General features: G+C 67.1%; 54 protein-coding genes and 1 tRNA gene (1 of these 55 only partly in view). 20 read left to right on the forward strand and 35 right to left on the reverse strand.

Annotation, left to right across the window (positions count from 1 at the left end; translation table 11 throughout):
- Positions 1-42: 42 nt before the first annotated feature.
- Positions 43-2097 (reverse strand): NAD(+) synthase, encoded by a 2055-nt coding sequence (locus tag ASE59_RS01545; RefSeq protein WP_056451310.1) that lies wholly within the window; start codon positions 2095-2097, stop codon positions 43-45.
- A gap of 196 nt (positions 2098-2293) precedes the next feature.
- Positions 2294-3001, reverse strand: coding sequence for a murein L,D-transpeptidase catalytic domain family protein (locus tag ASE59_RS01550; protein ID WP_056451312.1), 708 nt, complete (start codon positions 2999-3001; stop codon positions 2294-2296).
- Between the two features lie 135 nt (positions 3002-3136).
- Between ASE59_RS01550 and ASE59_RS01555 the strand changes: the two genes are divergently transcribed.
- Together ASE59_RS01555 and ASE59_RS01560 are read left to right on the forward strand one after the other, a co-directional pair.
- Positions 3137-3790, forward strand: a complete 654-nt coding sequence (locus ASE59_RS01555) for a L,D-transpeptidase family protein (RefSeq protein ID WP_235515600.1) — start codon at positions 3137-3139, stop codon at positions 3788-3790.
- Complete coding sequence (locus ASE59_RS01560) at positions 3774-4523, forward strand: hypothetical protein (protein WP_056451316.1); 750 nt, start codon at positions 3774-3776, stop codon at positions 4521-4523. The genes ASE59_RS01555 and ASE59_RS01560 overlap by 17 nt, the downstream gene beginning before the upstream one ends.
- Here ASE59_RS01560 and ASE59_RS01565 read toward each other — a convergent pair.
- The 12 genes from ASE59_RS01565 to ASE59_RS01620 all read right to left on the reverse strand — a co-directional run bounded on the left by ASE59_RS01565 (position 4498) and on the right by ASE59_RS01620 (position 19773).
- Positions 4498-6297, reverse strand: a complete 1800-nt coding sequence (locus ASE59_RS01565; protein WP_056451318.1) for a response regulator — start codon at positions 6295-6297, stop codon at positions 4498-4500. The two genes, ASE59_RS01560 and ASE59_RS01565, sit on opposite strands and share 26 nt — an antisense overlap.
- Positions 6297-7940, reverse strand: coding sequence for a response regulator (locus ASE59_RS01570; RefSeq protein ID WP_056451320.1), 1644 nt, complete (start codon positions 7938-7940; stop codon positions 6297-6299). The genes ASE59_RS01565 and ASE59_RS01570 overlap by 1 nt, the downstream gene beginning before the upstream one ends.
- A complete protein-coding gene (locus tag ASE59_RS01575) occupies positions 7940-8980 on the reverse strand; it encodes a chemotaxis protein CheB (RefSeq protein WP_200913139.1) in 1041 nt (346 codons plus the stop codon). The genes ASE59_RS01570 and ASE59_RS01575 overlap by 1 nt, the downstream gene beginning before the upstream one ends.
- A gap of 8 nt (positions 8981-8988) precedes the next feature.
- Positions 8989-10992 carry a response regulator gene (locus tag ASE59_RS01580; protein WP_056451322.1) on the reverse strand — a complete coding sequence of 668 codons (2004 nt, stop codon included), beginning with the start codon at positions 10990-10992 and terminating at the stop codon, positions 8989-8991.
- 3 nt (positions 10993-10995) lie between these two features.
- Complete coding sequence (locus tag ASE59_RS01585) at positions 10996-12654, reverse strand: methyl-accepting chemotaxis protein (RefSeq protein WP_056451324.1); 1659 nt, start codon at positions 12652-12654, stop codon at positions 10996-10998.
- A gap of 3 nt (positions 12655-12657) precedes the next feature.
- The gene (locus tag ASE59_RS01590; protein WP_056451326.1) at positions 12658-13170 is read right to left on the reverse strand and encodes a chemotaxis protein CheW; all 513 of its coding nucleotides are present in this window, start codon (positions 13168-13170) and stop codon (positions 12658-12660) included.
- Positions 13167-14429 carry a CheR family methyltransferase gene (locus ASE59_RS01595; RefSeq protein WP_056452658.1) on the reverse strand — a complete coding sequence of 421 codons (1263 nt, stop codon included), beginning with the start codon at positions 14427-14429 and terminating at the stop codon, positions 13167-13169. Before ASE59_RS01595 ends, ASE59_RS01590 begins: the two co-directional genes overlap by 4 nt.
- Complete coding sequence (locus tag ASE59_RS01600; RefSeq protein ID WP_056451328.1) at positions 14426-14899, reverse strand: chemotaxis protein CheW; 474 nt, start codon at positions 14897-14899, stop codon at positions 14426-14428. The genes ASE59_RS01595 and ASE59_RS01600 overlap by 4 nt, the downstream gene beginning before the upstream one ends.
- 33 nt (positions 14900-14932) lie before the next feature.
- Positions 14933-15472 (reverse strand): molybdenum cofactor guanylyltransferase, encoded by a 540-nt coding sequence (locus tag ASE59_RS01605; protein ID WP_056451330.1) that lies wholly within the window; start codon positions 15470-15472, stop codon positions 14933-14935.
- On the reverse strand, positions 15469-16248 hold the full coding sequence (fdhD, locus tag ASE59_RS01610; RefSeq protein ID WP_056451333.1) for a formate dehydrogenase accessory sulfurtransferase FdhD: 780 nt from the start codon (positions 16246-16248) through the stop codon (positions 15469-15471). Before fdhD ends, ASE59_RS01605 begins: the two co-directional genes overlap by 4 nt.
- On the reverse strand, positions 16245-18524 hold the full coding sequence (locus tag ASE59_RS01615) for an FdhF/YdeP family oxidoreductase (protein ID WP_056451335.1): 2280 nt from the start codon (positions 18522-18524) through the stop codon (positions 16245-16247). Before ASE59_RS01615 ends, fdhD begins: the two co-directional genes overlap by 4 nt.
- Before the next feature lie 64 nt (positions 18525-18588).
- A complete protein-coding gene (locus ASE59_RS01620; protein ID WP_056451337.1) occupies positions 18589-19773 on the reverse strand; it encodes an acetyl-CoA C-acyltransferase in 1185 nt (394 codons plus the stop codon).
- Positions 19774-19868: 95 nt separating this feature from the next.
- Between ASE59_RS01620 and ASE59_RS01625 the strand changes: the two genes are divergently transcribed.
- Complete coding sequence (locus tag ASE59_RS01625) at positions 19869-20621, forward strand: prepilin peptidase (RefSeq protein WP_056451339.1); 753 nt, start codon at positions 19869-19871, stop codon at positions 20619-20621.
- Here the strand turns inward: ASE59_RS01625 and ASE59_RS01630 are convergent.
- Together ASE59_RS01630 and gntA are read right to left on the reverse strand one after the other, a co-directional pair.
- Complete coding sequence (locus ASE59_RS01630; protein WP_156359819.1) at positions 20618-21205, reverse strand: DUF1989 domain-containing protein; 588 nt, start codon at positions 21203-21205, stop codon at positions 20618-20620. The genes ASE59_RS01625 and ASE59_RS01630 overlap by 4 nt on opposite strands.
- The gene (gntA, locus tag ASE59_RS01635) at positions 21202-21888 is read right to left on the reverse strand and encodes a guanitoxin biosynthesis heme-dependent pre-guanitoxin N-hydroxylase GntA (protein ID WP_056451341.1); all 687 of its coding nucleotides are present in this window, start codon (positions 21886-21888) and stop codon (positions 21202-21204) included. The genes ASE59_RS01630 and gntA overlap by 4 nt, the downstream gene beginning before the upstream one ends.
- 166 nt (positions 21889-22054) lie before the next feature.
- On the opposite strand from gntA, the gene ASE59_RS01640 reads away from it, so the two are divergent.
- On the forward strand, positions 22055-22453 hold the full coding sequence (locus tag ASE59_RS01640) for a MarR family winged helix-turn-helix transcriptional regulator (protein ID WP_235515601.1): 399 nt from the start codon (positions 22055-22057) through the stop codon (positions 22451-22453).
- A gap of 1 nt (position 22454) precedes the next feature.
- Here ASE59_RS01640 and ASE59_RS01645 read toward each other — a convergent pair whose 3' ends face one another.
- Entirely contained in the window at positions 22455-23459 is a 1005-nt protein-coding gene (locus ASE59_RS01645) for a YihY/virulence factor BrkB family protein (protein WP_235515602.1), read from the reverse strand.
- A gap of 198 nt (positions 23460-23657) precedes the next feature.
- On the opposite strand from ASE59_RS01645, the gene ASE59_RS01650 reads away from it, so the two are divergent.
- Both ASE59_RS01650 and ASE59_RS01655 read left to right on the forward strand, forming a co-directional pair.
- Complete coding sequence (locus tag ASE59_RS01650) at positions 23658-25808, forward strand: autotransporter assembly complex protein TamA (protein WP_235515603.1); 2151 nt, start codon at positions 23658-23660, stop codon at positions 25806-25808.
- On the forward strand, positions 25808-30034 hold the full coding sequence (locus tag ASE59_RS01655) for a translocation/assembly module TamB domain-containing protein (protein WP_056451348.1): 4227 nt from the start codon (positions 25808-25810) through the stop codon (positions 30032-30034). The genes ASE59_RS01650 and ASE59_RS01655 overlap by 1 nt, the downstream gene beginning before the upstream one ends.
- Before the next feature lie 379 nt (positions 30035-30413).
- On the opposite strand, the gene ASE59_RS01660 is transcribed toward ASE59_RS01655, so the two are convergent.
- Entirely contained in the window at positions 30414-31574 is a 1161-nt protein-coding gene (locus ASE59_RS01660) for an endo-1,4-beta-xylanase (protein WP_056451350.1), read from the reverse strand.
- The gene (locus ASE59_RS01665) at positions 31571-32797 is read right to left on the reverse strand and encodes an MFS transporter (RefSeq protein ID WP_056452667.1); all 1227 of its coding nucleotides are present in this window, start codon (positions 32795-32797) and stop codon (positions 31571-31573) included. Before ASE59_RS01665 ends, ASE59_RS01660 begins: the two co-directional genes overlap by 4 nt.
- Before the next feature lie 209 nt (positions 32798-33006).
- On the opposite strand from ASE59_RS01665, the gene ASE59_RS01670 reads away from it, so the two are divergent.
- The gene (locus ASE59_RS01670) at positions 33007-35145 is read left to right on the forward strand and encodes an alpha-glucuronidase family glycosyl hydrolase (RefSeq protein ID WP_056451352.1); all 2139 of its coding nucleotides are present in this window, start codon (positions 33007-33009) and stop codon (positions 35143-35145) included.
- Positions 35146-35326: 181 nt separating this feature from the next.
- Here ASE59_RS01670 and lexA read toward each other — a convergent pair whose 3' ends face one another.
- From lexA to ASE59_RS01700, 6 genes are all read right to left on the reverse strand, one after another.
- Complete coding sequence (gene lexA, locus ASE59_RS01675) at positions 35327-35989, reverse strand: transcriptional repressor LexA (RefSeq protein ID WP_056451354.1); 663 nt, start codon at positions 35987-35989, stop codon at positions 35327-35329.
- Positions 35990-36042: 53 nt separating this feature from the next.
- The gene (locus ASE59_RS01680) at positions 36043-37221 is read right to left on the reverse strand and encodes a molybdopterin molybdotransferase MoeA (protein WP_056451357.1); all 1179 of its coding nucleotides are present in this window, start codon (positions 37219-37221) and stop codon (positions 36043-36045) included.
- Positions 37222-37399: 178 nt separating this feature from the next.
- Positions 37400-37867, reverse strand: coding sequence for a cyclic pyranopterin monophosphate synthase MoaC (gene moaC / locus ASE59_RS01685; protein ID WP_056451359.1), 468 nt, complete (start codon positions 37865-37867; stop codon positions 37400-37402).
- On the reverse strand, positions 37864-38640 hold the full coding sequence (trpC, locus tag ASE59_RS01690) for an indole-3-glycerol phosphate synthase TrpC (RefSeq protein ID WP_056451361.1): 777 nt from the start codon (positions 38638-38640) through the stop codon (positions 37864-37866). Before trpC ends, moaC begins: the two co-directional genes overlap by 4 nt.
- A complete protein-coding gene (gene trpD / locus ASE59_RS01695; RefSeq protein ID WP_056451363.1) occupies positions 38637-39629 on the reverse strand; it encodes an anthranilate phosphoribosyltransferase in 993 nt (330 codons plus the stop codon). Before trpD ends, trpC begins: the two co-directional genes overlap by 4 nt.
- A complete protein-coding gene (locus tag ASE59_RS01700; RefSeq protein ID WP_056451365.1) occupies positions 39626-40210 on the reverse strand; it encodes an anthranilate synthase component II in 585 nt (194 codons plus the stop codon). The genes trpD and ASE59_RS01700 overlap by 4 nt, the downstream gene beginning before the upstream one ends.
- 109 nt (positions 40211-40319) lie before the next feature.
- Here ASE59_RS01700 and ASE59_RS01705 point away from each other — a divergent pair, with 109 nt between their 5' ends.
- Positions 40320-40724 carry a hypothetical protein gene (locus ASE59_RS01705; RefSeq protein WP_056451367.1) on the forward strand — a complete coding sequence of 135 codons (405 nt, stop codon included), beginning with the start codon at positions 40320-40322 and terminating at the stop codon, positions 40722-40724.
- A 4-nt stretch (positions 40725-40728) separates the two neighbouring features.
- Here the strand turns inward: ASE59_RS01705 and ASE59_RS01710 are convergent, their stop codons facing one another.
- The 4 genes from ASE59_RS01710 to ASE59_RS01720 form a co-directional block, all read right to left on the reverse strand.
- Positions 40729-41862, reverse strand: a complete 1134-nt coding sequence (locus tag ASE59_RS01710; protein ID WP_056451369.1) for a GGDEF domain-containing protein — start codon at positions 41860-41862, stop codon at positions 40729-40731.
- 72 nt (positions 41863-41934) lie between these two features.
- Complete coding sequence (locus ASE59_RS18920; RefSeq protein WP_082458013.1) at positions 41935-42096, reverse strand: DUF2256 domain-containing protein; 162 nt, start codon at positions 42094-42096, stop codon at positions 41935-41937.
- Positions 42096-43196: a 3-dehydroquinate synthase gene (gene aroB, locus ASE59_RS01715; RefSeq protein ID WP_056451371.1), complete on the reverse strand. Its 1101-nt coding sequence runs from the start codon at positions 43194-43196 to the stop codon at positions 42096-42098. Before aroB ends, ASE59_RS18920 begins: the two co-directional genes overlap by 1 nt.
- A complete protein-coding gene (locus ASE59_RS01720) occupies positions 43193-43744 on the reverse strand; it encodes a shikimate kinase (RefSeq protein WP_056452671.1) in 552 nt (183 codons plus the stop codon). The genes aroB and ASE59_RS01720 overlap by 4 nt, the downstream gene beginning before the upstream one ends.
- A 91-nt stretch (positions 43745-43835) precedes the next feature.
- Here ASE59_RS01720 and ASE59_RS20170 point away from each other — a divergent pair, with 91 nt between their 5' ends.
- From ASE59_RS20170 to ASE59_RS01735, 4 genes are read left to right on the forward strand one after another with little or no spacing between them, the layout of a single operon-like run.
- Complete coding sequence (locus tag ASE59_RS20170) at positions 43836-43973, forward strand: hypothetical protein (RefSeq protein WP_200909539.1); 138 nt, start codon at positions 43836-43838, stop codon at positions 43971-43973.
- Positions 43954-45750, forward strand: coding sequence for a hypothetical protein (locus ASE59_RS01725; protein WP_056451373.1), 1797 nt, complete (start codon positions 43954-43956; stop codon positions 45748-45750). The genes ASE59_RS20170 and ASE59_RS01725 overlap by 20 nt, the downstream gene beginning before the upstream one ends.
- Positions 45747-46655 carry a tyrosine-type recombinase/integrase gene (locus ASE59_RS01730; RefSeq protein WP_268795249.1) on the forward strand — a complete coding sequence of 303 codons (909 nt, stop codon included), beginning with the start codon at positions 45747-45749 and terminating at the stop codon, positions 46653-46655. The genes ASE59_RS01725 and ASE59_RS01730 overlap by 4 nt, the downstream gene beginning before the upstream one ends.
- An 11-nt stretch (positions 46656-46666) precedes the next feature.
- A complete protein-coding gene (locus tag ASE59_RS01735) occupies positions 46667-47614 on the forward strand; it encodes an acetyl-CoA carboxylase carboxyltransferase subunit alpha (RefSeq protein ID WP_056451375.1) in 948 nt (315 codons plus the stop codon).
- Positions 47615-47678: 64 nt separating this feature from the next.
- Here ASE59_RS01735 and ASE59_RS01740 read toward each other — a convergent pair whose 3' ends face one another.
- On the reverse strand, positions 47679-47858 hold the full coding sequence (locus ASE59_RS01740; RefSeq protein ID WP_056451377.1) for a Flp family type IVb pilin: 180 nt from the start codon (positions 47856-47858) through the stop codon (positions 47679-47681).
- A 130-nt stretch (positions 47859-47988) separates the two neighbouring features.
- Positions 47989-48180, reverse strand: coding sequence for a Flp family type IVb pilin (locus ASE59_RS01745; RefSeq protein ID WP_056451379.1), 192 nt, complete (start codon positions 48178-48180; stop codon positions 47989-47991).
- Positions 48181-48215: 35 nt separating this feature from the next.
- On the opposite strand from ASE59_RS01745, the gene ASE59_RS01750 reads away from it, so the two are divergent.
- Positions 48216-48650 (forward strand): (deoxy)nucleoside triphosphate pyrophosphohydrolase, encoded by a 435-nt coding sequence (locus ASE59_RS01750; protein WP_056452677.1) that lies wholly within the window; start codon positions 48216-48218, stop codon positions 48648-48650.
- A gap of 175 nt (positions 48651-48825) precedes the next feature.
- On the opposite strand, the gene ASE59_RS01755 is transcribed toward ASE59_RS01750, so the two are convergent.
- The gene (locus tag ASE59_RS01755) at positions 48826-49659 is read right to left on the reverse strand and encodes a class I SAM-dependent methyltransferase (protein WP_200913140.1); all 834 of its coding nucleotides are present in this window, start codon (positions 49657-49659) and stop codon (positions 48826-48828) included.
- Between the two features lie 43 nt (positions 49660-49702).
- Here ASE59_RS01755 and ASE59_RS01760 point away from each other — a divergent pair, with 43 nt between their 5' ends.
- The 4 genes from ASE59_RS01760 to ASE59_RS01775 are packed head-to-tail and all read left to right on the forward strand — an operon-like array spanning position 49703 to position 51985.
- Positions 49703-50434: a ComF family protein gene (locus ASE59_RS01760; RefSeq protein ID WP_056451382.1), complete on the forward strand. Its 732-nt coding sequence runs from the start codon at positions 49703-49705 to the stop codon at positions 50432-50434.
- Positions 50435-50466: 32 nt separating this feature from the next.
- Positions 50467-50721 carry a glutaredoxin 3 gene (gene grxC, locus ASE59_RS01765; protein ID WP_056451384.1) on the forward strand — a complete coding sequence of 85 codons (255 nt, stop codon included), beginning with the start codon at positions 50467-50469 and terminating at the stop codon, positions 50719-50721.
- Positions 50718-51560: a carbon-nitrogen hydrolase family protein gene (locus ASE59_RS01770; protein WP_082458014.1), complete on the forward strand. Its 843-nt coding sequence runs from the start codon at positions 50718-50720 to the stop codon at positions 51558-51560. Before grxC ends, ASE59_RS01770 begins: the two co-directional genes overlap by 4 nt.
- On the forward strand, positions 51557-51985 hold the full coding sequence (locus tag ASE59_RS01775) for a DUF1178 family protein (RefSeq protein WP_056451386.1): 429 nt from the start codon (positions 51557-51559) through the stop codon (positions 51983-51985). The genes ASE59_RS01770 and ASE59_RS01775 overlap by 4 nt, the downstream gene beginning before the upstream one ends.
- A gap of 23 nt (positions 51986-52008) precedes the next feature.
- Here the strand turns inward: ASE59_RS01775 and ASE59_RS01780 are convergent.
- From ASE59_RS01780 to folE, 3 genes are all read right to left on the reverse strand, one after another.
- Positions 52009-52085 (reverse strand) — tRNA-Arg (locus ASE59_RS01780).
- 46 nt (positions 52086-52131) lie between these two features.
- Entirely contained in the window at positions 52132-52677 is a 546-nt protein-coding gene (locus tag ASE59_RS01785; RefSeq protein WP_056451388.1) for a hypothetical protein, read from the reverse strand.
- 34 nt (positions 52678-52711) lie between these two features.
- Complete coding sequence (gene folE / locus ASE59_RS01790; protein WP_056452687.1) at positions 52712-53335, reverse strand: GTP cyclohydrolase I FolE; 624 nt, start codon at positions 53333-53335, stop codon at positions 52712-52714.
- A gap of 204 nt (positions 53336-53539) precedes the next feature.
- Between folE and ASE59_RS01795 the strand changes: the two genes are divergently transcribed.
- The 3 genes from ASE59_RS01795 to ASE59_RS01805 all read left to right on the forward strand — a co-directional run.
- A complete protein-coding gene (locus tag ASE59_RS01795; protein WP_056451390.1) occupies positions 53540-56191 on the forward strand; it encodes a TonB-dependent receptor in 2652 nt (883 codons plus the stop codon).
- A 159-nt stretch (positions 56192-56350) separates the two neighbouring features.
- Entirely contained in the window at positions 56351-56623 is a 273-nt protein-coding gene (locus tag ASE59_RS01800; RefSeq protein WP_055761337.1) for an SWIB/MDM2 domain-containing protein, read from the forward strand.
- Between the two features lie 215 nt (positions 56624-56838).
- Positions 56839-56881, forward strand: partial view of a hypothetical protein gene (locus tag ASE59_RS01805; RefSeq protein ID WP_056451391.1) — the 5' portion only. 404 nt of this gene lie beyond the right edge of the window; the window shows 43 of its 447 coding nt (coding positions 1-43); its start codon is at positions 56839-56841; its stop codon lies off the right edge, out of view.

A 56881-nucleotide genomic window follows, 5' to 3' on the forward strand; every position in this document is an offset into this window, starting at 1 on the left:
CCTCCCTTGTCAGGGAGGGGAGAGGTAGAATGTCTATCGGACCTACAACGGCGGCAACCCGGCGCGCAGTTCCGCCACCCACGGCCCGGCCACGCCATCCGACGGCGCCCGCCAGTCGCCGCGCGGCGACAGCGCGCCGCCGCCCGACACTTTCGGTCCATTGGGCAGCGCCGACCGCTTGAACTGGCTGGTCTGGAAGAAGCGCCACAGGAACTTCTCCAGCCACGCCGCGATTGTCGGCAGGTCGTAGCTGCCCTTCGCATCTTCCGGGAAATCGATCGGCGAGCGCCCCGCCGCCGCATCGCGCCATGCATGCCAGCATAGGAACGCGATCTTCGACGGCCGCAGCCCGAAGCGCACGACATGGTGCAGGAAGAAATCGTTCAGCGCATAGGGGCCGACCCGGTCCTCGGTGCTCTGCATCTTCCCCGACGCATCCGCCGGCACCAGCTCGGGCGAAATCTCGGTATTCAGGATCGCATCGAGCACCGCATCGGTATCGGCATCGAACTGGTCGGTGCGGATCGCCCAGCGGATCAGATACTGGATCAGCGTCTTGGGCACGCCGGCATTGACGCCGTAATGGCTCATATGGTCGCCGACGCCGTAGGTGCACCAGCCCAGCGCCAGCTCCGACAGGTCGCCGGTGCCGAGCACCAGCGCCTGTCGCTGATTGGCCAGCCGGAACAGATAATCGGTGCGCAACCCCGCCTGTACGTTCTCGAACGTCACGTCATAGACCGGCTCACCCTTCGCAAAGGGGTGGTCCATGTCGGCCAGCATTTGCCGCGCCGCTAGGCGGATATCGATCTCGTCGCCGGTGATGCCGAGCGCCCGCATCAGTTTCCACGCATTGCCCTTGGTCTCCTCACCGGTCGCAAAGCCCGGCATGGTGAAGCCCAGAATGTCGCTGCGCGGCCGCCCCAACCGGTCGAACGCCTTGGCCGCGACGATCAGCGCATGGGTCGAATCCAGCCCGCCCGATACGCCGATCACCAGCCGTTTGGTTCCCGACGCGACCAGCCGCTGGCGCAGCCCCTCGACCTGAATATTGAACGCCTCATAACAGTCGTCGTCCAGCCGATCGGGGGTGTTCGGCACGAACGGATAGCGCCGCACCGGGCGCAACAGGCCGATATCGTCGTGACAGGGCGCATGGTCGAACCCGATCCGGCGGAAGCGAGTTTCGGGATGGCCGCTGGCGATGGCGCAGTCGTTGAACGTGCCGGTCCGCATCCGCTCCAGCCGCAACCGTTCCAGATCGACATCGGCATAGACGATGCCCGCCGCGTGATCGAACCGGTCGGACGCGACCAGTTGCTCGCCCAGTTCATGGACGCTGCCCTGTCCATCCCACGACAGGTCGGTCGTGCTCTCGCCCATGCCCGCCGCCGAATAGACATAGGCCGAGATCGTCCGCGCCGATTGCGACGCGCACAGCATCTCGCGGTCGCGCGCCTTGCCGATGACGATGTTCGATGCCGACAGGTTGCACAACACCAGCGCCCCGGCCATCGCGCCCGCCGTCGACGGGGGCAGGGGGGACCAGAAATCCTCGCAAATCTCGGCATGGAACACGAAGTCGGGCAGGCCGTCGGCAGCGAAGATCAGGTCGGTCCCGAACGGCACCTCCTGTCCGGCGACGCGCATCGTCAGTCCGGTCAGCCCGGCGCCGGGCGCGAACCAGCGTTTCTCGTAATATTCGCGGTAGTTGGGCAGATAGGTCTTCGGCACCACGCCCAGAATGCGCCCCCGCGCCACCGCCACCGCGCAGTTATACAGCCGGCCATTACGCCGCAGCGCCGCGCCGAGCAGCAGCGCGGGGCGCAGGTCGGCACTGACCGCAACGATCTCCGCCAGCGCCGCCTCGGTCGCATCGCACAGCGCGTCCTGCAAATGCAGGTCGTCGATCGCGTAGGAGGTGAGGTTCAGTTCGGGAAAGACCAGCAGATCGGCCCCGGCATCATGCCCCCCGCGCGCCAGCGCGATCGCGGCGCGGCCATTGGCGGCGGGATCGCCGACGCTCGCCAGCGGGGTACAGGCGCCTACGCGGAGCAGGCCGTGGGAGTGGATCGAATGGAACGGGTGCGCGGTCATGGGCCGCAACGTAATGACGGACGCTCAAAAGCGAAACCGTTCGTGCTGCTTGCAGGTTGGTTCAAACTCAACCGGCCACCATTCTCCCCTCCCTGACAAGGGAGGGGCCGGGGGTGGGTAGGTCCGCGAGGGAAGGTCACGCCCTCCTCAGACCAACCCACCCCCAACCCCTCCCTTGTCAGGGAGGGGAGAGGAATCAAACCTTGGCGGCGTAGATCATCCGGCCTTCGCCGATCAGGTCGAACACGCGCGCCAGATCGCCTTCGGCCACCGCAAAGCAACCCTGGCTGCGGCCCAGCTTGCCATGCTGCGCAATCATTTCCGGGTTGGCATACCATGCACCGTGAATGACGATCGCGCGCATCAACGCATTGTCGTTGGTATGATCCAGCCCGACCAGACGCTGCGAGCGGCCATGCTTGCCGACATAATAATTCTCGGTGACAAACGCGCCTTCCGACGTGGCGTTCGAATCGGGCACGTTGCTGAACCGGTCGAGCATGCCGCGATGGCGCGGGTCCGATCCGCTGCCGTGCGACACGCGCATCGCCGACACGACGCCGCTGTGCATGTCGATGAACTGGAACCGCGGATGCGCCGAATCGAGCGCGAAGTCGGCGATGGCGATCCGGTCGGTCTTGCGGACCATATTGCCGTGGCGCTGCAACGCGGCGTGCGCGCGTTCGAACAGGCCGGCATTGACCGTCGGCGGCGCCAGCATTTTCTTGACCGGTGCGGCGGGAAGCGGGGCCGATGCCAGACGCTGCGGCACCGGGGCCACCGGCAGATTCTGCGCGACGGGCACGATCGCGTTCTTGGTGCAGCCCTGTGCCAGCACGAGCCCGGCAAGACCCCCTGCCGCCTTCAGTACCGCCCGGCGCGATCGAACCGCTTCGTCCTGCATCCAAATCCTCGTTGAACCGTTATGGCTCCCCCAGATACGGGACGAAACGGTTCCATTCAATTAACGCCGGGTAATAGGCGCTGTCACTGGTCGCGACGATGCAACGGGCGGTCGACTCCGTTCCAAATGTTACGGATGCAATTTGCCTTCATCGGCCGGCTGAGTGATAATTTGGGGATGAACGTAGCGTTTCGCCTCGGCCTGTGTCTGGCGCTGTTGCCCGTGCAGGCGATGGCGCAGCGCGCCGACGCGCTGTCGGTCGAGCGTGCGGCACTGGCGATGCGTCCGGGCGCGCATCGCTGGGCCGACGATCCCGGCCTGCCCGGGCCGGTCAGCATCGTCGTTAGCGTGCCGATGCAGATGGCGTTCGTCTATCGCGGCGACGTGCTGATCGGCGCGACGACGGTGTCGACCGGAAAGCCCGGCAAGACCACGCCGATCGGCGAATATAGCATCCTGCAAAAACGGCCATTCCACCGCTCGAACCTCTACAACAACGCGCCGATGCCGTTCATGCAGCGGCTGACCTGGGACGGGGTGGCGTTGCATGCCGGCAATCTGCCCGGCTTTCCCGCGTCGCACGGCTGTATCCGCATTCCGACCGCCTTCGCCCGCGCGCTGTTCGCCGCGACGTCGCTGGGTGGGCAGGTGGCGGTGGTGAACGACGTCATTGCCTTTCCCGCCTATCGCCCCGCCGATCCGGTCCCGCGGCTGGAGGCGGAGGTGGCGATGCTGGCCGGACGTGACGACCGGGTGAGCAGCGGAGGCCGACGTGCCGATCCGCGCTAGGCACAAAGGGGCGATCGGCCTCGTCGCGCTCGCGCTGACCGGCTGCAACGACCGTCGCGAGCCCGCGCCCGGCGTTACCCCGACGCCGCAACCGACCCAAACCGCGCCGGCAACGTCGACCGTACCCGACCGGATCACGGTTACGACCAACGAACCCTTTTATGCCGCGAAGGTAGCGGCCGATGCCGTCCTCCTGACCGGCGTCGACCTGCCCGAGCGCCGCTTGAACATCGCCGCCCGCACCATCGCCGCCGACCGCCGAAGCTGGACCGCGCGCGACGATCGCGGCACCGTGCTCGTCACCGCGATCCGCAGCGCCTGCGAAGACGACATGTCGGGTGCGCCGCGCGACTTCATCGGCACGCTGACCTTCGGCGACCGGACCGTGCGCGGCTGTGCCTTCACCGGCACGCCGGCCCCGCCACCCGCCGAGACGGCCGCGACGATCCCTGCCCTCTTCACCGGCACATGGAACACCGACGCTGCCGCTTGTGCCCGCCCGGCTGCTTCGATCGAAGGGGTCAAGGTAACCCCGACGGAAATCCTGTTCCACGAAAGCGCCGGACGGGTGACGCGGGTCGAACCGCTCGGACCCGGCCGCATCCGCATCACCGCCGATTATGATGGCGAGGGTGAACGCTGGACCGCGACGCAGACGCTGAAGCTAGCGGGCAACCGGCTGACGATCGATACCGGCGGACCGTCGATCAGCCGCGTGCGCTGTCCGGAATAGCCAGCGCCGCCGCGATCGCCGCGTGCAGCTGCTCGCCGGTGAACGGCTTGGTCAGCACCGGCAACCCGACCGGCGTGTCGCCGATCTCGGCGAAACCGGTAATCAGCAACACCGGCACATCCGGGCAGCAGGATCGCACCCGGTTGGCGACGTCGATCCCCGACAGGTCGGGCATGGCGAAATCGGTCAGCACCAGATCGAACCGCGCACCCGCCTCCAGCGCCGCGACGGCGGATCGCGCCGATCCCTGCACGGTGACATGATGCCCCTCCGCTTCGAGCTGCGCGGCGACGACGGCGCGTACTTCGGCGTCGTCCTCGACCAGCAACAGGCTGCGTGGGGTGACATTGTGCAGACCGGGCAGGGTGCTCGCCACCGCATCGGGTTCGGCACGGGGCAGCCACAAATGGATCGTCGTGCCCTGACCCACCACGCTGTCGATCGTCACCTCGCCGCCCGCCGCGCGGGCCATCGCCCGGACCATCGGCAGGCCGAGTCCGGTGCCGGCCCCCTGCGCCTTCGTGGTGAAGAACGGTTCGAACACCCGCGCCCGCACCGCATCGTCGATACCGCTGCCGGTATCGCTGACCGATATGCGGATGAACGGCCCGGTAAGATCCGGCAAATGCGCAGCGGCATCGACGACATTCTCGGTCGCGAGGCGCACGGTGCCACCGCCGTCCATCGCGTCGCGCGCATTGATGGCGAGGTTCAGGATCGCCAGCTCGAACTGCCCCGGATCGGTGCGCACCGACCACGGTTCGTCGGCAAAGTGATAGGCGACCCGGATGCGCCCGGCGGTGGTCCGCAGGATCAGCTCCTCGATCGTGCGGATCGCCTCGTCGGGGCGGAAGACTTCGGCGGCGAGGTCGCGCTGCCGGCTGAAGCTGAGCAGGCGGCGGGTGATCGCGCTGCCACGCCCGGCCGCTTCCCCCGCCGACGCCAGATAGCGCTTCAGCCGCTCGCGATCGTCGATCCGCCGCTCGGCCAGCTCCAGATTGCCCATGATCGCCGCCAGCAGATTGTTGAAATCATGCGCGATGCCACCCGACAGCGTCCCCAGCGCCTCCAGCTTTTCCGACTGGTGGTGCCGCCGCTCGGCCAGCCGGCGATCGGTATCGTCGCGTTCGATCCGCAGCAGATAGCGGTCGCTGCCCGCCTGAAACGGGATGCGGCGGATATGCGTCCAGCGGTCGCCGCCGGGCAGCGGGTGATGGCGGTCCTCGTTGTCGACCCGGTCCTGTGCCAGCGCCACCAGATCGCGCGCATCGACGCTCGCATCGCCCTTGTCGCGCACGATCCGCCCCCCGGCGTCGAGGATCGCGACCGTATCGCCCGAACTGTCGGCCAGCCCCCGGAACGCCGCGCGTTCGAACGTCAGCGCGCGGCGCAGCGCATGGCGTTCGGCGGCGGCAGCGACCATCGCCGTCAGCGCCTCGGCATCCCATGGCTTGTTGGCATAGCCGCTGATCGCGCCTTCGTTCAGCGCCGCGACCACCGCCGACAGATCGGCATAGCCGGTCAGCAGGATCGCTTCCGCATCGGTCACCACGCGTGCACGGGCGAGGAACTGGCTGCCGGTCAACTCGGGCATGCGCTGGTCCGACACGATCACCGCAATGTCGCGATGGGCCGCAACCAGATCGAGCGCCTCGACCGGCGAGGTGGTCGACAGGATGCGATACCGATCCTCCAGCAAGTCGGTCAGCGCGACGAGGATCTCTCGCTCGTCGTCGACCAGCAGCAACAGGGGCAGGGCACCGTCGGTTTGCATTACGCCTGTTCCGGTATCCTGATCGCGAACGAAGCGCCACCCTGTGTCGCACGGCCGATCTCGATCGTGCCACCGTGCGAGCGCACCACGCCATACGCGATGGCGAGGCCCAGCCCGGTGCCGGCCCCGACATCCTTGGTCGTGAAGAACGGTTCGAACACCCGCTCACGCTTGTCGTCGGGAATGCCGGGGCCGTTATCATCAATTCGGATCAGATACTGGCCGTCCGCCGATCCGGTCGCGATCACGATCTCGCCCGCCACCGGATCGACAGCGTCGGCGGCGTTGGCGACGATGTTCATCACCACCTGATTGACCAGCGCCCCCGAACATTCGAGCATCCGCGCCGGCCCATAGTCGCGCATCACCCGCACCGTGCCGAGCCGGGGCGCGAGCAGCGTCAGCACCGCATCGATCGCATCGGGAATGTCGACCTGCGACACCTCGCCATCGTCCAGCCGCGAGAAGCGCCGGAGCTTCACCACCAGTTCCTGGATGCGCGTCAGTCCCGACCGGATCGAGGTCAGCCGGTCCGACGCCTTGGTCAGCAGCGTCGCCCGCGTCGCCTCGTCACCGTCGCGCGCACCCGCCACCGCGCGCTCCACGGTCGCCTGATGCGCGAGAATGAAGGCCAGCGGATTGTTGATCTCGTGCGCGATCCCCGCGACCAGTTCGCCCAGCGACGCCATCTTCGCCGATTGCACCAACTGCGCCTGCGTTTCGCGCAGCAGCGCATTGGCCCCGGCCAGTTCGGCATTGGCCTGTGCCAGCCGGTCCGCCGAATCCGCCTCCGCCCGTGCCTGCGCCAGCGCGATCGCCTGCGCCCGTTCGCGAGCGATGCCGGCGGCTTCCTCGTCGCGCGCCAGCTTGCGTCGGACGATCGCGCGGATACGCACCAGCAGCATGTCGCCATCGCTCCGACGCGACACGACATCGTCGACCCCGGCCGCCAGCCCCGCCAGCATCGTCGCCGGTTCGGCATCGTCGGTCAGCGCGACCAGCGCCACGCCGCTCGCCTGCGCCACCCGGCACGCATCGATCCGCGCCGACAGCGCGAAATCACGCTCGCGCTCGATGACCAATATCCCATCGACGCTGTCCGCCTCGATCGCGACCAGCGCCGCCTCGGGATCGGTCAGTCGTTCGACCCGGTACCCTTCGGTCGCCAGTCGCTCGAGAAGCGGATCGCGGTCGGCATCCTCGATGTCGAGCAACAGCAGCCGCGCCTGCCGCAGCGCCGATGCCGGCCCGTCCTCGACCGGGCGTCCCCGCGTCTGGCGCAGCAGCGCGCGGATGCGCGACACGATCAATTCGCCGCCGCCCCGCTTCGGAACATAGGCGTTGGCGCCGCTGTCGAGGCCCTGCCGCTCCACCTCCGACGCATCGTCGCCGGTCAGCATCAGCACCGGCAGCGTCCGGGTCGCCCCGGTCTGTCGCACGATCCGCACCAGTTCGTCGCCGTTCATACCCGGCAACCGGTAATCCACCACCAGCAGGTCCGGCCGCGCATCGTTGAGCGTCGCCAGCGCGGTCTCGGCATCGCGGGTCCGCTCGACCCGCAGGCCCGCGCGTTCGAACATCCGCCGCAGTTGCAGCGCCTGCGTTTCCGAATCCTCGACCAGCAGGATCGATGCGCCGTCCATCAGCGTGCCCGTTCCAGCACGCGGCGGACATGCGGCGCGATCAGGTCGAGCGGCAGCGACAGCGCCCCCATGCGATGCGCGGCGGCGGGCATGCCATAGACGACCGAGCTGGTCGCATCCTCGGCCACCGCCTGTCCGCCCGCCGCCAGCAGCGCCTGTACGCCCGGCGCGCCATCCTCGCCCATGCCGGTCAGCACCACCGCCATCGCCGCGCCGTCGAGTGCGCTCGCTCCGCTTTCGATCAGGCGGGTGGCCGACGGGCGCTGGCCGTTGACCGGCGCATCACGCCCGACCAGCATCGTGCCGCTGCGGCTGACGGTCAGGTGCGCGTCGCCCGGCGCGACATGGATCATGCCGGCGCGCGCCATCTCGCCATGATTGGCGATCTCGACCCGTTGCGGCACCACGCTGTCGAGCCAGCTGGCAAAGCCGGTCATGAAACTCGCCCCCATATGCTGGACCAACAGCACCGGGATCGGCAGGTCGGCGGGCAGCGCCGCGAACAACCGGGCAAGGGCAGGGGGGCCGCCGGTCGATGCCGCGACCAGCAGCATCGTCGGCGCGCGTTGCCGCGCCGCCGGTATCGGCAGCACCGGCGCGGTCCGTATCCGCCGCCGCACGACCGCCACCTCGCTCATGATCGCCAACTGCGTGCGGATTTCCCGCGTGACCCGCGAATAGGCGGCATCGCCCAGCCCGACCGGCTTTTCGACGACCGACAATGCGCCGGCGCGCAGCGCGTCCATGCTGTTACCCATCGCCCCGCCATCGATACTGGCGGAAATGACGACGATCGGTGTCGGGCGATCGGCCATGATCCGCCGCGTCGCCTCCAGCCCGTCGATGCCGGGCAGGCGGATATCCATCGATATCACGTCGGGTTGCACCACCGGCAGCGCCGCGATCGCTTCCTCGGCGGTCGCGAACGCGCCGGCCACGGTCAGGCGCGGGTCATCATTGATGATATGGGTCAGCAGCGTGCGGACGACGATCGAATCCTCGACGATCATCACGCGGGCCGGGGTGGTGCGGTCGGGCATCGGCTGCGTCAGATCAATTGCTGGACGACGGCGATCAACTTGCCCTGATCGAAGTCCTGCTTGGTGACATAGGCGTCCGCGCCCAGGCTCAGGCCGCGTTCGATGTCGTCGGGGCTGTTGCGCGATGTCATCATGACGACGGGTAAAGTTTTCAGTGCCGGATCGTTCCGTATCGCGCCGAGCAATCCGAACCCGTCCATGCGCGGCATTTCGACATCGGCCACCACCAGGTCGATCGCGTCCAGCCCCGATCGCAACCGTTCCAGCCCGGCAAGCCCGTCGACCTCGATCAGCACCCGGTATCCCTGTGCCTCGAGGATGCTGCGCTCCAGCGTGCGGGTCGTGATCGAATCGTCGACGACCAGAATCGTGCGACTGCGCGTGTCCGGCGCGGCGGCGACCGCGATCGGCGGTGCGATGGCACCCGCCCGGTCGCGCACTAGTTGCGCGGGGTCGAGCACCAGCACGATTTCCCCGTTCAGCAATACCGTACCCAGCACCAGCGGCACGTCGGCGGCGATCGCCGCGGTGTCGCCGACCAGCAGCGCCCGCACGTCGCTCAGGGCATCGACGACCAGCATCCGCCGGACGCCCTCGGCGGCGATCAGCACAGCCGGCAGCGTGCCGTCCGCCGCACCATGCGCCACGTTCAGCATATCGCCCAGCCGACCGACCGGCACCGGGGTGCCGTCGATCGTCAGCATCGTGTCGCCGCCGCTGGGGGTCAGGTCGGCCGGGTCGATCCGCCGCACCTGTTTCACCGCATCGGTAGGCACCGCGAGGCGCATGTCGCCCACCTGGACCAACAACAGCGTCCGCCGGGTCAGCGCGACCGGCACCGCGATCGACACGACCGTCCCTCCATTGGCCCCCCGCGCGATCGTCGCCGATCCGTGCAGCCGCCGCGCGACCTCCGCCACGACCGACAGGCCGATGCCGCGCCCAGCCACTTCGTCCAGATGGTCTGCGGTCGAAAATCCCTGTTCGAACAGCAACGAATGCAGCGCCGCCCCGCGCGGTGGCGCTGCGTCGGCGGGGATCAGCCCGGCGGTCCGTGCCCGTGCGATGATGGCGGCATCGTCCAGCCCCGCGCCGTCGTCGCGCACGGTGATCGTCATCCGCCCGCGATCGATCCGCGTGTCGACGGCGATCGTCCCGGCATCCTCCTTGCCCGCGCGTCGCCGCGCGGCCGGGGTCTCGATCCCGTGGCGCACCGCATTGCGCAGCAAATGAAGCAGCGGATCGCGCAGCGCATTCAGCACGCGGCGATCGGCCTCGCCCTCGCTGTCGGCGACCTGCAACCGCGCGATCTTGCCCTCAGCGGCGGCAAGCTCGCGGACCGCGCGCTCATGTCCGTCGAACAGCGTCGCGACCGGTTGTAGCAACAGCCGTTCGCCATCGCGTTCCAGTTCGGCACTCGACCGGTCGAGCGAGTCGCGCAACCGCCCGTGCAGGCGGCGAATGCGATCGAGTTCGCCGGTCGCCTGCCGCAGCCGGCGTGCCGCCTCGCCATCGCCGCTCCCGGCCAGCAACGGATGCAGCGCCGCCAGATCCCCAGCCAGCGCGTTCAGCCGGTCGGCGACTTGTCCCTGTTCGGCGACCTGCGTCGCCATGACGTGCAGCGACCGGCCCAGCCGTTCGACGCGGTGGCCGGCGATCGCGACCCGGCGTTCGGGTTCTTGGTCGCGGGTCGCCTCGACCGATGGTGGGGCGGCGCCATCCTCGATCGCATCGGCCAGTATGCGCAACTCGGCGATGGCGGCGGCGTCCATCGCCCGCTCGCCGCGCTCGATCGCCAGCAACAGCGCCTCGGCCTCATGCGCCGCCGCTTCGGTCGCGGCCAGTTCGACGGCGCGTGCCGCTCCCTTCAAACTATGCGCGCGCCGGCTGAACTCGCGCAGGTCGACCGGCCGCCCGGCATCCGCATCGGCCAGCGCCGCGCGGATACCGGCCATATGCTCGGCCAGCTCCAGCGCGAACGCCGCCATCAATTCGGCCTGCAACTCGTCCATGGCCTACAGCCGATAGCGTTCGGTCAGCCCGACCAGCGTGCGCGACAATTCGCCCAGATCGCCCGCCGCCTGATCCAGTTGCCGGGTCGACGATGCGGTCTGCTGCGATGCCTCACGGATATTCTGGAGCGCGATCGTCACCTGTTCGATGCCGATCTGCTGCTGGTTGGTCGATGCGACGATCTGCTGGAACGTCTGGACGTTTTCCTGCACCCGCGCCGCCAGTTCCTCGATCGCGACATGGCCGGCATCGGTGCGTTCCTTACCCGATGCGACGCGCTTCACCGCTTCCTCGGTCAGCATCACCGACGAATTGATGCCGCGCTGGATATCGCCCAGGATCGACCGGACGTTGCGCGTCGCCCCCTTTGCCTGATCGGCCAGCAGCTTCATCTCGGCCGCGACGATCGCGAAGCTGCGCCCCTGTTCGCCGGCTGCCGCCGCCTCGATCGACGCGTTCAGCGCCAGCAGGTGCGACCGTTCGGATACGTCGTTGACCGTCGCGATGATGTCGCCGATCGCCTGCGTCTTTTCCGACAGCGCGACGATGTTGGTCGCGACCGCCTCGGCCTGTTCGCGGATCGCGTCCATCGCCTGCGCGGTATCGCCGACCGCGCTCAGCCCGGCATCGCTGATCTGCGCGGTCGCCTGTGCCTGCGCGATCACTTCCTGCGCCCGGCGGCTGATCTGTGCGCCGCTATGCGTGATCTCGTCGACGGTGGCGGCGGTTTCCTGCACGGCGGCCAGCTGTTCCTCGACCGACGCCGCCTGTTCCTGCGTCGATGCGCGGATTTCGGTGGTCGCGGCGTTCAGGTCGTTGGTGGCGGCGCGGTTCTGCGATGCGATGGTGCGCAGCCCGGCGACCATATCGTTCAGCGTCCGCCCCAGTTGCCCCAGTTCATCCTTGCCGGTCGCTTCGGTCGTGGTCGACAAGTCGCCGCCACCGATCCGGCCGACAAAGCCCATGAATTCGTCCAGCGGCCGGACGATCGACCGGCGGATGGCGATCGCGACGGCGATGCTGACCAGAACCGCGACGATCAGCCCAATGATGATCGACACCCGGCTGGCATTGTACACGTCGCGGGTCGCGTCCCGGCCCTTCTCGATCGCGACGTTCAGCGTCTCGCGCGCCTGCGCGACCCGGGCGACGGTCGCGGCATGGTCGCGCACGATCTCGTTCTCGGCCGCCAATACCCCGGTCCGATCGCCGGCCTGGATTGCAGCCAGCTGCGCCTCGACATCGGTGCGGGTGCGGGCCAGTGCCCGTTCGGCATCGCCAAGCTGCCGGGCCATGCGCGCCCATTGTTCGGACCGGATGCCGGTGACCGAATTGGCGCGATAGGTTTCCGCGGCGCGTTCCTGCTCGGCCATGCCGCGCGCGGCATCGTCGACCGCGGCGCGCCAGCCGGCAATGCCCTCGCGCGTGGCGGCATTGTTCCCGGTCAGGAAGCCGCGCACCAGCGCCGCGCGCTGTTCGACCTTGCGCGACAGGGCATGGTCGATGCGGTTCAGCGCCTCCATCGACGACAGGTCGCGTTCGACGATCAGGTCGACGGTCGATCGGACCTCGCCGATCTGCGTCAGCGCATAGAGGCCGAGGGCAAGCATGATCGCGGTGAGCGCCGCGAAGCCGGCGGCGATCCGGGTGGAGACGGACAAACCTTATCCTTCCTGAAGACGGGAGGGGAGAAGCAATTCGATCAGCAGCGCCGGTTCGATCCGGGTCAGGCGCTCGCCATCCCCCTCGACCAGACGCGACAAAGTTGGCACCACGTCGTCACGCGGCATATCGACCACGCCCAGCAGGGCGTCGACCGCCAATGCGATGCGCGGCGCGTCGTGGCGCAGGACGATCATCGCGCCGGCCGTGGCAACTTCGCGCGCCAACAGTGCCGCCGGATCGAACAGGTTCACCACCGCCCCGCGCCATGCGACCAGCCCCATCAGGGCCGCCGGACCATGCGGCACACGTGTAACCTTCGGCACCATCGCCACCGCCCGCACCTGTGCGATCGGCAGCCCGTGCGTCACCCCGCCCAGCGCGAACGCCAGCAGCGTCTCGGTGGGGCGATCGCGGGTGATCCGCTCCCCCGCCATCGCCTGCTGCCGCGCCCGCAGCACGGCGGCGACGGCATCGGCATCCATGTCCTCGGCGACGATCGGCGGCGCGCTCACCGCGCGCTCCCCATGATATGCCGGATCGCGGCGGTCATCGCGCCTGCGGTCATGCCCTCGCCCTCGGCCAGCTCGGTTGTGGGGTCCATCGCGGCGGCGACGCGCAAGGCGTTGGTCAGGCTGCGGTTTGCATCGGGCTGCCGCCCCTGCGCCAGCAGGTAATGGCCGAACTGATAATGTGCCATCGCGAACGACCGGTCGAGATACAGCGCTTCGCGGAACGCCCGCTCAGCGGAATCCTTGTCCCCGCTCGCCAGCGCATCGAGCGCCGCGAAGTACCGCGCAACCGCATCCGGCGTCCGCTCGACCAGCGACGGCGGCGCGACGGGCACAGGCTTCGCTGGCAGCGCGCGCCGTGGCGGGGCAGGGGGCGGCGTGCGCGGCGCGGGTGGCGGCGCGACCTCCATGACCGCCACCGTCCGCTCGACCGAACCCTTGGGGCGATAGGCGAGAACGCCCGCGACCTGCACCGGATCGGCGACGGCATCGAACCCCGGATTGGGTTCGGCATGTCCCAGCAGCAGCAACCCCTCCGGAGCCAGCCGCTCGACCAGCGCACCGACGATCGCGGTCGCATCTTCCTGCGCGAAGTAGATCAATACGTTGCGGCACAGGATCAGGTCGTAGTCGGTAAAGCCCAGCGCCCCGGTCCCGTCGATCATCGACATCAGATTATGCCGTTCGAACCGCGCCAGCCCGCGATAGCGTTCCTTCAACCGATATCGCTCACCGGTCCGATCGAACAACCGTGCCCGTTCGGCCTCGTCCGTCGTGCGCAGCGCCCATGAAGAATAATCGGCCTGCCGCGCCGCGATCAGCGCCGCTTCATCGATATCGGTACCGGTCAGCGCGACGTGCCAATCGCCGATCGCGTCGCCCAGCAGGTCGTTCAGCACGATCGCGATCGAATGCGCCTCCGCCCCGGTCGAACAGCCGACGCTCCAGATGCGCAGCCGTTTCTCGGCGGCATTGCGGCGGATCAGGCGCGGCAGGATATCGACGCGCAGCGCGTCGAACTGTTCGGCGAAGCGGAAGAAGAACGTCTCGTTGATCGTCACCGCGCTTTCCAGCGACGGCCATTCGGCATCGTGCGGGTCGCGCAGTCGGTCGCGATAGCGCGCGAGGGTCGTATCGCCGGTTGCGGCCATGCGGTGGGCAATGCGCTCGGCAAGCTGCGCATCCTTGTCGGCATAATAATGATGGCCGGTGCGCGCGATCACCAGCGCCTTGACCTCGGCAAAGGCTTCGTCGCGGATCATGCCGCGCCCCACTGCTCGGCACGCCGCGCGGCAGCGGCGGTCAGCGCGGCCAGCGTCGCGCGCTCGCTGTCGAGCAGCAGCCGGTCGGGGGCGAGGACATGGGCGACGTCATCGCCGATCGTCAGTTCGCCGACAATCGCGGCGTTCAGGCTGTGGTCGGCCTCGACCGGCGCGACCATGCCGGACACCACGTCCTCCGCCCGATCGACCAGCAGACACGGTCCGCCATCCCGCAACCGCACCAGATGCGCGAACAGGGCGACGTGCTCGACCCGCGTCGTCGGTTCCAGCAACAGCAGCGGCGCCAGCACCGGCACCGGTTCCCCCTGCAAGGTGACGAACCCCAGCACCGGCGCGGGCAGGCCCGGGGCAGCGTCGATCGGCAGCACCGGCAACACTTCCCGCACTGCCGACAAGGGCAGCGCGAAACGGGTATCACCGATACGCAGGATCAGGAACGATGCGGTCATCCGGACGCCCTATATCGCGCGCGGGCCGCGCTGTCAGTCGCGTTGCACAGCCAGCCGCGCCAGGTCGCCGGGGGTGTTGACGTTGGCGATCTCGACCCCGGCCGTAATCGGTTCGGCACCGATCCAGTCGGCAAAGGCGCGTACCGACCGCGATCCCGGACCGCGCAGCATCGCATGCAATGTCGGGTTCGCATCGACCGGCCATAGCCCGACGACCGGCAATTCGGGCAGAAACGCGGCCGGCCCGACCGCCGACAGCCGCCGGTGCAGGTCGCGTGGCACGAACGGCGTGTCGCACGGCACGGTCAGCACATGACTGAACCCATGCGCACAGGCATGGTGCAGCGCCGCCGCGATCCCGCCGAGTGGCCCAAGATCGGGGGCGGGGCGGTCCGGCACCCCCTGCAACCCGGCATGGTCGCGTCCGACGACGATCAGCGCATCGACCTGTGGTGCGACCGCGTCGACGACATGGTCGATCAACGCCCGGCCGTCGAATGCGGCCAGCGCCTTGTCGCTGCCGAACCGGCTCGATCGGCCGCCGGCAAGAATGGCTCCCAATATGCGGGTCATGATGCCAGCATCGCGTCGGACCGCACCAGCGTGCGCAGTTCCAGTCCGGCGGCCGCCGCGCGGTCGAGCGCCAGCGTGGTCGCCGCCGACAGCGTGGCGAGCATCGGGCACCCCGCCAGAACCGCCTTCTCGACCAGTTCGAACGAACAGCGCGACGACAGCAGCGCGAAGCCCCCATCCCAATCGAGGCTGCCGCGGCGCATCGCGCCGATCAGCTTGTCGAAGGCATTGTGCCGGCCGACATCCTCACGGACCAGCCGGACCGCGCCATCGGCACCGCATAATGCCGCGGCGTGGGTCGCGCCGGTCGCCTGCGCCATCGGCTGGTGTTCGCGAAGCGACGCTGCGGCAGCGAAGACCGCCACATCATCGGCGCGTGATCGGGTGGCAAGGCGCGGCAACGGCCGCAACGCCTGTTCGAGATTCTCGATACCGCACAGCCCGCAGGACGATTCGGATACGCGGTGCCGCACCCGATCGGCGACGCGATCGTGCCGTTGGGGCACCAGCGTTACCCGCAGCAGCGTTCCCGCATCGGTGGCATGGACGCTCACCTCGACCACCTCATCGGCACGGTCGGCCAGCCGCTCGGCCAGCACGAAGCCGTGCGCAAGGTCTCCCAGATCGCCCGGCGTCGCCATCAACACCGCATAGCCCAGCCCGTTGACCTCGATCGCCACCGGTGCCTCGATGGCGACGGCACGGTCGTGACCGGTGCGTTCCCCCCCTGATGCCACCCGGTCGAACCGCCGGATGGTCGTCTCGACGTTTCTCATCCGGCGACGATACGTACCGGCACCGCCTTGCCAGCGGGGGTTTGCGAGGCGTGGTCGTGCCAGCCGATCGGGACCAGCGGGTTCAGTTCGGGATAATAGCCCGCGACGCAGCCGTCGGGCAGGTCGAACGGCACCACCTTCAGCCCCGCCACGCGGCGATCGATACCGTCCTCGGCATCACCGACCACGGTCACGATCTGGCCCTTGTGCAGGCCGGCCTTCGTAATTTCGGCCGGGTTCATCATCAACACGTCGCGCGTTCCCGAAATGCCACGGAAGCGGTCGTCATAGCCGTAAATCGTCGTGTTGAACTGATCGTTCGAACGGAGCGTCACGAGCCGATACCGTCCTGGCGCATCCTCGATCGTCGTTCCCGACAGCGAGCGCGGTACGGTGAACTCCGCCTTGCCGCTTTCGGTCTTCCACACCCGCTCGCGCGCCGAATTGCCGCGATAGAATCCGCCGGGCGTGAACATGCGCTCTTCGAAATCGTGAAACTCTTCGGGGTACGTCGCTTCGATCAGCTTGCGAATCTTCGCATAGTCGCCGGTCCAGCCGTCCCAGTCGACCTTCGGGTTGGGATCGAGCGTCGCCTTGGCCATGCCGGCGACGATCGCCACTTCGGACTTCAGGTGCTCGCTCGCCGGTTCGTGCGTGGCGATCGATCCATGGATATGGCTGAACGTATCCTCGATCGACACGATCTGTTCGCCACTCGCCTGCTTGTCGACTTCGGTCCGCACCAGACAGGGCAGGAGATACGCCGTCTTGCCGTTGATCAGGTGGCTGCGGTTCAGCTTGGTCGCGATCTGCACCGTCAGGCGGATGCCGGGCCACGCCGCCTCGATCCGCTCAAGATCAGGAATTGCGCGCAGGAAGTTGCCGCCGAGCGAGACGAAGGCGTCGATCTCGCCCTTCAATATGTCTTCGCACGCGGTGACGGTGTTGTGGCCATGGTCCATCGGCGGTTCGAAATCATACAACTCGCGCAGCCGTTCCATCGGCACCAGCTCGGGCTTTTCGGAAATGCCGACGGTCCGCTGCCCCTGCACGTTGCTGTGCCCGCGCACCGGCGACATGCCGGTACCGACGCGCCCGATATTCCCCTTCATCAGCAACAGGTTCACATAGGTCGCGACGTTGTCGAACCCGTTGACCTGCTGGGTCAGTCCCATGCCGTATATGCCGATCGTGCGATCCGCCTCGACATAGACCTGTCCGGCCGCCTCGATATCGGCGCGCTTCAGGCCGCTTTCGCGCTCGATATCCGCCCAGTCGGTGGCACGCACCATCGCCTCGAACGCGGCGAACCCGTCGGTGTGCTGCTCGATGAAATCGACGTCGAGGACATGGACCTTGTGCTCGCCCCAGCTCTTGTCCTCGGCAGCCAGCACGTGCTTGGCGAGGCCGATCATCACCGCCACGTCGCCGCCGGGACGGACCTGATGATATTGGCAGGAAATCTTGGTTTCGCTGCGCGTCGCCATTTCGAACGGGTTCTGCGGATCGGTGAAGGCGATCAGGCCCGGTTCCTTGACCGGGTTGAACGTCACGACCTTGCATCCGCGCTTCACGGCGTCGCGCAGGGGGTGGAGGAAGCGCGGGCTGTTCGACCCGGTATTCTGCCCGAAGAAGAACATCGCGTCGCAATGCTCGAAATCGTCGAGGATCGATGTGCCGACCGGCGCACCGATCGTCTTCTTCAGCGCGACCGACGTCGTCTCGTGGCACATGTTCGAACTGTCGGGCAGGTTGTTATGCCCATAGAGCCGCGCGAACAGCGCGAAGAGGTACGACGTTTCCAGACTGGCGCGGCCCGATGCGTAAAAGATCGCCTTTTTCGGATCGATTGCGCGAAGCTCGGCACCGATCGCGGCAAAGGCTTCGTCCCAACTGCATTCGACATAATGGTCGGTGGCTTGGTCGTAGCGCATCGGGTGGGTCAGCCGCCCCCGATGCTCCAGATCGAAGTCCTTCCAGCCCTTCAACTCGCTGACCGAATGCTCGGCAAAGAATTCCGGCGTGCAGCGATTGGGGGTCAGGTCCCACAGCGTCGCCTTCGCTCCGTTCTCGCAGAACTCGAATGGATGCGGCTCGGCGGGCTTGCCCCATGCGCAGGAGGTGCACATGAACCCCTTGGGCTTGTTCTGGCGGGCTAGCTGGGCAAGTGCGGCGGGGCGGTTACGTTCCTTGCCGAGGATTTTCGACATCCCCTTGACCGAACCCCAACCGCCGGCGGGGCCGTCATACCCCACCACATCTTCGCGATCCGCCACATTCGTCCCTTCGCCACGCCGTCTGGCGTAGGGTACGCAGCAAGATGCGAGAAAGTTCCAGCACTTAAACGTCCATTTCGACCGCAACTGCCGTCGCTTCGCCGCCGCCGATGCACAGCGACGCCATGCCGCGACGCAGTCCGCGGGTTTCCAGCGCCGACAGCAATGTCGCCAGCACCCGCGCCCCGCTCGCCCCGATCGGATGACCCAGCGCACAGGCACCGCCATGGACGTTCACGATATCGTGCGGCAGGCCGAGATCGTGCATCGCCGCCATCGTGACGCAGGCGAACGCCTCGTTCACCTCGAACAGGTCGACATTGCCGCTCGCCCAGCCAGCGCGTTCGAGTGCGCGACGCATGGCGAAGACCGGCGCGGTCGCAAAGCGCGCCGGGGCATGGGCATGGCCCGCCTGCGCGACGATCCGCGCGACCGGGGTCAGGCCCAGCCGATCGGCGACCGACGCCCGCGCCAGCACCAGCGCCGCCGCCCCGTCCGAGATCGACGATGCATTGGCCGCGGTGATCGTTCCGTCCCTGGCAAAGGCGGGCTTGAGCGTCGGAATCTTCGACGCGTCACCGCGTGCGGGCTGTTCGTCGGTGCGGACGGTCGTGCTGCCCTTGCGCCCGGCGATCTCGACCGGCACGATCTCACGATCGAACGCCCTGGAAGCCTGCGCCGCCTGCGCCCGAGTCAGCGATGCAATGGCGAAATCGTCCTGCGCCTCCCGCGTGAAGCCATAGGCGGCGGCGGTTTCCTCGGCGAAGCTGCCCATCAACCGACCCGGTTCGTAGGCGTCCTCCAGCCCGTCGAGATACATGTGGTCGAGCAGCCGGTCGTGCCCGATCCGCGCGCCGCCACGGTGCCGCTGCGACAGGTAGGGGGCGTTGGTCATGCTCTCCATGCCGCCCGCGACGATGATGTCGGCCGATCCGGCGGCGATGGTGTCGGCGGCCATCATTACCGCCTGCATGCCCGACCCGCACATCTTGTTGACGGTCGTCGCCTCGACATGCTGCGGCAGGCCCGCCCCTAGCGCCGCCTGCCGTGCCGGCGCCTGACCCAGACCGGCGGGCAGCACGCAACCCATATAGATACGCTCGATCGCCTCGCCCGACAGCCCGGCGCGCGCCACCGCCGCACCCACCGCCGCCGCGCCCAATTCGGTCGCGCTCACCCCGGTCAGGCTCCCCTGAAAACTGCCCATCGGCGTGCGGGCATAGGACAGGATGACGACGGGATCAGGCATGCGGCTCTCCAAGGAATTCTGGTTTCGTTTGATATCATATCTAGGGGCAAGACCGCCGCCTCGCAAATACTGGGAATAGCCGATAGGGGCGGGCGATGCTCGCCGCGCTCCCCTCGATTGTCTGGCCGATCCTGCTCGGTGTGCTGGGGGCGGTGTTCGGCAGTTTCATCGCGACGCTCGCCATCCGTTGGTCGCAGGGCCGGTCGGTCGCGGTCGGACGATCGTCGTGCGACGGGTGCGGCCGGACGTTGCGCCTGTGGGAACTGGTGCCGCTGGCGAGCTTCGTCACGCTGCGTGGGCGATGCAGCCGTTGCGGTACGCGGATCGCGCCGAGCCATGTCGTGACCGAACTGCTCGGTGCGGCGATCGGCGTCATCGCGGGTCTGGTCGCCCCGGGGTTCGAAGGTGTCGCCGGTGCAGTGTGCGGCTGGTTGCTGCTCGCATCGGGCGCGGTCGATCTTGCCGCCTTCTGGCTCCCCGATCGCCTGACTATCACGCTCGCCATTGCTGCGCTGGTTGGTGGGATTGCTGGTGCTGCGCCCGATCTGACCGAACGGCTGATCGGTGGGGCGGGGGGCTTTGCCGCGCTATGGCTGGTCGCAGCGCTCTATCGAAACATTCGTGGTCGAACAGGGCTGGGCGGCGGCGACCCGAAACTGTTCGGCGCGATCGGCCTGTGGCTCGGTTGGCGCGCCTTGCCGATCGTGCTGCTGATCGCATCGCTGGCCGGGCTGGCGGTCGTGCTGGTCATGGCCGCTACCGGTCGACGCCCTAGCGCAACCGACCGACTGCCGCTCGGCACGCTGCTGGCCGGTGCCGCCTTCCTCTGCTGGACGCTCTCCGCCTAAGCCGCCTCGACCCGATATTCGATCGGCTTGAAGCTTCCGCCATTCGATGCCGGCGCCGAACAGGCGGTCAGCCCGATCACCAGATCCATCGCCGCGCGAAAGGTGATCGTATCGCCCGCCTTGCTGATCGGCGGCAGCACGCTCAGCTTCCCCGTCGTGCCGTCGACCGGTACGTTCATGAAGCAGTTGAACGCCACCGGTATCCGGTCCGGCTGCACGCCATAGGGTTCGAGCGCCGCCGCCAGATTGCCGAAACACCCGCGATGCGGCGGCAGGTCGGGATAGAAATGATGGAAGGTGTCGTAAGAGCAGGGCGTCAGTAGGAAATCATGCGTCCCGACCATGTCGTCGACGATCTCCAGCATCACCCGGCTGCGATTCGAATATAGCTTGTGCCCGGTCGTCAGCCGGATCGTCTCGGCATAGTCCAGCGTCCGCCCGGACGAGATCACTTCGTCGAGATCGTCGGCGTTGAATGCCAGCAAGTCGGCGACCTGACATCCGCGCGGATCGACCACGATCAGCGTCTCACCCTTGCCCAGACGAAATGCGGTGCCCGACCGTTCGGGGATGACGACGTTCACTTCGCTTCCCCGGAATAGTGGAATGGGCACGCCCAGCGATCGTCGACGTGCCGTCCGCTATATTGCCGCGCCTCGCTCGCCGCGCCGTGCTGTGCCAGCATCGGGTTGCGACTGCCGGCTAGCGCCTCGTCCCGCACGAGGATCTTTTCGCGCATCGTCTCATATTTGCCCTCGGCGCGCAGCCGCTCGAACTGGTCATGCAGGTTGAACACCAACGTCGGCCGATCGAACCGCCGTGCCGGCCGGCTGGCGCGCGGGTGCAGTCCGACGATGAAGAATGCCTCGCCGCCGAAGCTCAGCGAGAAATGCGGATTGTCGGGATCGGCGCTCACCCGCGCATCATAATCCTGCCCGCGCCACACATCCTTGTCCGACAGCGACTGGACCCGTTGCCACAGCGCATGTTCGAACTCGGCCTCGCTCAAATCGCCCGGCCCATCGAAAATGACGGCGAAGCTGCGATACATCGCCCGGTCGCGGCGATAGCTTTCCGCCAGCCGCATCAGCGCGTCGTGAATGCGGACATCGTCCCATGCACTGTCGATTCGCGAACAGGCCAGCACGTCCAGCGTACCCTTCGCCATTGCCGATTTGGCCCCGACACAGGGGAAGGCGCGGTCGGCGACATGGCCGAACAACATCGCCTGCAGGCGATCCTGCGCTTCGTGTTTCCAGTTGAACATTGCGGAGATCCCGGCCCGGTTATTGGATGGACAGTACGTTTCGCCCCTGACACCGGTTCCGCGCCCGTTGACGGGCGGCGACGGGGCGGCAACAATCCGGTCCGTGAACAAACGACTGCTTCTCGACGACTTTCTGCCGTATCGGCTGTCTATCGCATCGAATCGCGTGTCCGACGCGATCGCATCGACCTATCGATCGCTGTTCGGCCTGCGTATTCCCGAATGGCGGTTGGTCACGGTCATCGCTGAAAGCGACGGAATCACGCAGCAATCGCTATGTGTCGCGACCCGCATGGACAAGGTGACGGTCAGCCGCGGGGCGATCGCACTGGTCGATCGCGGGCTGGTCGAACGGCGCGCCAACGATGGCGACCAACGCTCGCATTTGTTGCGGCTGACCCCCTCGGGCCGCGCGCTGTACGAACAGGTCGCGCCCAAGGCGTTGCTGATCGAGCAGGAATTGTTCGCCTCCTTCACCGCGAAGGAGGTCGAAGTGTTGCGCGACATGCTCGAACGGGTACAAAGTGCAGCCGACGCGATGGAGCAGCGCACGCTCGAACCATAGGTCAATACCGGTCGCGGCGCGGTTTGGCCTGATGCTTGGTCGGCAGCGTGTCGGCCAGCCGTGCGCCCCGTCGCCCCATCGGCCGGGGATGCCCGACCGTCGAATCGACCGAGGTCTGTCGCTCCGCCTCCGCATTGATCTCCGCGCCGATCAGGATCGCGAAGCTCGACACGAACAGCCACATCAGCAGCACCACTACCGCGCCAAGCGCACCATAGGTCGCGTTGTAATTGGCGAAGTTGGCTGCATAGACGCCGAACAACACCGTCGCCAGCAACCACAGCACGGTAGCGGCGACCGACCCGACCGACAGCCAGCGCCACCGCGCCCGTGCCCGATCGGGGCCGTAGCGGTACGCAAAGGCGATCGCCGCGCTGGCGATGCCGCCCGCGACCAGCCATGTCGCACCCTGAATGACGATGGCACCAGCGGTTCCCAGGAACTGTGTCTCGTTGCGGATCCAGGTCAGCACGCCGGCCGAGACGATGCCGACCAGCGCGGCGACGATCGCAGCCATGGTGATCATCGCCGACAACAGCGTCGTGGTGATGATGTTGCGCTCGTCCTCTTCTTCGTAAATCACGTTCAGTGCCTGGATGATCGCGCTAGCCGCCCGCATCGCGCCGTAGATCGACAGCAGCAACGCGACGGCGAGGCCGAGGCCCGCTTGGGTCGAAGCGGTCGTCACGACCGCGATGAGCTGGTCGGAGATCAATCGTGCGGCGTCTGCCGGCACCAGTTCGAAAATCGTCTGCATATGCCGCGATACGGTCGACGGATCGGCGACCAGGCCATAGGTCATCACGATCGCGCCCAACAGCGGCACGAACGACAGGAACGCGTAGAAGGCGACACCTGCCGCCATCAGCGTCAGATTGTGATAGCCAACCATCGTGTAGACACGGATCAGGATCGCGCGCCACGCCGGCCATGGGTGCGCCCATGGGTGGGGCGACTGGCTGCCTGGAATGGTGGCTGGATCGATCTGCGTTGCGGTGTCGGTCACACTATTCCCCTTGGCTCCCGGCACCAACGCGTTGCGCTTTGGAGGGATGCAGAGGAATTTCCATATGAACCAAATCATTGGTTCCGCGTTTCTCGACATGCCGAGGGTTGTGCACTGCAACGTTCGCGACAAGGGGACGGGGACGGAACGTTGGGGGATTTTAGCGCGCGGACGATCTGTATGTTGCTGGCGGGAACGATGACCGCCCCGGCCGCACTGGCCCAGACAAGCCCGACCCTGCCAACGCCCGTTACCACGCCGGCCAAGCCGCAGGATCAGGCCGCCGATGGCGCGATCGTGCCCGAACCCGAATTCGAAGCAGCGCTGCCGACGCTGTCGGGGGATATCAACGCGCCGCTCGAACCGATGTCGGGTTTCGACGCGCCTGCCGCTCCCACGCCCCAGACCACGATGCCCCAGACCGCGACGCCGCCTGCCGCGACTACACCGACCGCGCCTGCGACCGAGGCCTCGGTCCCGGCCGAAACCCTGCCCGATGCGGTGCTGCCCGAGGCGCCCGAACTGGCGCAACCGCTGACGCCGCTCTCGTCGTTCGATGTGACCCCGGTCGAGGTCGCCGGCGTCGATGACAAGCGCGCCGTCGAAATCCGCTACGACACTGTCATTCGCGGCCTGGACGATATCGATGGCACCGCGCAGTTCAAGGCGCTGTCATCCTTGCAGGAAGGCAAAGGCAAGGCGGCGAACGCGACGATGGTGCAGGCCCGCGCGCGGGAGGACGAACAGCTTGCGATCCGGATCATGCGGGCCAAGGGCTATTATGACGGCACCGCGACCTCGGCGATCGAAAATCCCCCTGGCGAACGCATCCGCGCCATCGTCACCGCCATTCCGGGAAAGCAGTTCACCCTCGGGTCGATCCGCGTCGACACCCAGCCGACCGTCCCGCCGAATCTCGTGCAGCGCGAATTGCCGCTGAAGGTCGGCGATCCGGTCGATGCCGAACGGATTCAGGCGGCGGAGGCGAATGTCAGCCTGAAGCTGCCGCAACAGGGCTATCCCTTCGTCGAGGTCGGGCAGCGCGATATCCTGCTCGATGACACCGCCTATACCGGTGCCTACACCCTGCCGGTGACGACCGGGCCGCGATCGTCGTTCGGCACCTATTCGACCACCGGCAAGCTGGCGTTCGATGCCGAGCATGTCGGCGTGCTGGCGCGGTTCAAGGAGGGCGAACTCTACGACAATCGCAAGGTCGACGATCTGCGCGCCGCCCTGGTATCGACCGGGCTGTTCTCCAGCGTCTCAGTCGAACCGCAGCGCACCGGGCAGCTTGCGCCCGACGGCACCGAATATGTGAACTTGCTGGTGCGGCAGGATGCTGGCCCGCCACGGACGCTGGCGGGGGAGGCGGGCTATGGCACCGGGCAGGGCGTCCGCCTCGAAGGGTCGTGGACCCATCGCAACCTGTTCCCGGCCGAGGGCGCGCTGATCGTGCGCGGCGTCGCGGGGACGCAGGAACAGGGCGCGGGCGTGACCTTCCGCCGCTCCAACGCCGGTCGTCGCGACCGGACGTTCCAGATTCTCGCCAATGCCAGCCGCAATAATTATGACGCGTTCGAGGCGTTCACCGGCACGCTCGGAATCCGCTGGTCCTATGACTCGACGCCGATCTGGCAGAAGCGTTTTACCTACGCCTATGGCGCCGAACTGATCGGCACCAACGAAGACACCTACGACTTCGACGTCGGCGGCCGTCGTCGCAAGACCTATGGCATCTCCGCGCTGCCACTGTTCGCCGGGTTCGACACGTCCGACAATCTGCTCAACCCGACCAGGGGCTTCCGTCTGAAACTGAACGTAAGCCCCGAAGCGTCGGTGCAGGGCGCCGCCCGCCCGTACGGCCGGTTCATGGTCGAGGGTACCGGCTATTACCCGATCGGCGAGAGCATCGTCATCGCCGGCCGCGCCCGCGCCGGATCGATTCAGGGCATCGCCCGCGACGACCTTGCCCCCTCGCGGCGCTATTACGCCGGCGGCGGCGGATCGGTGCGCGGCTTCGGCTTCCAGGAACTGGGCCCCCGCACGCCCGAGGTCGATGAGGACGGCAATAGCCTGAACCGTCCGATCGGCGGGCGCAGCCTGAACGAATTCGCGATCGAGGCGCGCTACCGCTTCGGCAATTTCGGGATCGTGCCGTTCCTCGATGCCGGGCAGGTCTATGAATCGAGCTTGCCCAAGGGCTCGGACCTCCGCTTCGGTGCCGGTATCGGCGGCCGGTTCTACACCAATTTCGGGCCGCTACGCGTCGATGTCGCCACGCCGATCGCCCGGCGGCCGGGTGAATCGAAGATCGCCCTCTACATCTCGATCGGGCAGGCCTTCTGATGACCGACGCCGAACTGCCCGCCGCCGACACCGTCGTCGTCCGCGACCGCCCGCTTTGGCTCCGCATCCTCAAATGGATCGGCATCGCGATCGTCACGCTGCTGCTGCTCGTCGTCGTGCTGGTGTTCGCGCTGAACACCGGACCCGGGCGAGGCTTCCTCGTCAGCAAGCTCGACGGCTACACCACCGCCTCCGGCCTAAAGGTCAATATCGGCCGCATCGACGGATCGCTTTACGGCGCGATGACCATCCGCGACCTGCGGTTGAGCGACACGCGCGGCGTCTTTGCCGATTCGCCCGCCATCGCACTCGACTGGCGGCCGTTCGCCTTCGCCAACAGCCATGTCGATATCCGCAGCCTGACCAGCCCGCTGGTCCGCTACGCCCGCAATCCGGTGCTGAAGGATACGCCGCCTGGCGACCCGAACGCGCCGCTGCTGCCCGATTACGATATCGACGTGAACCGCCTGCGCGTCGACCGGATCGAGGTCGGCCCGGCCGTCACCGGCCAGCGCCACATCGCCCGCCTCGACGGCGAAGTGCATATCGCCGATCGCCGTGCGCAAGTGACCGCCAATGCCGCGACCATCGCCGCACCGGGCGTTGCCGGCGGCGACAGCGTTGCGCTGAAACTCGACGCCGTTCCCGACGACAATCGCTTCGACATCGACGCCCGCATCCTCGGTCCCGCCAACGGCATGATCGCGAGCATGGCCGGCCTTACCGCGCCGATCGCTGCGACGATCGACGGGCAGGGCGACTGGAACAACTGGCGCGGCCGACTGGCAGGCACGCTCGGCGGGCAGCAGCTTGCCGATCTGGGGGTGACCGGTCGCGATGGCCGCTTCACCGTGCGCGGCTCGACCCGCCCGGGGCTGATCCTGCAGGGGCCGGTCGAACGGCTGACCGCACCGCGCCTCGACGTCGCGATCGATGCCGCGCTTGCCGATCGCAAGGCCGATACCCGTATCCAACTCCGTTCGAGCGCGCTCGCGGTCAACGCCGCCGGCCTGCTCGATCTGGGCAACAGCCGCTTCGGCAATTTCCGCACCGAAGCGATGCTGCTGACCCCCGGTGCGATCCTGCCCAACCTCAACGGCCGGTCGGTCCGCGCCGCTGTCGTCCTCGATGGCGGCTTCGGCACCCCGACCGTCGATTACAAGGTACAAGCCGCCGCGCTCGGCTTTGGCGAAACCGTCGTCGAACAACTCTATGCCGAGGGTCGCGCGACTGTCGATGCCAACCGCATCCTGATCCCGATCGCCGCAAAGGCACGGCGCATCACCGGCCTGAACGCAGCGGTCGGCGGGCTGGTCACGAACGTTTCGATCAACGGCGACCTCGCCCTTTCGGGCGATCAGGTGCTGTCCGACAATCTCCGCATCCGTTCCGACCGGATCGATGCCACCGCGATCGTCGCCGCCAACCTGACCACCGGCCGCTATACCGGCGCGATCAAGGGGCGCATCAACGATTATGAGGTCGCCAGCGTCGGCATCCTCAACCTGTCGACCGACGCCAGCCTCTATGCCGCCCCGAACGGCGGCTTCGGCATCAAGGGGCGCGTCGTGGCCCAGACCACGCGCCTGTTCAACGAAGGGGTGCGCAACTTCCTCGGCGGCAATGTCTCGACCATCCGCGTCGATGTCGGCGTCGCGCCGGACGGGATTATTACCTTCTCCAACCTGCGGATGAACGCGCCGCAGTTCCGCATCACCAACGGATCGGGTCGATATGACCCGGCCGGGCCGCTGCTGGTCAATGCCGATGCCTATTCGACGCAATATGGCCCGCTATCGGCGCGGGTGACCGGATCGGTCGCCGCCCCGCAGGTGTTGTTGCGCGCGGCACGTCCGGGCGTCGGCGTCGGCCTCGTCAATCTCGAAGCGCGGATGCGCGGGCAGGGCGATCGTTATGCGATCCAGGCGACCGGCGGCACCGACTACGGCCCGTTCCGCGCCGATGTGCTGGTGTCGACCGCACCGCGCCTCGTCGCCGATATCCGCTCCGCCACCTTTGCCGGCGTCAATATCGACGGCCGGGTCGAGGCAACGAATGCGGGGCCGTTTGCCGGCCGGATCAACTTCGCCGGATCGGGCATTGCCGGCATCGCCCGCCTGTCGGCGCAGGGCCGCTACCAGCGCGCTGATGTGAACGCACAGGCATCGAACGCCGCGATTCCCGGCAATATGGGCATCCGCATCGGCCGTGCGATCGTCACTGCCACCGCCGTGCTGTACGATCAGCCCGAAATCGTTGCCGATGCACAGGTCGCCAACCTGTCGATGGGCGACTTCCTGCTCGAACGCAGCCGCGCGAAGATCAACTATCGCGGCGGCAACGGCACGGCACAGATGTTCGCCGAAGGGTCGTCGGGCGTGCCGTTCCGCGTCGCCGCCAATGCCCGCCTGCGTCCGAACGACTATCTGGTTGCGTTGCAGGGTGTCGCGAATTCCATCCCGTTCAGGACGGTCAATCCGGCGCGGATCGTCGCGGCACCCGGCGGCTATCGCCTGTACCCGACGCGCATCGATTTTGCGCAAGGCTCGATCCGTGCCGCCGGCGTCTATGGCAACGGCATGTCGGTCCAGACGCGGCTCGACCGGCTCGACCTGAGCATCATCAACGCCTTCATGCCCGGCACCGGCATTGGCGGCACCGCGACCGGCAGCCTCGATTTCGCGCAGGCCGCCGACCAGAGCTTCCCGCGCGCCGACGCCCGGCTGACGATCCGCAATTTCCAGCGGACCAGCCTCGCCTCGGTCTCCGAACCGGTCGATATCGTGTTCGCCGGCGATTTGCGGCCGGAGGGCGGCAGCGGGCGGGCGCTCATCCGGCGTGGCACGACCACGGTCGGGCGGATGGTCGCCAACCTGCGACCGCTGCCGCCGGGCAGCGGTTCATGGGTCACGCGGATGCTGGCGGCGCCGCTGTCGGGCGGCATCCGTTATAACGGGCCGGCCGGCGTGCTGTTCTCTTTCGCGGGGCTTGCCGACCAGCAGTTGAGCGGGCCGATCGGTCTCGCCGCCGATTTCGGCGGTCGGGTACAGGCGCCGCAACTGACCGGCGTAGTCCGCGCCAACAACCTGACCTATGAGAATGAGACGCTGGGCACCCGCCTGACCAACCTCGGCATCAACGGCCGCTTCACCAACGACCGGTTCGAACTGACGCAGTTGCGGGCGAAGGCCGGCGACGGCACGATCGCTGCACAGGGTACGGTCGGGCTGGCGTCGAACAGCGGCTTCCCGATCGATATTCGTGCGCAGCTTCGCGACGCGCAACTGGCGCGCAGCGACGCGCTGGGTGCGTCGGCGACCGGCGACGTCCGGATCCAGAACGGACCGGATGGCGGACTGATTTCGGGCGACCTGACCATTCCCGAGGCGCGCTATGAAATCATCCGCCAGGGCGCGGCCGAAGTCCCCGAACTGACCGGCGTCCGGCGCAAGAGCGACGCCAATCGCCCGGCCGCCACCCGCCCGCAGCAGCAGGCGGCATCGGCCGGACTGTTCCGCCTTGCGCTGCGCGTCCGCGCCGACAACCGGCTCTATGTGTCGGGCATGGGGCTGGAATCGGAATGGGAGGCCGATCTGCGCATCGGCGGCACCTCCGCCGCACCGACGATCAACGGCCAGTTGCAACTGGTCCGCGGCACCTATTCCTTCGCCGGCAAACGGTTCGAGGTCGAACGCGGCTTCATCCGCTTCGAAGGGGAAAACTATACCAACCCGGTGATCGACATCGCCGCGACGACCACCGCGGAAGGGGTCACCGCCACGATCAACGTCACCGGCACCGCGCAAGCCCCGCAGATCGCGTTCAACTCGACCCCCGCGCTGGCGCAGGACGAAGTGTTGTCGCGGCTGCTGTTCGGCAGCTCGGTCACCAACCTGTCCGCGACCGAGGCGATCCAGTTGGCCGCCGCGCTCAACTCGCTGCGCGGGTCGAGCGGGGGCGGGCTGAACCCGCTCGGCAAGCTCCGCTCGGCGACCGGCTTCGACCGGCTGCGCGTGCTGGGCGGCGACGAGGCGACCGGCCGTGGCACCTCGCTGGCGGCGGGCAAATATTTGACGGACGACATATATATCGAGATCATCACCGACGCCCGCGGCTTCACCGCCACCCAGATCCAGATCGCGCTGACCCGGACGCTCAGCGTGTTGTCGCAGACCGGATCGTTCGGCGGATCGAATGCGTCGGTGCGCTACAGCCGGGATTATTGATGGAGCGGGCTGGCGCGACGTTCGGCGCGCCGGTCCCGTCGTCCCGGATAAAGTCGAGAGCCATCCACCTTCGGCGCCCCGTCCCTCTCCCGGCGGGAGAGGGAGGGAGCGGCGTAGCCGCGGAAGGGTGAGGGCGACCAAAGCTGGTCGAGTTCAATTGCAGAAGGGCGGTAGGATGGGCAGATCGGCAAGGGAGCCTCACCGCGCGCAGAAACGACCCACGCCTCCGGCGTGACGATAACAGATCGAACCGTTCGTGCTGAGTAGGGGCTGAGCTTGTCGAAGACGCGTATCGAAGCACCCGCCACAGACGGTACTTCGATACGCCATTTGGACAGGCGCAGGGACTACGCAGTAGGAACCATCGCCCCCATAATCCCTATCGCCGCCGAGCAGCCCGCTCCACGCCGCCGGCCAACGCCGCCAGCATCGCCGCACGCAACGGCTTCGCCTTGAAATCCACATCATAGGGGCAGCCGCGGGCGATCGCCCCATCCGGCCTCGGTTCGAACCCGCGCAACCAGCTATACCGGTCGCTCATCCCCCATGCGAGCACGTCTCCGAGCTGCGGATAGGACAGCATGATGTCCAGATAGGCGCGTGCGAAATCCGCCACGCCCTTGTCACGTGGCCCGATGGCTGCTGGCAACCCCTTGTCGCGCACATCGAACTCGGTGATGACCAGCCGGTATCCCATGGCCGTCACCCGGTCGAGGAAGCGACGCCACTCGGGCTCCAGCCGCTTCGCCACCGCGCCTGCATCGGTCGTCGGTTGGAAGAGGCCGATATGCGACTGCACGCCCAGCGTATCGACCGGCGTGCCACGGCGGCGGAATTCTTCCAGCAGTGTCAGCACTCCGGCACGGTGCTTCGCATTGCCGTCTTCCCAGCTCATATAGTCGTTATAGACTAGCTCGGCATGCGGTGCCGCGGCGCGTGCGGTACGGAACGCGTGGTCGAGGACGTTCGCCGTGCCACCCATCGCCCGCGACAGCGATGTTTCGCGCAGCCCCCCCGTATCGGGATCGACCGCTTCATTGACGACGTCATAGCTCTCGATCTTGCGGCCATATCGTTTGGTCACGGTATCGATATGCTGGTCGAGGATATGCGCCGCCTCGGTCGCGGGACGCTGTCCGAAATCGTGGCTGTTCAGCCATGCCGGGAACCACTTCGAATAGGCCCAAAGCAGCGTGTGCCCGCGCAGCGCGAAACCGTTCGTCGTCGCCCAATCGACCATCGGATCGAAACGGCTGAAGTCGAACCGGTCGGCGGCGGGGCGGATCGCCTGCCACTTCATCTGGTTCTCGGGGACCAGCATGTCGCAGTCGCGCTTGAGCAGCGCGGCATAGGCCGGGTTGGCGAAGGAACCGGCATCGGCACCCGGCGGACTCCACGCGAAGGCCGATCCGAAGCGGCGTCCCTTGCTGGCGGCGGCGGCCTTCAGGGTATCAGTGGGTGCATCCGTGGCGCGCACCGCGGTGGTGGCGAGGAGGGCGGCGCTGCCCGCGAGCATGTAGCGACGATCGATCATGGTCATGCGACGGCCTTTCCATCAACAGGGGTGTAGTTCGGCACGATCAGGTGGATGACGCCGACGGCGATCAGATAGGCGCAGGCCGCGACGATGAAGATCGGTTGATAGCTGCCGACCGTTTCCAAGATCAGCCCGGCGAACTTCGCCATCAACATGCCGCCGACCGCACCGGCAAGGCCGCCGATGCCGACCACCGACCCCGCCATCCAGCGCGGGAACAGGTCGCCGGGCAGGGCGTAGAGATTGGCCGAGAACCCCTGATGCCCGGCACAGGCAAGACCGATCAGTCCGACCGCGATCCACATGCTCGGTGCATAGACCGCGCCCGCGATCGGCACGGCGCACAGCGCGGCGCAGAACATCGCGGTCTTGCGTCCACGTCCGATCGACATGCCCCGCCCGATCAGCCGGGTGCTCAGCCATCCGCCCGCGACCGAACCGACATCGGCGAGCAGATAGACCGCGATCAGCGGCGGGCCGAATTCCTTCATCGACAGGTTGAACGACTTCGCAAAGAAATCGGGCAGCCAGAACAGGAACGTCCACCAGATCGGATCGATCAGGAACCGCCCGGCGATATAGGCCCAGGTCTGGCGGATGCGGAACATGCGCGCCCATGGCACATGGCGCTGCGGCTCGACCGGATCCGCCTCGATCCACGCCAGTTCCTCGGCCGACAACAACGCTTTTTCACGCGGACGGCGGTAGAAAGCGAACCAGGCCGCCAGCCAGACGATCGACAGCGCACCCGTCACGAAGAACGCCGCCCGCCAGCCAAGGTCCAGTGTCACAACGATAAATGGCACCAGCAACGGCGTCAGCAATGCCCCGACATTCGACCCCGCGTTGAATATCCCGATCGCAAACGCCCGCTCCCGCTTAGGAAACCATTCGTTGGTTGCCGCGATCGCGGCGGGGAAGGTGCCGGCCTCGCCCGCCGCCAGCGGCATCCGCGCGAGGATCATGCCGCTAGTGGAGGTGAAGGCGGTGTGCAGGACGTGTCCGATCGTCCACACGATCATAGCCAGTGCATAGCCGGCCTTCGCCCCTATACGGTCGACGATCCGACCGGCGACGACATAGGCAAGGCCGTAAGCCAGCTGGAAATAGAAGGCGAGATCGGCGTACCCCGTTTCCGACCAACCATATTGTTGGGCAAGGTCGGGCTTGAGCACCGCCAGCACGAGACGATCGACGTAGGACAGCACGACTGCGAAGAACAGCATCGCGCAGACGATCCAGCGGACGCGGCCGGCGGGCTTCGTCAGCGGAGGCAACGGGCTGGCCGAAAACGCGGACGGACCCGCTCGATCTTGTGGATTCAGGGTCATGCACTCTCCGATTCCACGTTCTCAGACGTGGTAGCGCTACCATGGTCGGCATGATATGCCTGTGTCAACGCCGTCGGTCAGACGGGACGCAAAGAGGATGCCGGATGCTGAAATGGTTGGGATGGATCGCGCTGGTCGGCGCGCTATGGGCCGTACCGGCAGAGGCCGAGGACGGGTATGACCTGTGGTTGCGCTATCGTCCGCTGCCGGGAGCACAGGCCGAGACGGTTGCTGCGCAGGTGACCTCAGTCGTGCATGACGAACGCGATCCGACGATCGAGCTTGCTGCCACGGAATTGACGCGCGGGTTGTCGGGACTGACAGGTCGGTCGGTTGCTGCCGGGAATATCGGCGATGGCGCGATCGTGATCGGTACGGCGTCATCGGCACGGATCGCCGCATTGCGATTGCCATTGCAGGGGCTGGGTCGCGAAGGGTTCGTGCTGCGATCCGTCAAGATCGACGGCAAGCGGGTTACGGTCGTTGCTGCGAACAGTCCGGTCGGAGTGCTATACGGTGCGTTTCGGCTGCTGCGGATCGCGCAAACGACGGGCAACCTTGCCGAGGTGGCGGTGGTGGATCGGCCCGGGCTTGGGTTGCGGATGCTCAACCACTGGGACAATCTGGATCGCTATGTCGAGCGGGGTTATGCCGGGCGGTCGCTATGGGACTGGCAGAAGCTGCCGGGTTTTTCGGACCCGCGGTACACCGACTATGCGCGGGCCAATGCGTCGGTCGGCATCAACGGGACGGTGCTGAACAACGTCAACGCGAGCGCCGACATCCTCAAGCCCGAATTCCTGGGCAAGATCGAGAAGCTGGCCGGCATTTTCCGCCCATGGGGCATCAAGGTCTATGTGTCGGCGCGGTTCTCGGCACCGATCGAGATCGGGGGGCTGAAGACCGCCGATCCGCTCGACCCGCAGGTCGCGGCATGGTGGAAGGCGAAGGCCGACGAAATCTATGCCCGCATCCCCGATTTCGGCGGGTTCCTGGTCAAGGCCAATTCGGAAGGACAGCCGGGGCCGGGCGATTACAAGCGCAGTCATGCCGACGGCGCCAACATGCTGGCGGCGGCGGTCAAGCCGCATGGTGGGATCGTGATGTGGCGGGCGTTCGTCTATGCGAACGAGAAGCCAGAGGACCGGGTGCGGCAGGCCTATAGCGAGTTCGAACCACTCGACGGGAAGTTCGCCGACAATGTCATCGTCCAGGTGAAGAACGGGCCGATCGATTTCCAGCCGCGCGAACCGTTCCATCCGCTGTTCGGGGCGATGCCCCGCACCCCGCTGATGATGGAAGTGCAGATCACCAAGGAATATATGGGGTTCGCCACGCACCTCGTGTACCTTGGCACGATGTGGCAGGAGGTGTTGCGCAGCGACACCTATCGCCCGCGCAAGGGCACGACCGTCGCCGACGTCCTCGACACGCCGGTACGCCCTGGCGCGCTGACCGGGATGGCGGGGGTGTCGAACATCGGCACCGACCGCAACTGGTCGGGATCGCAGTTCGATCAGGCGAACTGGTATGCGTTTGGGCGGCTGGCATGGAACCCGGACGACGATGCGCGAGAGATCGCGCGTGACTGGGCGGCGATGACATGGGGGCGGGCGGCGGCGGAGCCGATCGTCGCGATGATGATGCGGTCGCATGAGGCGGTCGTGGATTACATGATGCCGCTGGGGCTGAACCATCTGTTCGCGACGGGGCATCATTACGGGCCGGGACCGTGGGTCGACGATCTGGCGCGCGAGGATTGGAATCCCGTCTATTTCCACAAGGCCGACCGGAACGGCATCGGGTTCGACCGGACGCCGTCGGGCAGCAATGCCGCCTCGCAATATGGCCCGGTGCTGGCCAAGCGGTTCAGCGATCCGAAGGCGGTGCCGGAGAATCTGCTGCTGTGGTTCCATCACATGTCGTGGGACCGGCGGATGGCGTCGGGCAGGACGTTGTGGGCGGAACTGGTCGCGCATTACGACCGCGGTGTGGCCGAGGTCGCGGCGATGCAGGCGCAATGGGCGGCGATGCAGCGACAGGTCGATGCCGAGCGCTTCGCCGAGGTCAGCCAGTTCCTGGCGATCCAGCGGCAGGAAGCGCAGTGGTGGCGTGATGCGTGCATCGCATATTTCGCCGAGGTATCGGGCCGTCCGATCCCGGCCGGAGTGACGCCCCCGCCGCATCCGGCAAGCTATTACAAGGCGATACGGACGCCATGGGCGCCGGGGAACGGGAAGTAATGGCGACGCCCCGCCCGGCGAGAAAGCCGGGCGGGGCGCCAAAGTTCACGAAGTTCACACTCGTACGCAGCTTGTGCGCGGTTGCGATTGGTTCTCAAGAACAGGTCCGCTGGGTGCATTCGCCCTCACCCTTCCGCGGCTTTGCCGCTCCCTCCCTCTCCCAACGCGAGAGGGAATGGGGTTAGTAACGGCGGAGTAGGCCGGCCAGCTTGCCCTGTACGCGCACCTGTTCGGGACGATAGCGTTGCGGGTCGTAGCTGCGATTGGCCGGATCGAGGCGGATCATCGCCCCTTCACGACGGAAATATTTGAGCGTCGCCTCGCTATCCTCGATCAGCGCCACGACGATTTCACCGTCGCGCGCGGTCTCGGTGCGGCGGACCAGCGCATAGTCACCATCGAGAATGCCCGCCTCGACCATCGAATCCCCGGCGACTTCGAGCGCATAGTGATCGCCGGCCCCCAGCAGGGCGGCGGGGACGGGGAGCGTCGCCTGCCCCTCGATCGCCTCGATCGGAACACCGGCGGCAATGCGGCCGTGGAGCGGCAGTTCGACGACGTCGTTCGCCGGCTGCGGCGTGGGGCGTGGGGCGGCGGCCGGCTTGGCCGGCGCCTTTTTCGCGACCGGCCGCTCCGGCATCCGCAACACTTCGAGGGCGCGGGCGCGGTTGGGCAGGCGGCGGATGAATTCGCGTTCCTCCAGCGCCGAAATCAGGCGGTGGACACCCGACTTTGACTTCAGGTCGAGCGCTTCCTTCATCTCCTCGAACGAAGGGGATACGCCGGTCGCGCGCAACCGGTCATCGATGAAGCAGATCAGCTCGTGCTGCTTACGGGTCAGCATGGGGTCCTCCGTCGGAACAGACGTGGAACCAATAGGAAACGTTTTTCTTGCCGTCAAGCGAGTTGCAGGATTTCCGCCGAGTCGCCTGCCTGCGCCGCCGGGGCGTGTGGCGCGCGGATGATAAGACAGTCCGATCGGGCCAGTGTCCGTAACATAGAACTGTCCTGAATAGCGGCGGTCGATGCCTGTCCATCGATCAGGGTCGCGCGCAGATAGTCCTGCCGTGGGCCATTGGCGGGCAACGGGTGGGCAAGCGTCGCGCGGACGGTGCGGGGTAGCGGGTCAGCAGCACCGGCGAGGCGCGCGACGAGCGGCCGGACGAACAGCAGGGCGGTGATGTAGGACGAGACCGGATTGCCGGGCAGTCCGAGCACCGCCGCGTGCCCGAGCGTTCCCGCCAGCATCGGTTTGCCCGGCCGCAGTGCGATCCGCCAGAAATCGAGCGTTCCGCCGGCCGCCGCCAGGGCGGGGCGGACGAGATCATGGTCGCCGACCGAGGCGCCGCCGGTGGTGACCAGCAGGTCGCAATCGACGCCGGCAAAGGCATCCACCAGCGCGTCCATCCGGTCGGGCAGGATGCCGAGGTCGATACGGTCGACCGGCAGATCACCGAGCAGTCCGGCGAGCATCAGTCCGTTGGTTTCAGGCAGTTGGTCGTCGCGTATCGCCTGTCCGGCGGGGATCAGTTCGTCGCCGGTCGCGGCGATGGCGACGCGGACGGGGCGACCGACCGACAGCGTCCCATGGCCGGCGATCGCGGCGAGCGCGGCACGCGCAGGGGTGATGCGCTCTCCGGCCAGGATCAGCAATTCGCCTTCGCGGAAATCAAGTCCGGTGCGGCGGACATTGCCGCCACGCACCGGTCCTTCTCCGGACAGATGCAGGCGGTCGCCGTCGCGCGTCGCCTCTTCCTGTACCAGCACGCAGTCGGTGCCCGCGGGCATCGCTGCGCCGGTGAAGATGCGGGTCGCCTGCCCTTCGGCGACCGTGTCGGGGAAGGCAGCACCGGCGGCGCTTTCTCCGATGACGTCCCACGGGCCGGGCAGATCGTCGAAGCGGATCGCATAGCCGTCCATCGCCGAGAGCGGGCGGGCGGGCTGGGTCCGGCGGGCGATGATGTCGGTCGCGGCGAACCGGCCGATCGTATCGGCGATGGGGAGGGTTTCGGTTTGGATGGCGCGGCCGAGGGCCAGCACGCGGCTCTGGGCTTCGGCGACGGGGAGGAGGGACATTGTTGGCCCTTTCTATGCAGTACGGGATGGCCGATAGGCCAGTGGTCGTGGGCGAGATAGGTTCCTGATGAGCGCGGGCGGGTATGGGTCGGAAAGGGGATGGCGAGGCGTTCCCTCGCAGGCCGACCCACCCCCGACCCCTCCCTTGTCAGGGAGGGGAGCAGTTTGCCGTTGGACGCTAGTCGCGCACCCAATCTCCAGACTTCCCACCCTGCTTTTCCAACAGGCAAATGCCGTCGATCACCATCGCCTTGTCAATCGCCTTCGCCATGTCATAGATGGTGAGGAGTGCGGTGGAAGTCGCTGTCAAAGCCTCCATTTCCACGCCGGTCTTGCCCTCGGTCGCGGCGGTGGCGGTCACGCGGATGGCGTTTGCTTCGAATGCGAAGTCGATCGATGCCTTGGTGAGCGGCAGGGGATGGCAAAGCGGGATCAGGTCGCTGGTACGCTTGGCGGCCATGATGCCGGCAACGCGTGCGACGGCGAGGACGTCGCCCTTCTTCACCAGTCCGTCGCGGATCGCGGTCAGCGCCTCGGTCGACATGGTGATGCGGCCGGTGGCGACCGCGATACGTCGGGTTACCGCCTTGCCGCCGACATCGACCATGTGCGCGCTGCCATCGGCGTCGAGATGGGTGAGGCTCATCCGATCATCGCGCGGGTCGCTGCCTCGACATCGTGGTGCCGCATCAGTGCTTCGCCGATCAGGAAGCAACGGACGCCATGATCGGCCATCGCATCGAGATCGGCGCGGGTGCTGAGGCCGCTTTCGGCGACGAAGGTGCAGCCAGCCGGGGCGTGGCCGACCAGTTCATAGGTTCGATCAAAGCTGACCGAGAAGTCTTTCAGATTGCGGTTGTTTACGCCGATCAGTCGCGATTGTAGTCGAAGCGCGCAATCGAGTTCGGCTCGGTCGTGGACCTCGACCAGCACGTCCATGCCTCGTTCGATCGCTGCCGCCTCGATCTCCGTCATCTGCGCGTCGGACAGCGCGGCGACGATGATGAGGATGGCGTCGGCGCCGAGTGCGCGGGCTTCGGCAACTTGCCACGGGTCGATATTGAAGTCCTTGCGCAGCACCGGCAGGTCGCATGCGGCGCGGGCGGCGACCAGATAGTCGTCGGCACCCTGGAAATAATCGATATCGGTCAGCACCGACAGGCAGGCGGCGCCCCCGGCCTGATAGGCGCGGGCATGGGCGGGCGGGTCGAAATCGGGCCGGATCAGTCCCTTGGACGGGCTGGCCTTCTTGATCTCCGCGATCAGCGCGTGGCCGGGCTTGGCATCCAGTGCGGCGCGGAAGCCGCGCGGGGCGCTTCGTTCGGCTGCGCGGGCGTCGAGATCGGCGATGCTCGCCCTGGCGCTGCGTTGGGCAACTTCTTCACGCTTGGTGGCGAGGATGGTGTCGAGCATCGTCATGCGTAGGCGATCCATTGGTCGAGCAGGCGGTCGGCGGCGCCGGAGTCGATGGTGTCGGCGGCGCGCTCCGCCCCGTCGCGCAGGTCGGTGGCGGCGTCGGCGATGAGCAGCGCGGCAGCGGTGTTGAGCAGGACCGCATCGCGATAGGGTCCCTTCTCGCCCTTCAGCAATGCGCGCAGGGCGGCGGCGTTGTGCGCCGCGTCGCCACCACGGATCGCACTGATCGGGTGGCGGGGCAGGCCGGCATCCTCGGGCACGATGCGGTCGGCCATGGTCATGCCGACGGGGACGACGATGGTCGGGCCGGCGCCGGAGATTTCGTCGAGCCCTTCCTCGCCCGACACGATCAGCGCGGTTTCGGCGCCGAGCAATTCCATCGCCTCGGCATAGACGGTCGCATAGTCGGGGCGGGCGATGCCGATCAACTGACGGGTGGTGCGCGCCGGATTGGCAAGCGGTCCCATCAGGTTGAAGATGGTGCGGCGGCCGATGCGCTGGCGGATCGGGGTGATGCGGCGCATTGCCGGGTGATGATTGGCCGCGAACAGGAAGGCGATGCCGATGTCCCGGAGCGTCGATTCGGCCATCGCGCCGGCGACGGCCATGTCGAGGCCGAGTGCTTCGAGGGTGTCGGCGGCGCCGGCCTTGCTGGACGCCGCGCGGTTGCCGTGCTTGGCGACGGGAATGCCCGATGCGGCGACGACGAGGCTGACGGCCGTCGAGACGTTGAGGGTATGATGCCCGTCGCCGCCGGTGCCGCAGACGTCGATGGCGTTTGCGACAGGCGCGATCGGGATCATGCGTTCGCGCAGCGCCCGGGCGGCCTCGGCGATTTCGATGCTGGTTTCGCCACGGATGGCGAGGTCGGTCAGGAAGGCGGCGATCGCGTCGTCGCCGACCGTGCCGTCGAGGATCGCGGCGAAGGCTTCGGCCGCGCTCTGGTGGCTGAGCGGGGTCGAGGGATCGGGGAGCAGGGTGGTGACGGTCATGCCGGCATCGTCGCGGGGAGGCCCGCGTCCTTCAGGAAATTGGCGAGCATGGCGTGGCCGTGTTCGGTGGCGATGCTTTCCGGGTGGAACTGCACGCCGTGGATCGGCAGGTCGCGGTGGCGGAAACCCATCACGCTGCCATCCGACGCGGTGGCGTTGACGGTCAGGCAGTCGGGAATGTCGGTCACGATCAGCGAGTGGTAGCGGGTGGCGGTGAACGGCGAGGGGAGGCCGGCGAACAGGCCGGTGCCGTCATGCTTGATCGGCGATGTCTTGCCGTGCATCAGCCCGCCGCGCACGACCTTTCCCCCGAAATGCTGGCCGATCGCCTGATGGCCGAGGCAGACGCCGAGCAGCGGGCGCTGCTTCTCGGCACAGGCGGCGACGAGGTCGAGCGAGATGCCCGCCTCGGTCGGGGTGCACGGGCCGGGCGAGATCAGGAACCCCTGCGCATTGCTGGCGACCGCTTCGGCGGCGGTCATCGCGTCGTTGCGTTCGACGCGAACCTCCACGCCCAGCTCCATCAGATAATGGACGAGGTTCCAGGTGAAGCTGTCGTAATTGTCGATGACGAGGATCATGGCACTGCCATAGCGTTCTGTGTCGCGCGTGCAACGTCCCGAAATCTTCGCGCGTTCACCCCCCGCTAATCCATAGCGGCCTTCATGGTGGCGAGCGAGGAGAGTTGCGATGGCGCGTTGGGTTTTGGCGGGACTGGCACTGGCGATTGCGGGACCGGCGGTTGCGCAGGATGCGCCGGCCGATCCGCCGCAACGGGTGCGCAACGCTACCGTCTATGGCGACGAACAATGCCCGAAGCCCGACAGCGACGACGAAATCGTGGTGTGCGCGCGGCTGAACGAGAATGAGCGCTATCGCATCCCCAAGCGCTTTCGCGATCCGCCGTCGCAGCGATCGGCGGATGCAAGCTGGGCACAGCGCGCCGATACCGCGATGGAGGCGGCACGGGCGACGCGGCCAAACAGTTGTTCGGTGATCGGCACCGGCGGTCAGACCGGCTGTACTCAGGCGATGCTGCGCCAATGGTTCGCCGAGCGGCGGCAGCAACAGGCGGCCGAGCGCGCTATCCCCTGATGCGTCAGGCGGGGTCGGTGAGCGTCGCCGACCCCTGATGCCGGCGGACGCCGCCGCCGCCGCGCTTGGCGGCGTAGAGCGCTTTGTCGGCATGGGTGCGGAGTGCCGGGACCGATGTTGCGTCCTCGGGGAAACAGGCATAGCCCACGCTGACGCCTAGCTCGATCGGATCGCCGCCATTGATCCGGTAGCCGCGACCCGAGATCGCACGCGCGACCCGTTCGGCCAGATCCTGAATCCGGGCAGGCGGCTGGTCGGGAACGGCGATCATGAATTCGTCGCCGCCGAGGCGCACGATCAGGGCGGCATCGTCGGCTACTTCGCGCAGTCGTTCGGCAACCGCGACCAGCACCGCATCGCCCACGCCATGGCCATGCAGGTCGTTGACCGGCTTGAATCGGTCGAGGTCGAGGCACAGCAGCGCCAGCGACCGGCCGCCGCCTGTCGTGAAACGCGTCAGCCGCTCGTCAAGGCCGTAGCGGTTGGCGAGTCCGGTCAACGCATCATGGCTGGCGAGGAAGCGATTATGTTCGGCGGCATTGAACGAAGCGGCGGTGATCGTCGTGAAGTTGCGCAGGAGGACGCGGACGCTGGCGAACAGCGGCAGGCAGAGCGGGAGCAGCATCCAGAGCAGCGGAACGCCGGCGCACAGGATGCCGATCTTGAAGGGAATGTCGCACAGCATCACCAGTAGCACCGCCAGACGCGGCGCGGCGTGATTGCGTGCACAAATCGGCGCGACGAGGCCGAGGATGAACGCCGTCACGATGACGATCATCGCCAGATCGCCGGTCAGGGCGATGGCGAAGGCCATCAGTCCCTGCAACGCGCACCAGCCGATGGTAAGCAGAACCGAACGATCGACGGTCGGCTGCGTCCCGGCGCGATAATGCCGCTCGCTCCGCTGGATCGCGCGCAGGCGGAACAGCAGCAGCGCTACCTCGATCGCGGCGAACACCCGGAATTGCGGCGATCCGGTGTGCAGCGCCGCACCGACGGCGATGAAGATGCCCGACAGCGCGCCGATCAGGACGACGCCCGGCGCCGACAACAACGAACCGAGCAGGACCGGACGCGTATCGGCCGGAATGTCGGTCGTGGGATCGACGAGCCAGGCGAGCAGCGAGCGGTTGCTCAATCGCGCCCTTCGTTGATGATCCATGACGCCGACCCCGCAAGATGCACTGGAGACCGGCGGTTTAGCATGGCGCTACTTCGGATCCGTTAACGTGCGCCCCGTGCGCCGGCAGCGGTCCGAACAATAGACGACGTTGTCCCAGTCGCGCTCCCATTTCTTGCGCCACACGAACGGGCGTTCGCAGACCGGGCAGATCTTGCTCGGCAGATCGCGCTTGGCGATGCCTTGCGGCATCAGCGGGGGCAGCGGTTCAGGAAGGCCGCGACCTGTTCGAGATCGACCGAGCGGTCGAGATAGGTCGCGCCGATACCGCGCGCGAGCAGGAAGGGGAGCGTGCCGCCCTCGCGCTTTTTATCATGCAGCATATGCGCGACCAGCGCTTCGCCCGAAGCGGATATGCCGGCGGCGGCCAGCCCGTCGGGCAGGCCGGCGGTGCGCAGATGCGCAGCGACGCGGTCGGCATCTTCGCGAGCGCACAGTCCCTGCTCGGCGGAGTAGGCAAACGCCAGGGCCATGCCGGCGGCGACACCCTCGCCATGCAGCAGCGATCCGTCGAATCCGGCCTCCGCCTCCAGCGCATGGCCGAAGGTATGGCCGAGATTGAGCAGCGCCCGCGTGCCCGTGGTCTCGCGTTCGTCGGCGCCGACGATGCGGGCCTTGGCCGAGACCGAGCGGGCAATGGCGTGGGCACGCGCGGCGGGATCACCGGACAGCAACGCCGCCCCGTTGGTTTCGCACCATGCGAAGAAGTCGGCATCGTCGATCAGGCCGTATTTGACGACCTCGGCATAGCCTGCCCGAACCTCGCGGGGCGGCAGCGTATCGAGGGTGGTCGGGTCGATCAGGACGAGCGCCGGCTGGTGGAAGGCGCCGACCAGATTCTTGCCGGCACGGGTGTTGATCCCGGTCTTGCCGCCGACCGACGAATCGACCTGAGCAAGCAAAGTCGTCGGCACCTGTACGAAGCCGCAGCCGCGCTTCAGGATGGCGGCGGCAAAGCCGACCAGATCGCCGATCACGCCGCCGCCCAAGGCGATGATATGGTCGCCGCGTTCGACTCCCAGCGCGAGCAGCGAATCGAGCAGGCGTTCGAGCGTCGCCCAGCTTTTCGATCCTTCGCCGGCCGGAATCTCGATTGCCTCGCTCGACACGCCCGCTGCCGACAGTGATTCGCGCAGCGTCGCGAGGTGCATCGGTACATTGGCGTCGGCGACGATCACCATCCGCCGTCCGCGCGCGATGGGGCCGAGGTGGTCGCCGGCACGGGCAAGCACGCCGTCCTCGATCACGATGTCGTAGCTGCGGTCGCCAAGGGCGACGGGAATGACGGTCATTGGCCAATGGCTTTCAGGATCGCGGTGACGGTGGCGTCGTGCGGCGCGTGCTGGCTGACGATATGGATCGGCGCAAGGGCGTAGACGGGATTTCGGACCCGGGCGAGTTCGGTCAGCACCTTGTACGGGTTCTTGCCCCGCAGCAGCGGACGCGTGTCGCGGCGACGGACGCGTTCGGCCAGCACCTCGGGCGATGCATCGAGCCAGATCGCCAGCGACTGGTCGAGGATCAGCGACCGCGTCTCCTCCTGCATGAAGGCGCCGCCGCCGGTCGCGATGATCTTGGGCGTGCCGTCGATCAGGCGGGCGATGACGCGGCGTTCGCCGTCGCGGAAATGCGCTTCGCCGAAGCGTTCGAAGATTTCGGTGATGGTCATGCCGGCGGCATGTTCGATCTCATGATCGGCATCGACGAAATCGAGTTTCATGCGCTGGGCCAGACGCCGGCCGACGGTGGATTTGCCGACGCCCATCAACCCGATCAGCACGATCGGGCGCCCGGTCCAGGGCGGCGGCGGTTGGGGGATGGATTCTTGAATTTGCAGCATCGAACGATGGGCTATACAGCCGCCCAACCGATCGGGCAAAAGGCGCTTCGCCTTCTTCTGTCCGAACCCAATTACCGGGACGATCTGATCCATGTCGCGTTCGCTTGTCATCCTTCTCGTCGTCGTGGTCGCGCTGATCGCGGGCATGTTCCTGCTGGCGGGACGATCGACCGAGCAGCAGCCGACCCAGATCGAAAAGGCGGTCTCGCTTGAAAATCTCGCCAACTGACCGGTTGCGGATCGGCGTTGCCGCCGCGGCGCTGATCGCGATCGCGGTGCCGGCGATCGGGCAGGACGTTCCCGAATCGCTGCTGCCGCCGGGGTTCGGGGATGCGCCGGCGCCGACACCGACGCCGCGACCCACCGGGTCGGCGGTGCCGGGCGGGCCGAACTTCGCGCCGCCCGCCGCAATCGTCCAGCCGCTTCCCGGGGTGCCGGGCGTCGTGCCAACGCCGACGCCGACGCCGTCCGCATCGACGGTGCCGATCGATGCCGAAGCGCTGCGGCAATATGAACTGCCCGATTTCGCGCGCCGGTCGCTGAACAATATCGGCATTGCGGGCCAGGCGAGCGATTTCGGGCGCGACGCGTTCGGCACGGTGGACGGGCCGTGGCTGGAACGGATCATGCGTTCGCTCGACGCGCCGGTCGCCTCGCGCTGGGTTTCGATCGCACTGCGCCGTGCGCTGGTCGCCGATCTCGACACGCCGGGCGGCGTCGGCGGCGCGGACTTCGCCGCCGAGCGGGCGTGGCTGCTGGTACGGATGGGCGAGGGGCCGGCGGCGCGCGCCCTGGTCCAGTCGGTCGATCTCGATAACTATACCCCCAAACTCTACCAGATCGCGATGCAGGCGATGCTGGCGACCGGTGATCCGGGCGGGCTGTGTCCGCTTGTTGCACCGGCGATGCGCGTGTCGAACGAACGCGGCTGGCGGCTGGCCAATGCGATCTGCCTTGGGCTGAAGGGGCAGCCCCGCGAGGCCGGGCGGATCGTCGATCAGGCCCGGCGACAGGCGCCGGGCGGCGGTGCGATCGATGTGGCGCTTGCCGAAAAGCTGGTGGGCAAGGGCGCGCAGGGCAGGCGGGCGGCGACGATCGAATGGGACGGCGTCGACCGGCTGACCGCGTGGCGATATGGCATGGCCGCCGCCAGCGCGACGCCGGTGCCGGCGGAACTGTTCGACGGGGTCGGGCCGCAGGTCCGCTACTGGCACGCCACCGCGCCGCAGTACGCGCCCAATGTCCGGCTGAGCGACGGCGAGTTCGCCGCCGCACAGGGTGTGTTGTCGAGCGAGGCGCTGGTCGACCTCTATGCCCAGTTGCTCACCGATGATGACGCCAGCAGCGCGCAAGGTGCGCTGGCGAGTGATTTGCGCACCGCCTTTACCGGCAATGACGACCAGCGGTTGACCATGCTGCGCCAGTTCTGGGAACCGGCGGCGACCACACCGCTCGGTCATGCGCGGCGGGTGCTGACGGCGCGGGCGGCGGCGATGATCGCGCCGGTCGCCGATCATGTCGGCGATGCCGACCAACTGATCGCGTCGATGCTGACCGCCGGGCTCGACCTGCCGGCGCTGCGCTGGCGTTCGGTGGTGCCGGTCGGCAGCGATGGCTGGGCGATGCTGGCGCTGGCCGATCCGATGGGGCGGTCGGTGCCGGTCGGGGCGGTGTCGGACTATGCCGGGCAGAATGGGCGCAAGGGGCAGTTGCTGTTCGCCGGGCTGGCGGGCCTCGGGAGGCTGCCGCAGGATCAGGTGCAGGGGCTGGCGCGCGACCTGAACGTCGCGATCGGCGCGCGCAATGCGTGGACCGATGCGATCGACCGGTCGGGTGTACGGGGGGAGGCCGGCACGGTGCTGCTGCTGGCGGCTTGCGGAATGCAGACGCGCGACTGGCGCGGCGTGTCGCCGGTGGCGTTGTTCCACATCGTCGCGGCACTCCGCGCAGCAGGGCGCGAGGGTGAGGCGCGGATGATCGCCGCCGAGGCGATCGCGCGGACGTGAGCGGCACCGGCGGCGATCGGGCGCTGATCGACCGCTTCCTCGAAATGATGGCGGCGGAGGCGGGGGCGGCGCGCAACACCGTCGCCGCCTATCGTACCGATTTGTCGCTGGCGTCCGGGGCGCTGGGCGGGCGGCTGGCCGAAGCGGATGCGGCGGCGATCGGGCGGTTGGCTGACGGCTGGGGCGACCTCGCCAAGTCGACGGTGGCGCGCAAGGCGGCGGCGCTGCGGCGGTTCTTCGCGTTTCTTGCCGAGGAAGGACTGCGCGCCGACGATCCGGGGGCGGCGCTGCCCCGGCCGGGGACGTCGCGACCGCTGCCCAAGACGCTGTCGAGTGGCGATATCGGGGCGATGTTCGCGGCGATCGAGGCTCGGATCCAGCGGGTGCCGCCCGACCGCAACGACCTGCGGCTGTCGGCCCTGTTCGAGCTGCTCTATGGATCGGGGCTGCGCGCGACCGAGCTGGTGTCGTTGCCGCGCGGGGCAATCGTGTCGGACCGGCCGTATCTGATCCTGAAGGGCAAGGGCGGGCGCGAGCGGATGGTGCCGTTGTCCGATCGCGCCCGTGCCGCCGTCGTCCGGTGGCGCGCGCATGTACCGGCGACCAGCGCGTGGCTGTTCCCGTCGGGCAAAAGCCATCTCAGTCGGATGCGGCTGTATCAGATCGTGCGCGCACTGGCCGGCGAAGCGGGGATCGCGCCGGACCGGATCAGCCCGCACGTGCTGCGCCACGCCTTTGCCACGCATCTGCTGGAGGGGGGCGCGGACCTGCGCGCGTTGCAGGCCATGCTGGGCCATGCCGATATCGCCACGACCGAAATCTATACCCATGTCGATGCGTCGCGGCTGGTGCGGCTGGTCAACGAACGGCACCCGCTGATTGACGCCGGGCGGACACGGCCATAGGGCGCGGACCCATGGCTAGCTTCCTTGATTTCGAAAAACCCATCGCCGAATTGCAGGCGCGGATCGACGAACTGCGCGACACCGCCGCCGATGGCGAATTGGATATCGCGACCGAGATCGGGCGGTTGCAGACCAAGTCCGACCGGTTGCTGCGCGAAACCTATACCAAGCTGACCCCGTGGCAGAAGACGCAGGTCGCGCGCCATCCCGAGCGGCCGCATTTCAAGCATTATGTCGCGGCGCTGGTCGAGGATTTCATGCCGCTGGGCGGGGATCGCGCCTTTGCAGACGATTCGGCGATCCTCGGCGGGATCGGGCGGTTCCGTGGGCGCAAGGTGGTGGTGATCGGCCATGAAAAGGGCGACGATACCGCCAGCCGGCTCCGCCACAATTTCGGCATGGGCAAGCCCGAGGGCTATCGCAAGGCGATCCGGCTGATGCAGCTGGCCGACCGGTTCGGCCTGCCGGTCGTCACGCTGGTCGATACGTCGGGTGCGTTCCCCGGCATTCAGGCCGAGGAGCGCGGACAGGCCGAAGCGATCGCGCGCTCGACCGAGGCGGCACTGAACCTCGGCGTGCCGATGGTGTCGGCGATCCTGGGCGAGGGCGGATCGGGCGGTGCGATCGCGCTGGCGGCGGGCAATATCGTGCTGATGATGGAGCACGCGGTCTATTCGGTGATCTCGCCCGAAGGATGCGCGTCGATCCTGTGGCGCACCGCCGACAAGGCACCGGAAGCGGCCGAGGCGATGCGGGTGACCGCGCAGGAACTGAAGTCGTTGGGCGTCATCGACCGGATCGTCGCCGAACCGCTGGGCGCCGCGCACCGCGACAAGGGGGCGGCGATCACCGCACTGGGCGATGCGATCGACACGGCGCTCGGCGAATTGTCGGGCATGGAGGCCGCATCGCTGCGACAGGCGCGGCGGCAGAAGTTCCTGAGGATGGGTCGCCTGTAACCGACATCAAAAGGGCGGCGGAACCGAAGTCCCGCCGCCCCCTTGCATTCGGTGATCGCAAGGATCAGCCGCCAGCCTTCGTCGCGGCCATCTGGCCCGAAACGTTGCTGAAGGTCTTGCTGAGCTGGTTGCCCAGACCCTGCATGGCGGTGATGGCGGCAACGGCGATCAGTGCGGCGATCAGGCCGTATTCGATCGCGGTGGCGCCCTTGCTGTTCTTCAGGAAGGTGCGGATCTTCTGCATATCGGTCTCCGTGGTTCTGCGTGCTTCAATTTCCCGGCCGTTCGGACGATGCCCGGTCAGCACGCGGAGTGTAGGGAGAAGTCGGTTGATAAAGTTTTAAGCAGAACGGTTACCGGAGAAATTTCGATGTCTAACCAACGCGGCTGTGCTGGATGACGTTGGTCGCGACACCGCGCCAGATGCCGCCATTGACGTCGCCCATCCCGGCAACCGCGGCGACGATCGCGATGGCGACCATGGCGAGGATCAGGCCATATTCGATGGCGGTAGCCGCGCGTCGATCCCGCCAGAGACCGCGCAACGGACGCAGGGTGCAACGCATGGACCATCTACTCCGCTATGATCGACCCGATCCCTATGGCAGGCGAGGTTAAGAAATTGCCGCTTCCCGCATCCAAGTTTCTGATGGTGACCGCCGCCGCGATGATCGACGGCGATGGCCGCGTGCTGGTGCAGCAACGTCCGCCGGGGACCGCGATGGCGGGCCTATGGGAATTTCCCGGCGGCAAGATCGAGCCGGGCGAGACGCCCGAGGCGGCGCTGGTCCGCGAACTGGACGAGGAACTGGGGATCGTGGTCGATCACAGCTGCCTCGCCCCAGCCGCCTTTGCCAGCGAGGCGTTGGGCGAGCGGCATCTGTTGCTGCTGCTCTATGCGCTGCGCAAGTGGCAGGGAATTCCGGTCGCGCGCCACGCGACCGCGCTGCAATGGCTGCGGCCGGTGCAGTTGCACGCGCTGGCGATGCCGCCCGCCGACCGGCCGCTGATCGGGCTGCTCGAAGCGCTTATCTAGGGCCCAATCGATATTCAGCTCCCCGGACGCGAGACGGCGCTCTATCTGCTATCGTCACGCCCGCGGAGGCGGGAGTTCATATGCGCGATCGTCGCAAATCCAGCCGAACGTCGGCGGTTATGGACTCCCGCCTTCGCAGGGATGACGGAAATTAGCGATCGTCGCCGAATGTCGATCAGGCTCTGGGCCGCAGCGTGTCGGCGAGCGAGGCGGTGGCGCTGCCGCGGCGGGCGGGTTGCGGCTGGCTGGGGGCGGGGGCCCAGCCGGTCAGGTAGATGACTTCGAACTGTTCCGACGTCCGGCCATCGGCATCAGCGCGATCGGCAAAGGCGTCGGCCGCCGCGATCAGGGTGGCGCGACCCAGCGGTGCAGGTTCGAGCAGCCCGTTCGCACCCATGCCGCGCAAATCCTCGACCAATCGGCCGATCCCGGCATAGCGCACGGTCAGCGTTTCCGAATCGGCGACCGGCAGCGCGAAGCCGGCGCGGACCAGCAGGTCGCCGGCTGAGCGCAGGTCGATCTGCGGATGGACGCGCGCCGCCGGCCGATCGGCTTCGCCGGCGAGCAGCGACTGGCGCAGCGTCGCGAGCGTCCGCCCGCCCGTAAAGGCGGCAAGGAACAGGCCATCGGGGCGCAACGTCCGCCGGATCAGCGTCAGCGCACCGGGCAGGTCGTTGACGCTGTCGAGCACGCCGACCGACACCACCAGATCGAACGCGCCATCGGCGAAGGGCAGGCGGTCCTCATCCCCCTGCACGCCGCCGGCCGCACGGGCAAAGGCGAAGCCCGGATCGAAGCGGGCGACGCGTGCGCCCGGCGGGGGCGTGAGGGCCGAGTCGTGGCAGCCGAGGTCGAGCACGTCGGTGAATTGCCGGGTCACCGCCTGCAACCGGTCCTCGATCCCCTCTAGCATATAGCGGTTCAGGAAATCGGCGCGTGCGAAACGAGGCTGGGCGCGGTCGCGGTGCAGGCGGCGGCGCTGGCGATCGAAGATGTCGGGGGTGGTCACGCGGCCGCTTGTGCCGGGTGACGCGCATGGCGACAAGGGGGCGATGCTGCTCGCCCGCGCCCCCATCGCCCTGCTTGCCCCGCTGGTCGCGCTGGCACTGCCGCCACGGTGCCCTGGATGCGGGACGGTGGTGGAGGCGGACCATCGTTTTTGCGCAAGCTGCTGGTCGGGCTTGCGGTTTCTGGGTGATCCGGCCTGTGCCGGCTGTGGCGCGCCGTTCGATATCGATCGCGGACCCGGCACGCGGTGTGGCACCTGTCTGTCGCGACCGCCCGTCCATGACGGGGTGCGCGCCGCCGTCGCTTATGGTCCGGTCGCGCGCGATGTGGCGCTGAAGCTGAAATATGGCGGGCGGCTGGCACTGGCGCAGACGATGGCGCGGCTGATGCAGCGGCACATGCCCGGCGATGCGACGCTGATCGTGCCGGTGCCGCTGCACCGTCGGCGGCTATGGACGCGCGGCTATAACCAGGCGTTGCTGATCGGTGCCGAACTGGCGCGGGCGTCGAACGTGCCGATGGCGCGCGACGCGTTGCGCCGGACCCGTGCGACGCCGCCGCTGAAGGGGATGGACGGACGGAAGCGGGCGCGGGCGGTGCGCGGGGCGTTCGTCGTGACCGATCCGGCGCGGATCGCTGGCCGATCGGTCGTGCTGGTCGACGACGTCCATACCAGCGGCGCGACCGTTGCCGCCTGTACCCGGGTGCTGCGGGCGGCAGGTGCCACGCGGGTGATCGTGCTGTGCTGGGCCCGCGTCGTAGGTGCGGACGATTGACAAGCCGGGCCGGCCGACACACCTCATCCCCCATGGCTAGCATCATCATCTATACGAAGGCGTTCTGCCCCTATTGCACGCGCGCCAAGCGGCTGCTCGACGAGAAGGGAGCCGCCTATGACGAGATCGACATCACGCTCGGCGGGGCGAAGCGGCAGGAGATGCTGGCGCAATCCAACGGCCGGACGACGGTGCCGCAGATTTTTATCGGCGACACCCATGTCGGCGGGTCGGACGATCTGGCGGCGCTGGAGCGGCAGGGCAAGTTGGATGCGCTGCTGGCGTGACCCGCATCGCGCTGTTGCAGATGACCGCAGGCATCGATCCGCACGGCAATGCGGCGGTGCTGATCGATGCGATCGAACGCGCGGCCGCCGGTGGCGCGGCGATGCTGTTCACTCCCGAAATGTCCGGGTTGATCGATCGTGACCGCGAACGCGCCGCCGCCTCCATAACGACCGAAGACGCCGACCCGGTGCTGCGATCGGTGTGCGAAGCGGCGGCGCGGGCCGGCATCTGGGTACATCTCGGCTCGTTGGCGGTGCGGCGCGCCGATGGGCGGCGCGCCGATGGGCGGCTCGCCAATCGCGGCTATGTGATCGATGCGACCGGGATGATCCGGGCACGCTATGACAAGGTGCATCTGTTCGATGTGACGTTGCCGAGCGGCGAAAGCTGGCGTGAATCGGCGAGCTATGCGCCGGGTGATACGGCGAGCGTGGTGGCGACGCCGGTCGGTCGCGTGGGGCTGGCGATCTGTTACGATTTGCGCTTTTCCGACCTGTTCCGTGCGCTCAGCGATGCCGGTGCGACGATGCTGGCGGTGCCCGCCGCCTTCACCGTGCCGACCGGCGAGGCGCATTGGCATGTGCTGCTGAGGGCGCGCGCGATCGAGGCAGGGGCGTTCGTCGTCGCAGCGGCACAGGCCGGGCAGCACGCGGACGGCCGTACGACCTATGGCCATTCGCTGGTCGTCGATCCGTGGGGCAAGGTGCTGCTCGATATGGGTGAGGCGGCGGGGCTGGGTTTTGCCGAGATCGATGCGGGTCAGGTCGATGCCGTCCGGGCGCGCATCCCGGTGCGGGAGCATCGTCGTGAAATTCCGCCGGTCGGGACCGTCGCGTGATCGTATTCGACCTGCGTTGTGGCAATGCGCATGTGTTCGAGGCGTGGTTCGCCTCCAGCGATGCCTATGCCGAGCAGCGCGGACGAGGGCTGATCGAGTGTCCGATCTGTAGCGATGCGACGATCGAGAAGGCGGTGATGGCACCGAACATCGCGCCGAAGGGCGATCGCCCGGCCGGTCCCGCGCCCGAAGCGATGAAGGCGGCATTGCAGGCGATGGCGCAGGCACAGCAGGCGGCGTTGGCGAACAGCGAATGGGTCGGCAGCGCCTTTGCCGATCGCGCGCGGGCGATGCATGTCGGTGACGCCGAACCGGCGACGATCCACGGGCAGGCGACACGCGCCGAGGCGAAGGCGCTGGTCGACGAAGGCGTGCCGGTCGCGCCGCTGTTGTTGCCGGTGGTTCCGCCCGAGCGGGCGAATTAGCGATGATCGGCGTTCAGGGGCGATGGTGGCCTCGGAGGGACTCGAACCCCCGACGCCCGCTTTAGGAAAGCGGCGCTCTGTCCAGCTGAGCTACGAGGCCATCGACGCGCTGTAGAATGCCGTCGCGCGCGACGCAACGGCGGCGATCAGCTGCCGCATTCCCAGCGACCGTCGCGATAGATGCGTTCGCCACCGTCAGCGGTGCGCATGGTCAACGTCGCCGGCCACGCCCACGTCGAATCGCTCGCCTGCGCCGGATCGCCCGGCTGGCGGACGACGGTGAAGGATATCCCGTCGCCGGCAAGGATCGCGCCGCCCTGTATCGCGTCGCGTCCCGGCGTCGCGGCGGTGATCCGGCGAAGGCGCCTGTCGTATTTGACCAACCCGTCGCCTTCATCGAGGACCATCAGCAGCGTCGGCGCGCCGGCACCGGCGTGGAAGGCGCAGCCCGAACCCAGCAGATCCTTGTCCTTGAAATCGTCGTACACCATCGGCTGCAGGTCCGATGCCGCGTGCAACGGCGCCGATTTCGGCACGCCACGCGTCGACACGACCGCGCCATTGGCTGCCGGATCGACCCCGCCGAGCGACCCGACCGGCATGGCCGCCTGCGTCGCGTTGGCGTCGGCAGGAGGCTCGGCTGAACAGGCGGCAAGGGCGAACGGGACCAGCAGGGCGAGCGGGCGGATCATCGTCCGAAAACGTCGACTGGTCGCTGGCGTTCCGTCAGCCGCGCCCCATCAGCGCCAGCACTTCCTTGCGACTGCGTTCGTCGTCGCGGAACACGCCCATCATCCGGCTGGTCGTCATGGTCACGCCGGGCGTGCGCACCCCGCGTGAGGTCATGCAGCCATGGGTCGCCTCGATCACGACCGCGACGCCGCGCGGTTTCAGCCCGTTCCAGATGCAGTCGGCGACCTCGGCGGTCAGCCGTTCCTGCACCTGCAACCGGCGGGCATAGCCGTGCAGCACGCGCGCCAGTTTCGAAATGCCGACGACATGGTCCTTGGGCAGATAGGCGATGTGCGCCTTGCCGATGATCGGGGCCATGTGATGTTCGCAATGCGACTGGAACGGAATGTCGCGCAGCAGGACGATCTCGTCATAACCGCCGACTTCCTCGAACACGCGTTCGAGATGACGGGCGGGATCGTCGGCATAGCCCTGCGTATATTCCTTCCACGCGCGCGCGACGCGGAGCGGCGTTTCGATCAGCCCTTCGCGGCTAGGGTCCTCGCCGGTCCAGCGGATCAGGGTGCGGATCGCGTCCACGACGTCATCGGGCACGGGAATTTTGGGTGCCGATGCCACCAGGTCGCCGGTCCCGGCATCGTCATTCGCGTCACACATCGTCGTGGTCCATTCCCGATCTTCGAACTTGTTCGCTACTGCCGCAAGGCTGCCCTGCATCGGCGTCACTGTGGCTTCCATACCCGTTCGCCGATAAATACGTGGCGAAGATGCGGGTTGCCCGTTGACGCGGGATAGATGCTCCGTCACCAAATGCCAACTGCATTAGCCGGACGATATCGGCAGCGCGCAAGAGGGGAAGTCATGACGAAGTTCCAACTGCTGGCCGCAACCGCTCTCTCGATGGTCGCCGGAGCCACTCCGACGATCGCACAGACGGTTACGCCGGCGACCGAACCCGCTGCCGTCCAGTCGGAAGGGACGACGACCACCGACGATGATTGGGGGAACGAGATCATCGTCACCGCCAACCGCCGCGCCGAACCGATCCAGGACGTGCCGATCGCGGTGACCGCGGTGAATGCGCAACTGCTCGACGATGCCGGCATCCGCGACATTCGCGGCCTGGAGCAGCTTGCCCCGTCGCTACAGACCACGACCGGCCAGTCGTCGGCGGTATCGACCTCGCTGTCGATTCGCGGCGTCGGCACGGCGGGTGACAATCCGGGGTTCGAACCGGCGGTCGGCGTGTTCATCGACGGCGTGTTCCGCTCGCGTGCCGGTATCGCCATCGCCGAATTGCCGGAAGTGGAGCGCGTCGAGGTGCTGCGCGGGCCGCAGGGGACATTGTTCGGGCGCAATACGTCGGCCGGCGCGCTGTCGGTGACGACGGCGATGCCGAAATTCGATTTGGGCGGCTATGTCGAGGGCGAATACGGCAACTACAACGCCTATGAGCTGAAGGGCGCGCTGACCGGGCCGGTGTCCGAACAGCTCGCGCTGCGTGTCGATGGTGGGTATCGCAAGCGCGACGGCTATATCGACGACGTCAATTCCGACCGCGCGTTCAACGATATCAATCGCTGGTATGTGCGCGGGCAGGCGCTGTACGACACGTCGGCGTTCAGCTTCCGGTTGATCGGCGACTATTACAAGACCGACGAACAATGCTGCGGCGTGGTCAGCAGCACGCGCGGTGCGACCGCACCGGCGATCCAGGCGATCGCCGCGCAACAGGGCCGCACCGGCATCTATACCGGTCCGCCGTCCGACCGGCGCATGGCCGCGTCGCCCAACCGCGACTATGGCGAGGCGGTGCGCGACTGGGGCGTGTCGGGCGAGATCAACGCCGATGTCGGCGAGATGAAGCTTACCTCGATCAGTGCCTATCGCGATTTCCGGGTGTTGCGGAATCAGGACATCGATTATTCGGGCATCGATCGCGCCTATCGCGACAGCTATCGCTCATCGCTCCGCAACATCACGCAGGAATTGCGGTTGCAGGGGCAGTTGTTCGACGGAAAACTCGATTTCCTCGTCGGTGGCTTCTACCTGAACGAAAAACTGCAACTGCGCGATACGGTGCGGCTGGGCAATGACGCCAACCGCTATGTCGATACGCTCCTGGCCGGTGTGCTGGGGCAGCCGCCGTCGGCTGGCGGGATCGGGCGGGCGGCCCAATTCTATGGCAGCTTCAACGTGCCAACCTTTACGCAGCTCGTCACCGCGCTGCGCGGCGGCGCGGCGTTGCCGGCCGGGACGGTGCCGCTGTTCTCGCAGCTTCTCTACGCGCAGAGCACGCAGTTGCAGGCGGCAGGTGCTGCGAACCCGGCCTTGTTCACCTATTTCAACACGCCACTGACCCCGAACGTCGCGGGGCAGGGCAACAACAACGACGATTTCCAGGTCGATACCAACGCCTTCGCGCTGTTCACCCACAATATCGTCAATATCAGCGACAAGCTGTCGCTGACCCTCGGCCTCCGTTACAATTACGAGCGCAAGGAACTGGCGGCGACGGTCAACAGCAACCCGGCGGCGTGCGGCTTCTTCCTCGGCAACGATCCGCGTGCGGTACTCTATCGCAACGCGATCCGCACGGCGAGCCCGGCGCTGTTCCAGAACCTGTTCCTGCTGAGCTGCAATCCGGCGGTGTCGAGCGAGTTCAACGGCAACTACGATCACGACCGGTCGGAAAGCCGCCTGACCGGCACCGCCAAGCTGGCATATAAATTCACGCCCGATATCCTCGGCTATGCCAGCTATGACCGCGGCTTCAAGTCGGGCGGGTATAATCTCGACCAGGCAAGCTTCGACACCCGGGTATTGGGTGGCGACGGTGCGCAGGCAACCGATCTGGAATTCGGAGCGGAAACAGTCGACAGCTACGAATTGGGGTTCAAGACCAGCGTCACCCGGCAATTCTCGTTCAACGCCGCTTTCTTCTATCAGAAATTCAAGGGCCTCCAGTCGCTGATCTTCGCCGGCAACAGCTTCGTAGTGCAGAACGTGCCCGAATCAACGGCCAAGGGCGTTGAGCTGGAATCGCTGATCCAGCCGATCCGCGAACTGACCTTCCGTCTGGGCTACACGCTGCTCGATGCGTCGTATGACGCCGACAACGACTTTAGCGGCACTCCGCTGCAGAACCAGCAGGGGCGTCAGTTCCTGAACCAGCCGCGCAACGTGGTGACGGTGGCGGCGACGTGGCAGCCGCGTCTGACCAGCACGCTGAACGCGCTGTTCCATGTCGACATGCGCTACAACAGCGACGTGTCGATCGTCCGCGATGGAACCGGCGCGACGACGGTCGGCAATGACGGTTATCCGCTGCTCAACGGCAAGATCGGCATCGCGACCGACGATCGCCGCAAGCAGTTGGAGTTCTTCGTTGAGAACATCACCAACCAATATTACAATATTTCCGGCTTCGCGATTCCGGAACAGACCGGCACCTATGGCGTGTACCCGGCGATGCCACGCTTCTACGGCGTGCGCGCCCGGTTCGGTTTCTAAGCTCGCGGTAGTCGGTATACGCTGGTTTGCGGGGGAGATTCGTGGAATCGTTGGTGCGGTTTGTCGCTTTTCCCCCGCGACAACCGCCACGTAACCTTGCATAACCGTCGGCCTGCCGTGCCCATGGGTGCGGCCCTGCAGGGGGATAGGAGAAATATTATGGCCAAGGAAACCACGACGACCGGCGGCGCCCGGGGCGGAATCGCGAAGCCGGTGACGCCGTCGGCCGATCTGGCGAAGATCACCGGATCCGACCCGCTGCCCCGCAGCGAAGTCGTCAGCAAGATGTGGGAATATATCAAGAAGCACGACCTTCAGAACCCGAAGGACAAGCGCGAAATCCTTGCCGACGAAACGCTTGAAAAGCTGTTCGGCAAGAAGTCGTGCTCCATGTTCGAAATGAACAAGCTGCTCAGCGCGCACATGAAGTAACGCGCCCGGCACCTGTGCGGTGCCGCCGTTACGAACCGAACGCCGTCCGGCCGACGCCGGGCGGCGTTTTTCGTTTTCGTAACAAAGCGTTGCCGGCGCGAATATCGGAACGCCACCTCAACGCCATGGGTTATGTACGTATCGGACGAAAGTTCGAACCCGGTCACCGGCCAATATGGGCCGGGACCATCCGCAGAAGGACAAGGAGAACCGGAATGACGTTCGGAATGGTCGGGCTGTTGCTGGGCGCAATGGTGG

Source organism: Sphingomonas sp. Leaf10 (assembly GCF_001421245.1).
In the GTDB taxonomy this organism is placed as follows: domain Bacteria; phylum Pseudomonadota; class Alphaproteobacteria; order Sphingomonadales; family Sphingomonadaceae; genus Sphingomonas.

Coding starts and splice junctions, on each gene's coding strand:
- ASE59_RS01545 (WP_056451310.1), bottom strand. CDS start 2,097: ATGACCGCGCACCCGTTCCATTCGATCCACTCCCACGGCCTGCTCCGC.
- ASE59_RS01550 (WP_056451312.1), bottom strand. CDS start 3,001: ATGCAGGACGAAGCGGTTCGATCGCGCCGGGCGGTACTGAAGGCGGCA.
- ASE59_RS01555 (WP_235515600.1), top strand. CDS start 3,137: ATGCAATTTGCCTTCATCGGCCGGCTGAGTGATAATTTGGGGATGAAC.
- ASE59_RS01565 (WP_056451318.1), bottom strand. CDS start 6,297: ATGCAAACCGACGGTGCCCTGCCCCTGTTGCTGCTGGTCGACGACGAG.
- ASE59_RS01570 (WP_056451320.1), bottom strand. CDS start 7,940: ATGGACGGCGCATCGATCCTGCTGGTCGAGGATTCGGAAACGCAGGCG.
- ASE59_RS01575 (WP_200913139.1), bottom strand. CDS start 8,980: ATGCCCGACCGCACCACCCCGGCCCGCGTGATGATCGTCGAGGATTCG.
- ASE59_RS01580 (WP_056451322.1), bottom strand. CDS start 10,992: ATGGACGAGTTGCAGGCCGAATTGATGGCGGCGTTCGCGCTGGAGCTG.
- ASE59_RS01595 (WP_056452658.1), bottom strand. CDS start 14,429: ATGATCCGCGACGAAGCCTTTGCCGAGGTCAAGGCGCTGGTGATCGCG.
- ASE59_RS01600 (WP_056451328.1), bottom strand. CDS start 14,899: ATGACCGCATCGTTCCTGATCCTGCGTATCGGTGATACCCGTTTCGCG.
- ASE59_RS01605 (WP_056451330.1), bottom strand. CDS start 15,472: ATGACCCGCATATTGGGAGCCATTCTTGCCGGCGGCCGATCGAGCCGG.
- fdhD (WP_056451333.1), bottom strand. CDS start 16,248: ATGAGAAACGTCGAGACGACCATCCGGCGGTTCGACCGGGTGGCATCA.
- ASE59_RS01620 (WP_056451337.1), bottom strand. CDS start 19,773: ATGCCTGATCCCGTCGTCATCCTGTCCTATGCCCGCACGCCGATGGGC.
- ASE59_RS01625 (WP_056451339.1), top strand. CDS start 19,869: ATGCTCGCCGCGCTCCCCTCGATTGTCTGGCCGATCCTGCTCGGTGTG.
- gntA (WP_056451341.1), bottom strand. CDS start 21,888: ATGTTCAACTGGAAACACGAAGCGCAGGATCGCCTGCAGGCGATGTTG.
- ASE59_RS01650 (WP_235515603.1), top strand. CDS start 23,658: ATGACCGCCCCGGCCGCACTGGCCCAGACAAGCCCGACCCTGCCAACG.
- ASE59_RS01655 (WP_056451348.1), top strand. CDS start 25,808: ATGACCGACGCCGAACTGCCCGCCGCCGACACCGTCGTCGTCCGCGAC.
- ASE59_RS01660 (WP_056451350.1), bottom strand. CDS start 31,574: ATGACCATGATCGATCGTCGCTACATGCTCGCGGGCAGCGCCGCCCTC.
- ASE59_RS01665 (WP_056452667.1), bottom strand. CDS start 32,797: ATGCTGTTCTTCGCAGTCGTGCTGTCCTACGTCGATCGTCTCGTGCTG.
- ASE59_RS01670 (WP_056451352.1), top strand. CDS start 33,007: ATGCTGAAATGGTTGGGATGGATCGCGCTGGTCGGCGCGCTATGGGCC.
- lexA (WP_056451354.1), bottom strand. CDS start 35,989: ATGCTGACCCGTAAGCAGCACGAGCTGATCTGCTTCATCGATGACCGG.
- ASE59_RS01680 (WP_056451357.1), bottom strand. CDS start 37,221: ATGTCCCTCCTCCCCGTCGCCGAAGCCCAGAGCCGCGTGCTGGCCCTC.
- moaC (WP_056451359.1), bottom strand. CDS start 37,867: ATGAGCCTCACCCATCTCGACGCCGATGGCAGCGCGCACATGGTCGAT.
- trpC (WP_056451361.1), bottom strand. CDS start 38,640: ATGACGATGCTCGACACCATCCTCGCCACCAAGCGTGAAGAAGTTGCC.
- trpD (WP_056451363.1), bottom strand. CDS start 39,629: ATGACCGTCACCACCCTGCTCCCCGATCCCTCGACCCCGCTCAGCCAC.
- ASE59_RS01700 (WP_056451365.1), bottom strand. CDS start 40,210: ATGATCCTCGTCATCGACAATTACGACAGCTTCACCTGGAACCTCGTC.
- ASE59_RS01705 (WP_056451367.1), top strand. CDS start 40,320: ATGGCGCGTTGGGTTTTGGCGGGACTGGCACTGGCGATTGCGGGACCG.
- ASE59_RS18920 (WP_082458013.1), bottom strand. CDS start 42,096: ATGCCGCAAGGCATCGCCAAGCGCGATCTGCCGAGCAAGATCTGCCCG.
- aroB (WP_056451371.1), bottom strand. CDS start 43,196: ATGACCGTCATTCCCGTCGCCCTTGGCGACCGCAGCTACGACATCGTG.
- ASE59_RS01720 (WP_056452671.1), bottom strand. CDS start 43,744: ATGCTGCAAATTCAAGAATCCATCCCCCAACCGCCGCCGCCCTGGACC.
- ASE59_RS20170 (WP_200909539.1), top strand. CDS start 43,836: ATGTCGCGTTCGCTTGTCATCCTTCTCGTCGTCGTGGTCGCGCTGATC.
- ASE59_RS01735 (WP_056451375.1), top strand. CDS start 46,667: ATGGCTAGCTTCCTTGATTTCGAAAAACCCATCGCCGAATTGCAGGCG.
- ASE59_RS01740 (WP_056451377.1), bottom strand. CDS start 47,858: ATGCAGAAGATCCGCACCTTCCTGAAGAACAGCAAGGGCGCCACCGCG.
- ASE59_RS01745 (WP_056451379.1), bottom strand. CDS start 48,180: ATGCGTTGCACCCTGCGTCCGTTGCGCGGTCTCTGGCGGGATCGACGC.
- ASE59_RS01750 (WP_056452677.1), top strand. CDS start 48,216: ATGGCAGGCGAGGTTAAGAAATTGCCGCTTCCCGCATCCAAGTTTCTG.
- ASE59_RS01760 (WP_056451382.1), top strand. CDS start 49,703: ATGCTGCTCGCCCGCGCCCCCATCGCCCTGCTTGCCCCGCTGGTCGCG.
- grxC (WP_056451384.1), top strand. CDS start 50,467: ATGGCTAGCATCATCATCTATACGAAGGCGTTCTGCCCCTATTGCACG.
- ASE59_RS01785 (WP_056451388.1), bottom strand. CDS start 52,677: ATGATCCGCCCGCTCGCCCTGCTGGTCCCGTTCGCCCTTGCCGCCTGT.
- folE (WP_056452687.1), bottom strand. CDS start 53,335: ATGTGTGACGCGAATGACGATGCCGGGACCGGCGACCTGGTGGCATCG.
- ASE59_RS01795 (WP_056451390.1), top strand. CDS start 53,540: ATGACGAAGTTCCAACTGCTGGCCGCAACCGCTCTCTCGATGGTCGCC.
- ASE59_RS01800 (WP_055761337.1), top strand. CDS start 56,351: ATGGCCAAGGAAACCACGACGACCGGCGGCGCCCGGGGCGGAATCGCG.